This window comes from Actinoallomurus sp. NBC_01490, from assembly GCF_036227085.1.
Classification (GTDB): domain Bacteria; phylum Actinomycetota; class Actinomycetes; order Streptosporangiales; family Streptosporangiaceae; genus Actinoallomurus; species Actinoallomurus oryzae.
Map to the genome: position 1 here is coordinate 6,132,098 of NZ_CP109433.1, position 54,948 is coordinate 6,187,045.

The following is a 54,948-nucleotide window of genomic DNA, read 5'->3' on the forward strand; positions in this document are numbered from 1 at the left end:
TCCTTCGTCGTCTACCGGGCCGTGTGAGCTCACTCGCCAGGCGAGGCGCCGGGTGCCCCGGACGTCGCGTTCACCGGGGGCGTCCTGGCCGCCATCGGGCAGGCCGTCCCGGCCGGCGCGACCGACGGTGACCGCCGTTCCGCCGCCCGGATGGCCCACCTGGACGGCGAGCACTGGGCCGGGCGCAATATCGTTTTCGGCATGAGCACACATTTTGACGTCGTCGTCCTCGGCGCGGGGCCGGGCGGGTACGTGGCCGCGATCCGGTCCGCCCAGCTCGGCCTGAAGACCGCGATCATCGAGGAGCGCTACTGGGGAGGGGTCTGCCTCAACGTCGGCTGCATTCCCTCCAAGGCCCTGCTGCGCAACGCCGAACTGGCGCACATCTTCACGCGTGAGGCGAAGACCTTCGGCATCCAGGTCGACGGGGAGGTGCGGTTCGACTACGGCGAGGCGTTCAAGCGCAGCCGTACGGTCGCCGACGGGCGCGTCAAGGGCGTGCACTACCTCATGAAGAAGAACGGCATCACCGAGTACGAGGGCCGCGGTTCCTTCACCGACGCGAACACCATCGTCGTCAACGGTGAGGAGATCACGTTCGGCAACTGCATCATCGCCGCCGGCGCGAGCGCGCGGCTGCTGCCCGGCACGACGCTGTCCGAGCGCGTCGTCACCTTCGAGGAGCAGATCCTCAGCGACAGCCTCCCCGAGAGCATCGTGATCGCCGGCGCGGGCGCCATCGGAGTGGAGTTCGCGTACGTCCTGGCCAACTACGGCGTCAAGGTGACGATCGTGGAGTTCCTGGACCGGCTCGTCCCGCTGGAGGATGAGGAGGTCTCCAAGGAGCTGGCCAAGCGGTACCGCAAGCTCGGCATCGACGTGCTCACCTCCACCCGTGTGGAGGGCATCGACGAGACCGGGCCGAAGCTGCGCGTCACCGTCTCCAAGAACGGCGAACAGCAGGTGCTGGAGGCCGACAAGGTCCTGCAGGCGATCGGCTTCGCCCCCAACGTCGAGGGCTACGGCCTGGAGAACACCGGCGTGAAGCTGACCGAGCGCGGCGCGATCGACGTCGACGCCCGTTGCCGTACGAGCGTGGAGCACATCTACGCCATCGGCGACGTGACCGCCAAGCTGATGCTCGCGCACGCCGCCGAGGCGATGGGCATCGTCGCGGCCGAGACCATCGCCGGCGCGGAGACGATGGAGCTGGACTACGTCATGATCCCGCGCGCGACGTACTGCCAGCCGCAGATCGCCAGCTTCGGCTGGACCGAGGCGCAGGCGCGTGAGAAGGGCTTCGACGTCAAGGTCGCCAAGTTCCCCTTCACCGCGAACGGCAAGTCCCACGGCCTGGGCGACCCCGGCGGCTTCGTGAAGATCCTCAGCGACGGCAAGTACGGCGAACTGCTCGGCGCCCACCTCATCGGACCGGACGTCACCGAGTTGCTGCCCGAGCTGACCCTTGCCCAGCAGTGGGATCTGACCGTCCACGAGGCGGCCCGCAACGTCCACGCCCACCCCACCCTGGGCGAGGCCGTCAAGGAGGCCCTGCACGGCCTGGCCGGCCACATGATCAACTTCTAGCCGCCACGCGCGAGGGCCTGTCTCGAGACGGTGAGGCTCTGGGACAGGCCTTGAGGACGTCGTGCGCGGACGCCCTGGCTCGGAGCCGTCACCCCGGCCCGGCGCGCGACCACCCGGCGGTGGGCCGCCGGCCGGGGCGGCGCCGCCGCCGGCCGATCAGCCCATGAACTGGCTGAGGATGAGGGCGAGCAGGAACAGCAGGATCAGGGCGCCACCGCCGCCGATGCAGAGCGCGACGATGGCGCGGACGATCTTGGCGAGAATGTCACGCTCGGGTGGCTCCGGCTCCTGGCGGCGAGGCCGGGACGGGGTTCGGGCCGGGGTTTGGTGCATGATCTGCCTCATCCATCGGTGCCGGGCGCCGGCGAGAGTCGGTGTCCGTGGTGCGGGGAAGGCGACACGGGACGTCGCGGGGGCCGACGGACCTGAACTTTTACTTCACTGTAGAGGACGCGGGACGGTGATGATCGTCGAGGGTCCGGGTTCGGGCGGCGGCCCCGCGGCGGGCCGGGCCCCGCGGCCGGCGCCGCGCGGGTCGTCCACGGCGGCCTGGTCATGTCGCCATGCGCCGGCCGGCCACGGCACGCCAGCCGAACATCGCCAGTCCGAGAAAGACCAGCGTGACGAGGACGAAGGTGACGGCGATGCCCTGACCCGAGACGGCGCGCAGCGCCATGCCGGCGGCGACCGTCGCCACCCAGACACCGGCGCCGGTCGCCACGAGCGCCGCGGGACGCCGCCAGCCCCGGGTCACCAACCAGCCGATCAGCAGGCCGGCGAGGAACGGCCAGGCCGTCGTCGCCGCCCCGGCGAGCGTCTCGCCCTCACTGTGACTCGCCCGCCCGATCAGCACGAACGCCACGACACAGCAAAGGTCGAGGGCCGCCGCGGTCACCGTACGCATGGGTCAAGGGTAATGCGCGCGGAGGGCTCTCGTCCGGTCCACGGGCGGTCGCGCCGCATGCTCTCGGGTTCGTCGCGCGGGCGCCGCCTCACCCGCCGAGGTCAGGGGCCGGCGGGAGTCCGGGCGTAGAAGGCGAGAAGACGTTCGTGGGCCTGCGGTGACGCGCCGGCGTCATCCAGGCCGAGCAGGGCGGCGCCGAGCACCGGAGGGGCGTCGACGACGATGAGCTTGGCCTGCGGCGCGATGCGGGAGAAGCGCTCCTGGATCGCGGCCATGAGCAGCCCGTCGCGGGCGGCCAGCACCCCGCCGCCCAGGACGACCTCCACGGGGGAGTTCAGCAGGTGCAGCCGCCGCAGCACGACCGTCGCCAGGGCGCTCACCTCGTCGGCCTGGCGTTCGACCAGGCGTGCCGCGACATCGTCGCCGGACGCCGCGACCGTGAGCAGCACGGGGGCCAGCTCGCCGAGGCGCTCTTCGGGGATCTCCCCGAAGTGGATGCCCAGGCCGACCTCCAGCGCGCTGGCGGCACCGAAGTGCGCGGCGACCGCCTCGGCGAGCGCGGTCTTCGGGCCGCGGCCGTCCTCGGCGCGCACGCCGTGCCACAGCGCCTCCTCGCCGAGGTGGTGGCCGCCGCCCCAGTCGCCGGTCACCCGGCCGATCGAGGGGAACCGCGCGATCTGCCCGTCGGGGCCGACACCCGCGCAGTTGATGCCCGCGCCGCACACCACGGCCACGCCCCACCGGTCCGTGACGCCCGCGCGCAGCAGCGCGAAGGTGTCGTTGCCGACCCGGACGCTGCGGCCCCAGTTGCAGGCCGTGATGATCCGGTGGAACTCCTCTTCCTCCTCCGGCAGGTCGACGTTGGCCAGGTACGCCGAGACGTGGTCGGCGACCGGCCACGCCGTGGTCAGGCCGGCCGCCTCCAGCGCGCGTGTCACCGCGTCGGTCAGGTTCGCCACGGCCGTCTCGACGCCGTCCGCGACGGGCCGGAAGCCGCCGCCGCGCACGGCCGAGCGGACCTCGCCGTCGGTGGTGAGGACCACGACGTCGGTCTTGCTGTTCCCGCCGTCGATCGCGAGGATCACGTGCCCACCGCCCAGGGCAGGTACGGCGCGTTCGCGGCGACGAGCCGCTCGGCCAGGTCGGTGGCCGTGCTCACCTGCCCGATGAGCGGATGAGCGAGCAGGGCGTCCGTCACCCGGTCGACACCTCCTTTGAGCGCCGCCTCCAGGGCCAGCTCCTCGTACGCGGACACGTGGGCGATCAGCCCGGCGAGCATCGGCTCGACGGGGTCCACCGGCAGCGGGTCGGCGCCGGCCGCGGTGACGCGGGCCGGGACCTCGATCACCGCCTCGGGCGGCAGGAACGGCAGCCGGCCGCCGCCCCGCACGTTGACGACCTGGACGTCGCCGCGGTCGGCCGACAGGGACGCGAGGAGGTCGACCGCGGCCTCGGAGTAGAACGCGCCGCCGCGCCGCTCCAGCAGCTCCGGCCTGGTGTCCAGCGCCGGGTCGGCGTACATCCGCAGGAGGCGCTCCTCGATGGCGGCCACCTCCTCGGCGCGCGACGGCGCGGCGAGCTGCTGCGCCACCACCGCGTCGTGTTCGTAGAAATACCTCAGGTAGTAGGACGGTACGACACCGAGGCGCCGCAGGAGGGCCGAAGGCAGGCCGATGTCGGCCGCGAGCGGTCCGGCGTGCTCGGCGAGCAGCCGCGGCAGGACGTCCTCCCCGCCGAGATGGACGCTGCGTTCCCAGGTCAGGTGGTTGAGACCGACGTGGCCGAGCCGGATGTCGCCGGGCGGCACCCCGAGCATGCGGGCGAAGCGCCGCTGGAACCCGATCGCAACGTTGCACAGCCCGACGGCGCGGTGCCCGGCGTCCAGCAGCGCGCGGGTGACGATGCCGACCGGGTTGGTGAAGTCGACGATCCAGGCGTCCGGCGCAAGCCGGGAGACCTGCTCGGCGATGCGGAGGACCACCGGGACGGTGCGCAGCGCCTTGGCGAGCCCGCCGGCCCCGGTCGTCTCCTGGCCGACGCAGCCGCACGCGAGCGGAAGCGTCTCGTCCACGTGCCGGGCGGCCTGCCCGCCGACCCGCAGCTGCAGCAGGACCGCGCCGGCGCCGTCCACGCCCTCCTCGAGCGCGGTGGTCGTACGGACGACGCCCGGGTGGCCGTACCGCGCCAGGATCCGGCGCGAGACCGCCCCGACCGGCTCCAGGCGGCGCTCGTCGGGGTCGACGAGCGCCAGCTCGGACACCGGCAGCGTGTCGCGGAGCCGGGCGAGGCCGTCCACGAGCTCCGGCGTGTACGTCGACCCGCCGCCGACCACGCACAGCTTCATCCCTTCACCCCCGTCAAGGTCACTCCCTGGATGAACACCCGCTGCGCGAGGAAGAACACGACCATCACCGGGAGCACCGTCAGCAGGGTCGCGGCCATCGTCAGGTTCCACTCCACGTGGTGCGCCGCACGGAACGTCGACAGGCCGACCGCCAGCGTCCACGAGTCCGGCTTGGTGTAGATGAGCGGGCCGAAGTAGTCGTTCCAGGCGTAGAAGAACTGGAACAGCGCGACCGCGGCGATCGCCGGCCGGGCCATCGGCAGCACCACCCGCAGCATCGCGGCGAACTCGCCGCAGCCGTCGACCCGCGCGGCGTCGGCGTACTCCGCCGGGATGGTCACCAGGAACTGCCGGAGCAGGAAGATGGAGAACGCGTCGCCGAACAGCATCGGGATGATCAGCGGCCACAGCGTGCCGGTCAGATGGAACCGCGCCCACAGGATGTACATCGGCACGATCGTCACCTGCGGCGGCAGCATCATCGTGGTGATGACCAGGACGAACGCCAGCTTGCGCCCGCGGAAGCGGAACCGCGCCAGGGCGTAGGCGACCGGGATGCTGGAGACGAGCATGAACGCGGTGGCCAGCACCGCGTACACGAGCGTGTTGAACAGCCAGCGCAGCATCACGCCGTGGTCGGTGGTCAGCGCGGTGCCGATGTTGGACCAGTGCCAGCCGTGGGGCCACAGGCTGCCGGTGAGCGTCTCGTCGCCGCTCATGACGGCGGTGAGGAACATGAAGACCAGGGGCGCCAGGAACATGAGCGCCAGGGCGATCGCGATCGCGTGCGTCGCGACCCAGTACAGGATCCGGCGGTTACGGCCCTTGGACCGGGGTCGTGCCGGAGGGCGGACGGCGGTGGCGCGCCGCGTCGCGAGGGTGGTGCCGGTCATCGCGTCGTCATCCCTTCACTCCTCGTCGCCGAACGCGTGGAACTGCCGGAGCAGGATCAGCGTGAAGAACATGGCGACGACGAACAGCACGAGCGCCAGGACGCACGCGTAGCCCATGTTGAACTGCTGGAAGCCCTCGTTGTAGAGCGTCTGGGGGAAGGTCAGCGACGCGCCGTCGGGGTAGCCGGGCGCGGTGGTGGTGCCGGCCTGGTCGGCGTTGCCCTGGGAGGCGTTCGCGGCGACCATCGCCTGGGTGAAGTACTGCAACGTCTGGATGACCCCGGTGACCGCCGAGAACAACAGCACCGGGGAGATCGTCGGCAGCGTGATCCGGCGGAACCGCTGCCAGGCGTTCGCGCCGTCGATGGCCGCGGCCTCGTACAGCGACCTGGGCACGTCCAGCAGCGCCGCCAGCAAGATGATCATGACATCGCCGATGCTCCACAGGGCGAGCAGGGTCAGGCCCGGCTTGGTCCAGGCGGGGTCGTTGAACCAGTCCGGCAGGTGGATGCCGATCTTGGCGGCGATGTCGTTGAGCGGGCCGGTGCCGGGGTTGACCACGAACACGAACGCGACGGTGGCCGCGACCGGCGGGATCAGGAACGGCAGGTAGAAGATCGACCGCAGGATGTTCCCGCCCCGCTTGATCCTGGTGAGGAGCTGGGCGAGGGCGAGGCCGAACAGCACCCGCAGCGGCACCATGACCACGACGAGCCAGAGCGTGTTCTTGATGGCCCGCCAGGCGTACGGGTCCTTGAACAGGAACCGGTAGTTGGTCAGCCCGACCGGCGTGAGCTGGAACAGGTTGTAGCGGAAGAAGGAGAAGTAGACCGTGGCGGCGAGCGGGTAGGCGAAGAACAGCGAGAAGCCGACCAGCCACGGTGACAGGAACGCGAGGACCCGGAGGCGGTGACGGCGCCGCGCCCGCGACGCCGTCACCGGCCGGACCGGCACTGCGGCGGCCATCAGCCGCCGGCCAGCCGCAGCGCGTCGTCGACCTTCTTGTCCAGGCCCTGCAATCCCTGCTGGAGGTTCGCCACCTTGCCGGGCTCCCACTGGTCCTGCACGAAGCTCTGGAACTTCACCACGAAGTCGCCGCCGTTGATCGTGGAGGGGATCGTCGCGCTGTTGGGATTCTTGAAGACGTTGAGGAACGTCGTGAACTGGGGCGGGAGCCTGAGGTTCGGTGAGGCCAGCGCCGGGATGGTGCTCGGCACGTTGCCCAGCCCGTTGGCGAACGTCACCAGGGCGTCGGTGTCGGTGGTCAGGTACTTCACGAACTCCCAGGAGGCCTGGGCGTGCCTGGCGCCGCGCGGGACGCCGATGACGGTGCCGGTGATGAACCCGCCGCCGTAGGTGTTCGCGCGCGCGTCGTCGACGGGCGTGGGCGTGGTCTCGTACCGGAGTTTCGGCGCCTCCTCCTGAAGGAACTTGGTGCGCCACTCGCCGTCGACGGCCATCGCCACCCTGCCCTTCTCGAAGGGGTTGGAGGCCTCGAACTCCTGGCCCATCGAGTGGACGAACTTCTTGACGTTGTCATAGCCGTACCAGTCGAGCAGGCTCTTCTCCCACCGCAGGTACTCGGCGAACGCCGGGTCGGTGGCGAAGTTCGCCCGGCCCTGGTCGTTGAGCCAGGTCGCGCCGAAGGCCGTCGTGGCGATGTGCTCGGGCACGTGCTCGTAGTAGGTCACCGACGGCAGGAAGCCGGCCACCTTGATGCTGCCGTCGGGGTTCCGCACCGTCAGCTTCTTGGCCAGGGCGGTCAGCTGGCTGATCGTCTTGGGCGGCCGGTTGCCCTTCATCAGCGCCTTGTTGCTGTAGAGGGCGTAGTCGTCGGCCAGCAGCGGCAGCGTGCACCGGACGCCCTTGTACTGGGTGTAGTCCTGCACCGCCTTGGGGAACAGGTTCAGGTCGACCTCGTCCTTCTTCAGGTACGGCGTCAGGTCCTGCAACGCTCCGCTGGAGCAGAACTGCCCGACGTTGTTGGTCGTGAAGGAGGAGACCACGTCGGGCGGGTTGCCGCTGCGGATCGCGTTGAGGATCTTGGTGTCGTCCTGGCCCTTGACGAGCTTGACGGTGATGTTGGGGTGCAGCCGGTGGAAGCCGGCGATGGCGTCCTCGAAGGCCTTCACCTCATGGGGGGCGCTCCAGCCGTGCCAGACCTCGATCGTCTGCGGCGCGTCGGCCTTGGGGCCGCCGCCCGAGGGTGACTGGCCGCCCGCGGTGCAGGAGGTGGCGGCGACGGCGGTGATGATCGATGCGGTGATGAGCCGCCATGGTCGTGGGGACACTCCGGTCTCCTTCGGACGCCGGCCGCGCGCGGCCGGGGGGTTAACGGACGGTGCTGGAGAAGAGCTCCTCGCGTGTTTCCCCGAGTGCGAGGTGCAGCGCGCCGGCCAGGACGGGGTTACCGTCGACCGAGCTGAGCCGCAGCGGCGGATGCGGGATGGTCATGGTGTGCAGTTCGCGCTCCGCGAGGGTGCGGAGCGGCTCGCCGCCGGCGAGGGGCACGTCGCCGGCGAGCACGATGAGCTCGGGGTCGAGCACGCTGACGATCGCGGCCAGGCCGGTCGCCAGGCGGGTGGCCAGCTCCCGCAGGCCGGCCCGCGCCCGCTCGTCGCCGTCCTCGTACGCCGCGCGCGCCCGCCGTACGATCTGGTCGGCGCGCCCGCCGCGGAACCCGTGCTCGCGCAGCAGCCTGATCACCGCGGGCGCGCCGGCGACGGCCTGCAGACCACCGGTGTTGGTCCGGCCGGGTTCGCGGATGAGCGGCGCCGAGGCGACCGGCATGTAGCCGACCTCTCCGGCGCCTCCGGTGGCGCCGCGCACGAGTGTGCCACCGAGGACGATCGCCAGGCCGATGCCGGCGCTGACCCACAGCAGGACGAAGTCGCGCGGGGTGGTGGCCGGGCCGTGCGCGAGCTCGGCCATCGCCACCAGGTTGACGTCGTTCTCCACCGCGACCGGCACGCCGATCCCCGCGCGCAGCCGGCTGAGCAGGTCCGGGATGTGCCAGCCGGGCAGATGGGAGGCGTAACCGAGCCGCTCGGTCCGCGGGTCGACGGCGCCGGGCACCCCGATGACCACGCGGTCGACCCGGTCGAGCCCGGCGTCCGCCATGGCCCCCTCCACCGCGGTGCGCGCCCGCGCGATCGCGTCCCCGCCGGAGGGCCCCGGCGTCGGCAGCTCGAAGCGGCCGGTCACCGTGCCGGTCAGGTCGGCCACGCAGGCGCGGATCTGCGCGCGGCGCACCTCCAGTGCCGCGACGTGCGCCGCGGCGGCGTTGATGCGGTACAGCTCGGCGGTACGGCCGGGGCCGCCCTCGCGGATGCCGTCGGCCACGACCAGCCCGGCGTCGCGGAGCCGGGTGAGCAGCTGGGAGGCGGTCGGCTTGGACAGGCCGGTCAGTGCGCCGATCTCCGGGCGGGTGAGCGGACCCCGCTCGAGCAGCACCTCCAGCGCGGCACGGTCGTTGATGGCGCGCAGCAGGCTCGGGGTGCCCGGCGTGGAGGTGGACAAGGCGACTCCGGCGAACGGCGGCGGGGTGTTAGGAAACTTTCCTAACTTGCCGGTGAAGGTAAGTCCGCCCGAGCACGCCGTCAAGACGGCCGGAACGCAGTGTTACCAAGCCGAGACCGCGATCGGCCGGCGACCCGGGGCGGGTCCGCGCGCGGTGATGCGAGCCGGTGGATATGGGCCCGTGGGTATGAGCCGTTCGACCCGGAGGTGCCGGTGGCGGGGCAGGACAGGGCCGGGCTCGTGACCGGCCGGAGGAGGCATCCTGACGGTCATGCCCGAACCACCGCTGCTGCTCACGCTCGACCTCGCCGGTACTTTCGCGTTCGCTCTCAACGGTGCCATCACCGGCCTGCGCGCCACCCGCCTCGACATCGTCGGGGTCCTGACCCTCGGCATGATGACCGCCCTCGGCGGCGGCGTCGTGCGCGATGTTCTCATCGGCGCGTCGCCTCCGGCGACGTTCAGATACTGGCCCTACCTGGTGGTGGCCGCGGGCGGGGCGCTGGTCGCGTTCTTCCTCAGCCGGCCGCTGCGGAGATTCGCCCTGCACATCGAGTTGTTCGACGCCGCCGGGCTGAGCCTGTTCTGCGTGACCGGTGCGACCAAGTCCCTGCAGTACGGTCTCGCCGTGGCGCCGGCGGTCATCCTCGGAGCGGTCACCGGCGTCGGCGGCGGGACGATCCGCGACGTCCTCGTCCGTCGCGTCCCCACGGTCCTCACCAGTGGCCTGTACGCCATCCCGGCCCTGGCCGGCGCGGTCATCGCCGTGGCCGCCGTGCGCACCGGCGTCTACGGTCTTCCCGCCGCGCTCGGCGCCGCCCTCGCCTGCTTCCTGATCCGCGTCGCGGGCGTCCGCTACAACCTCAACGCCCCGGTCGCGCCCGAAGCGCGAGACAGGGGATGACCCCGCGGGGGCGCCGGCGCGCCACCCGTGCCGCGACGTCGGTGAGGGCCGGACGACCTGGGCGACGTCGAACGACGCCGGCACGGTGTCCTGCGCGAGAACCTTTCGTGGTCGCCGTACGGCGTGCAGGCCGGGTGCCGCGGGGGACTCGGGGGGACGTCCGTCAGCCGGTGGGTGTGCCGATCTGGTCGCGTTCGAGTACGGAGCGCAGCTTCGCGATGGCCTGGACGGCGGCCGATCCCGAGGCGCCGTCGAGCGTGCCTCCGATCAACTCGGCCACCGCATCGGTGAAGGTCTTCTCCGCCGCGTCGATCAGCCGCGAGCCGTCGTCGGTCAGGGCCAGCAGTGAGGACCGGCGATCGGATGGGTTCGGCTGCCGGGCGGCCCATCCCTGCCTTTCCAGGCGGTCGACGCTCTTGCTGGTCGCCCCGATGCCGATGGCGAACTCGGTGGCGAGGTCCGCCACGCGAGATCCGGGGTGGTCGCGCAGGTAGCGCAGGGCCTCGAACTGTGAGGTGACGATCCCGTGCCGCTCACGGAGACGGTCGTTGAGGGCGTTGTACAGACGCGTCTCGCACCGGACCAGATCGGCGAAGAAGGCCGGGAGGTCGACCGCGTCACCGTTCGATTTAGATGCCACGGCATATAGTGTAGCGGAATCTACTTACGGCGGGAGCGGACTCATGAGCAAGGAACAGCGCGCCCGGGTCGACGCGATGATGCGACAGCCGCGGGCCGAGGGCCCCCGGTCGGCAGAGGCGCTCCGCGCCGGATTCGCGGCGCTGATGGCCCAGATGATCGTGCCCGGCGGCATCCACACCACGCGGACGACGCTCGGCGACCGGCCCGCCCTCCATGTCGAGCCGGACAACGGGCGCCGCGCCGGGACGATCCTGTACTTCCACGGCGGCGGCTGGGTGTTCGGCTCCCCCGAGACCGCCCTGTCGCTGACGGGACACCTCGTGGCCAAGACCGGCTTCGAGGCGCACTCGCTGGACTACCGGCTTGCCCCCGAGCACCCGTTCCCGGCCGCGATCGACGACACCCTGAGGGCCTACCGCGCCCTCCTCGACAGCGGCAAGGACCCCTCGGCCATCGCGTTCGCCGGTGACTCCGCCGGCGGCGGTCTCACCGTCACCACCTGCCTGGCCGCCCGTGACGCGGGCCTTCCCCCGCCCGCCGCCATCGTGGCCTTCTCCCCGGGCCTCGACGCCACCCGGACGGGCGAGAGCATGGACACCAAGGAGGGCATCGACCCGATCTTCACCCGCAAGGCCCTTGAACACACCGGGGCCATGTACGTCGCCGGCGCCGACCCGCACCAGCCTCTGCTCAGCCCGGCGGTCCTCGCCGACCTGACCGGCTTCCCCCCGATGCTGATCCAGGTGGGCATCAACGAGATCCTGCTGGACGACTCCACGCGCCTTGCCGCGCGTGCGAGGGCGGCCGGGGTGGACGTCATCCTGGACATCACCGCCGACGTGCCGCACGTGTTCCAGTCGTTCGCCGGCGTTCTGGAGGAGGCGGACGAGGCGCTGGACCGCGCGGCTCTCTTCCTCGGCCAGCGCATCCGCGCCGGCGGCACGGTGCACACGTCAGCGGAGTAGGCCCGGCCCCCGCTCTGGCCGGGACCTCCGCCTCGGGTCTCGGCTCGGCGCCCCCTGACGCCCTGGCCGTCGGGATCCGGCTAAGAGCGGGGGCGCGCGGGTTCGGTCCTGGTGCTGTGGCCCACCGTCCACGGCCGGAGCTTCTCGGGGTTGCGTACGGCCCAGATGCGCGTGATCCGCTCGTCTGTGATGTCGAACGCGTACACGGTCACCACGACGCCGTCCTGCTGGGCCACCAGGCCGGGCCGGCCGTTGACGGTACGCTCCAGGACCGTCAGACCGGCCAGCCGGCCGGCGAGGTCGACGAGGCCGCGCGCGAGCTGCTCGGCGCCTTCGAGCCGGCGGCGCACGGTGGTGGCGAGGCCGCCGCCGTCGCCGGTCGCCGTGACATCCGGGTCGAGCAGGCCGATGAGGGCGTTGATGTCCTTGGCTTCCCAGGCCTGCTTGAAGTTCCTGACGATGGCGGCCTGCCGGGCGGCCGGGGGCGGGGGCGTCCGCGTGGCGCGGATGCGCCGGCGGGCCGAGGAGGCCAGCTGGCGGCAGGCCGCCGGCGTACGGCCGACGATCTCGGCGATCTCGGCGAAGGGGTAGCGGAAGACGTCGTGGAGGATGAAGGCGACGCGTTCGGCCGGGGTCATCGATTCGAGTACGACGAGAAAGGCCATGGTGACCGACTCGTCGAGGGTGACCCGGTCGGCCGGGTCGACGGTGCCGGCCGCCCGGCCACCTGACCACTCCGCGGGTTCGGGCAGGGGCTCGGGGATCCAGTCGCCGACGTAGTTCTCCCGCCGGGCTCGTGCCGAGCCGAGCAGGTTGAGGCAGATGCGGCCGGCGACCTTGGTCAGCCAGGCGCCGGGGGATTCGATGGCCTGCCGTTGCTGTGGGGACAGGGCGTACCAGCGGGCGTAGGTCTCCTGAACGGCATCCTCGGCTTCGACGAGGGAGCCGAGAAGCCGGTAGGCAAGGTTGATCAGCTGACGCCGCTCGCTCATGATCGCGCTCAGGCTCGGGTCGGGCCGGCCGTCTCCCGGCTCGGATTGAGTGGTCATGGTGTCGTCGGCTCCCTCGGTCGCGTCCGTCCTCACCGGTTCGACAAGACAGCGTCCCGGAACGTGACGTCGGCGCCCCGCCTCACATTCCGAGCGCCTGTGCTGTCGGACCGATGAGACACCATCCGGCACGCAGGGAGGAACACCTCGCCATGTCCACGCCAACGACGACCGACACGACGACCGGCACGACGACGGAGCAGGACGGCATCCAGTCGCGCCTGCCCGACCTCACCCGGCTCTTCCCCGAGCTGGCGAAACTCTCCGGGGCCGTGCGCAACGCCGTCCGGAACGGGCCGGTTTCGCAGACCACCATCGGCCTGATGCTGCTGCGCGGCGCGCAGGTCGTCGGCAGCACCTACCACGCCATCTCGTTGACCGACAACCTCCGCAGGGCCGGCGAGACCGAGAAACGCATCACCGCCGTGGCGACCTGGCACGACGCCCCCTACTTCACCGACGCCGAACGGGTCGCCCTGGAGCTCGTGGAGGCCGTCCTCACCCCGAACCCCTTCGGGGAACGCGTCTCCGACGAACTGTTCGCCAGGGCGTCCGCACTCTACGACGACGAGGAGCTCTGGACGCTCACCATGGCGATCGGCCACTTCTGCTTGTTCGTCCCGGTCGCTCTCATCGGCAAGCCGATCCCCGGTCGGCCCATCGGAAAGAACTACAGCAGGTAACGCCGGCGCGGGCGTGACGGGGGCCCTCAGGCCAGGATGAAGCGGGTCTTGCCGAAGGCGACCTCATCGCCCGGGCGCACGCGCGTGGGGGCGACGATGCGGTAGCCGTTGACGAGGGTGCCGTTCATCGAGCCGAGGTCGGATAGCAGCCAGTTGTCCCCGGCGCGGCGAAGTTCGGCGTGCACCCGCGAGACGCTGAGGTCGGTGACGACGAACTGGCAGCCCGGTGCGCGGCCGATCAGCAGGCGCGTCCAGTCGTGCGGGGGCAGGGCGAAGCGCGGCAGGCGCGGCGCGCGCCAGGCGGCCTCCAGGCGCGCGGTCATCGACGACAGGGAGGTGACGGCTCCGGTGAGGCCGCGTACCAGGCGGCTGGCCGGGGGCAGGTCGCTGACGAGCGCGGTCAGTTCGGCGTTGCTGCGGGCGCGCAGCGCCGACTCGACGCGCCGCTCGAACGTCTCGTGCGACAGCCTGCCCTCGGCGACCCGCTCGCGTAGCTCGCGGAGTACACGATCGCGATCCGAATCCGATGCGCGCGCCGGGAGCCCTGCCATGAGACGAGTATCCGGACCAGAAAGTGTCGTGTCCAGTACGCGGTGGAGTGTCCAGGCCGGAGCTTCTCCACGCCTAATGATCTACAATGTAAAGGCGCCGGGTCGTGTCACGCCGGGCTCCAGCGGACGCGGACCTCGGCGGGCTTGCGGAAGACCAGGCCACGCGGCCCGTCGGTGTGTTCCAGGCGCAGGCCGGGGAGCCGGAGCAGGGCGCCCAGGGCGGTCGCGGTCTCCAGGCGGGCCAGGTGCGCGCCGAAGCAGAAGTGCGGGCCGCGTGCGAACGACAGGTGCCGGTCGGCGTCCTCGCGGCGGACGTCGAAACGGTCCGGGTCGGTGAAGACGGCCGGGTCGCGGTTCGCACCCGCGATCGAGACCCGTACGAGATCCCCGGCACGGATGTCGGCGTCGCCGAGCCGCACGTCCCGCACGGCGTACCGGTCGACGACCGAGGCCGCCGGCTCCAGGCGCACCGACTCCTCGATGGCGCCGGCGAGCAGCGCGGGGTCCTCGCGCACCAGCGCGAGCTGGTCCGGATGGCCGAGCAGGTGCACCGCCGCGTTGGTGATCATTCCCTCGGTGGTGTCGATGCCGCCGAACATCAGCACGGCGGCGTCGGCGACGACCTCGGCGGTGGTCAGCCCCTCGGGCCGCGCGGCGACCTCGGCGAGCAGCGAGGACGGCCGCCCCTGCTTGATCGCCCCCTCCACCCGCGCGCGCAGCAGCCCGTACGCCTCGGGAACGACGGCCTCCTCGCCGGCGGTGATGGCCGACACGCCCGCGACGAGCGCGTCGTACCACGACCGGACGGTGGCGGCGTCGGTGTCGCCGAGCCCGAGCGCCTCGGCGATGACCGCGACGGCGAGCGGCCCGGCCAGCTCGGCGCGCAGCTCGGCCCGCCCGGCCGGCCGCAGCGCGCCGACCAGCCGGTCCACCTCGGCGGCCACGAACGCGGTGAACCGCGCACGCGTCTCGGCGGGCCGGAAGGTACGGGCGAACGGCTCGCGGTGCCGGGTGTGCGCCGGCCCGTCGAGGGAGAGCATGCTGGGCCCGATGAGCTGCGCGGTGGAGAAACGCGGGTCGTCCACGGTGTAGGAGCGGGCGTCGCGCATGACCTCGCGGGCCAGGTCGTGGCGGGTGACGAGCCATCCGCCGAGCGCGGGCAGCCAGGAGACGGGTTCGGCGGCCCGCAGCCGGGCGAGCAGCGGGTGCGGGTCGATGGTCAGCTCGTCGACGGTGGCGCGGGCGCCGATGGGGTAGCTCACCCAGGCGACGTTACGGCCTACGACCGGACGAAACGGACGGCGGGTCCCTGCTGCCCGGCCCGCCGGCTGCCGCGGAGGCGGGACTCGTCAGGTCCGGGTCCTTGCGGCCGCCGGACGGACGTCGCCACAGTGGAGGCATGACCGGCCGCCGCGTCCCCGTGGGCCCGGCACCGTCGCGACCACGCGTCGCGGCTTCGAACGGACCGTCCAGGCCACTCCCGGCGGGACGTCGAACGGTCCTGCTCCGTACGCGCCGCGGCCCGCCGACCGGCCCCGGCTCCCAGGAAAGGCACGCCAGTGCGCATCGTCATCCCCATCTTCGAGGGCGTCACCGCGCTCGACGCCGTCGGCCCGTACGAGGTTCTGCGGATGCTTCCGGAGGCCGAGGTCGTCTTCGCCGCGGAATCCACCGGCCCGTGCGCCGACGGGCACGGCTCGCTGTCCCTCGTCGCGACCGCCGCCCTGACGGACGTCACCCGTGCCGACGTGCTGCTGGTGCCCGGCGGTCCCGGGGCGCGGCGCCGCGTCACCGACGAGCCGCTGCTCGCGTGGATCCGCGATGTCCACGCCACGACGCGGTGGACGACGTCGGTGTGCACCGGATCGCTGCTGCTGGGCGCGGCCGGTCTCCTGGACGGGCTGGAGGCCACCACGCACTGGAGCGCGGTACGGGAGCTGGAGTCCTACGGCGCGACGTACACGGCGCGGCGGGTCGTCGAGCAGCCCGGAGGTGTCATCACCGCGGCCGGCGTCTCCTCGGGCATCGACATGGCCTTGCGGCTGGCCGAGCTGATCGCGGGGCGGACCGCCGCCGAGGCGTGCCAGCTCGTGATCGAGTACGACCCGCAGCCGCCCTTCGACTCCGGCGCGTACGCCAAGGCGTCACCGCAGGTCATGGAGTATCTGGCGGCCCGGCGCTGAGTCAGGGGCGCAGCAGGACCTTGCCGACGTCGTCGCGGGCGCCGCGCAGCAGGTCCATCGCCGGGCCGAACTCCGCGAGGTCCAGTTCGTGCGTGATGAGCGGGCCGGGGTCGAGCAGCCCCGCGGCGAACAGGCGTACCGCGTGCGCCCAGGCCGCCGGGGGAGCGCCGAACACCCCGGTGACGGTGAGCATCCCGCCGACGATCGCGGCCGGGTCGGCGGTGGTGGCCTGTCCGGGGATGCCGGTGAGCACGACCCGGCCGCCGCGGCGTGCCAGGGCGATCGCCGTCGCGGCCGTGCCGGGCACGCCGGCCGTCTCGACCACCACGTCGTAGCCGCCGGCCGGCAGCGGTCCGCTCTCGAAGCGGGTCGCGCCGCACGCCAGGGCGGTGCCGGCGCGTCCGGCGCGCGGGTCGGTGGCGGCCAGCTCGGCGGGGGAGCGCAGCCGCAGCATCAGCAGGCACAGGGCGCCGAGCGTGCCGGCGCCGACCACGGCGACCCGCTCGCCCGCCTCCACCCGCGCGGAGAGGACGGCGGCCGCGGCGACGGCGGCGGGCTCGAGCAGCGCGGCGGCGCGCAGGTCGGCGCCGGCCGGCAGGACGTGCAGCAGCCGCGCCGGCAGCACCAGCGTCTCGGCGAACGCGCCGGGGCGGGTGAAGCCGGTCTCGTCGTACCCGGCCGAGCACAGGTTCGCCGCGCCCTCGCGGCAGCGGTCGCAGACCTGGCAGTTGCGGAAGCCCTCGCCCACCACCGGCCGTCCGGCCAGCTCCGCGTCCACGCCGGGACCGGTGGCGGCCACCACACCGGACCACTCGTGCCCCGGGACGACCGGGTAACGGACGAACGCCGCGGGCCGGGTGCCCTCGACCAGTTCGCGATCGCTGCCGCAGATGCCGGCCGCCGCCACCCGCACGGCGACCTCGCCCGGACCCGGTTCGGGCGGATCACCGGTGACCAGCCCGTACGCCCCCGGCGCCCGGACCACGAGCGAGCGGCTCATGGATCCTCCTTCGTCGGGGGAGCGATCCCGTGGCGCGTGTTGTCGGTTCTCTCGCTCCGCTCGTTCACGGGCCGGCCGTCGCGTCGCGTGTTCCGGTGCGCTCGGGGTCGCGGAGGTGCCAGTCCTCGGCGAACAGGTCGAACTTCGCGCGTTGCCGGGGGAACCGGGCGCACGCCTCCACGTCGAGCGTCACGCCGAGGCCCGGCTCCTGCGGCAGGGTGAAGTAGCCGTCGACGACCTCGGGCAGGCCCGGCGCGACCTGTTTGATCGCCGCGTCGGCGAAGTCGTTGAAGTGCTCCTGGATCTTGAAGTTGGTGGTGCAGGCGGCCAGGTGGAGGTTGGCGGCGGTGAGCACGGGGCCGCCGACGTTGTGCGGGGCGATGAGCACGTAGTGGGTCTCGGCGGTGGCGGCGAGCTTGCGGGTCTCGGCGATGCCGCCGATGTGGGAGATGTCGGGCTGGATGACGTCGACGGCCTGCAGGTCGAACAGTTCGCGGAACTCGATCCGGTCGTGGATGCGTTCGCCGGTGGCGATCGGCAGGTCGGTGTGGGCGGAGACCTTGGCGAGGGCCTTGAGGTTCTCCGGTGGGCAGGGCTCCTCCAGCCAGCTCGGCTTGAACGGCGCGAGTAGCCCGGCCAGCCGGATCGCGGTCGCCGGGGAGAACCGGCCGTGCATCTCGACGAGAAGCTCGGCCTCCTCGCCGATGGCGTCGCGGACCGCCTCGACGAGGCTGACCGAGCGCATCGTCTCGGCGTGGTCCAGCTCCATCGTGCCGGTGCCGAACGGGTCGAACTTCAGCGCCTGGTAGCCGCGTTCGACGACCTTCTTGGCGGCGGCGTGGAAGGCTTCGGGGGTGCGTTCGACGGTGTACCAGCCGTTGGCGTAGGCCTTGATCCGGTCCCGGACCTTTCCGCCGAGCAGCCGCCAGACGGGCTGGTCGAGGGCCTTGCCGACGATGTCCCAGCAGGCCATCTCGACGCAGGCGATGCCGGACATGACGATCTCGCCGGCGCGCCCGTAGTCGCCGTACTTCATCCGGTGGACCAGGTCCTCGGTGTCGAAGGGGTCCGAGCCGGCGATGTGGTTGCGTTCGGCCTCGGCCAGGTAGCCCAGCAGCGCGTCGGTGTGCCCGAGCATGCGGGCCTCTCCGACCCCGGTCAGGCCCTCGTCGGTGTGGACGAGGACGTGGGTGAGGTTGCGCCAGGGTGTGCCGACGACGTGGGTGGACAGGCGGGTGATGCGCACGCGGGCCTCCTCGCGGGCCGGGGGCGGGATCGGGGCGCGGGGTTCAGGGGAGGGGCGGCCGGTGCCCGAGCCGCTGGGACAGCTCCGCGGCACCGCGGCGGATCAGTTCGCTCCACTCCTCGCGGCGTTCGCCGTTCCAGCGCAGGCTCGGCGCCGAGACGCTCATCGCGGCGACCATGTCGCCGGTGTGGTCGTAGATGGGGGCGGCGACGCAGTAGACCGCCTCGTTGGACTCGCACTCGTCGTAGGACAGCCCGGCCTCGCGGATCCGCTGCAGGCGGGCGCGCAGCCGTGCGGGGGAGGTGATGCTGTGCGGGGTCATGCCGGGCAGCTCGCGGTCGCGCGGCACGCGTGCGTCCAGGGCGTCGGAGGACAGGCCGGACAGCAGCATCTTGCCCACGCCGGTGCAGTGCGCCGGCAGGCGCCGCCCCACCGCCGAGACCATCCGTACGGGGTGGGTGCTGTCGACCTTGGCGATGTAGACGACGTCCGCACCGTCGAGCACGGCGACGTGCACGGTCTCGTCGCATTCGGCCGCGACCCGCTGGGCGACCTCCCGCGCCTCGTGGGCGAGGTCGAGCTGCTCGGCGAAGACGCTGCCGAGCTGGAACAGCCGCATGCCCAGCCGGTAGCGGGTCGGCTGGCCGGGGGTCGGGATGAGGTAGGCGCGGTCGGTGAGGGTGGTGACCAGTTCGTGGACGGTCGTACGGGGCAGCCCGAGGCTCTCGGTGATCTCGGGCGCGGACAGGCTGGGGCGGTCGAGGAACAGCTCGAGGATGTCGAGCGCACGGGTGACCGCCGGCACCGTCCGTCCCATCTGCGACCACCCCGCCGAACGCTGTACGAAATCTCGGGCGCAGGCTAGGCGCCGCCGGACGGCGGTGTCAACGGCGCGTAACGCCGGGCGCATGTGGTTTTCCCGGCGGAACAGCCGTTGACGCTGGCAGAACACGCACTTACCGTCCAAATGCCGACACAAGTCCAGATCGCGTCCGAAATATCGAACAGGGAGGCGCCGTGACCGAGCGAAGCGAGGGAACCGGAAGCATCGTCCGCCCGGTCACCTCCCCGCCGCAGGAGGGTGCCGCGACCGGGCGAAGCGGAGAGGCCGGAAACACGGTCCGCACCGTCGCCTCCCCGGCGCGGGAAGGGGACCCGATGGGGGCCACCCGGCGCTATCTGGCCGCGATGGGGCTGCCCGACAGCGACCTCGGCGCGCCGCCGGAGTCGGACCGGCGCTTTCCCGACGGCGGGCAGTACCGGGTGGAGATCCCCTCGGTGGAGGGGCCGCCGGCCTTCCGCGCCGTCATCGCGGCCGCCCGTGAGCACGGGGTGCGGGTGCACCGGATCAGCCAGGGCAGCGGCATCATGCTGCAGACCGACGCGGAGATCCGCGAGATGGTCGCCCTCGGCGCCGAGCACGACATCGAGGTCTGCCTGTTCGTCGGACCGCGGGCGTCGTGGGACGTCGGCGTGCAGGTGACCGCCTCCTCCGGCGCGGTCGCGTCCGGTTCGCTGCGCGGGGCCGACCAGCTCGTGTACGGCATCGAGGACGTGGTGCGCGCGGTCGGGCTCGGGCTGCGCAGCGTCCTGGTCGCCGACGTGGGCCAGCTGTGGGTGCTGGGCCGGATGAAAAGGACCGGGGACCTGCCTCCCGACCTGATCCTGAAGTCGTCGGTGTCGCTGCCGGCCGCCAATCCCGCCACCGCGCGGCTGCTGGAGGACCTCGGCGTCACCACCGTCAACCTGCCGATCGACCTGACGCTCGCGCAGGTCGCCGCGATCCGCGCGGCCGTCGACGTGCCGCTGGACCTGTACGTCGAGGGCGCCGACGACTTCGGCGGGACGGTCCGCTACTACGAGGTGCCCGAGCTCGTACGGGTCGCCGCGCCGGTGCACCTGAAGTTCACCGTCCGCAACGCCCCGGGCATCTACCCCTCCGGCCGTCACCTGGAGCCGGTGGCCGTGGCGACCGCGCAGGAGCGGGTCCGCCGCGCGGCGATCGGGGTGGCGATGCTCCGCCGCTATCGGCCCGGTGCGGTGGAGAGCACGTCCTCGCGGCTTCTGCCGGCCGGTCCTTGACAGGTTTCGCACTGGCTTCTACGGTCGCGTCAAGATATTTCGAACGTAGTTCGAAATATCGAACAACCGCCCGGATCGGGGGCGGGCGGGCGACGCGCGTCTCGAGGTGGACGCGCGTCCCGAGGTCGGCGCCGCGCGTGCTCGGCCCACCGCCACTGATCCCGGAGGTTCGTGATGACCCAGGTCCATCCCAAGGTCGAAGAGGCCGTCGACACGCTCGGTCTGGAGGGCGCGACGCGGCGGCGGCTCCTCAGCGGAGCGGGCATGGTCAGTGCCGCCGCGGCGGCGTCGGCGCTGCTCGCCGCGTGCTCCTCCAGCAACAAGAAGGACTCCGGCTCGGTGGCCAAGGGCGGCGTGGGGCCGTTCCCCTCGACGCCGAAGTGGAAGTTCGTCTTCGTCAACCACGTGACGACCAACCCGTTCTTCACCCCGACCCAGTACGGCGCTCAGGACGCGTGCGCGCTGTTGAACTGCGAGTTCCAGTGGACCGGTTCGCAGGACTCGGTCGTGCCGCAGATGATCAACGCGCTGAACTCGGCGATCTCCGCCAAGGCCGACGGCATCGCGGTGGCGGTCGTGGACAAGACGGCGTTCCGCGCGCCGGTCGACAAGGCGCTGGACGCGGGCATCCCGGTGGTCTCCTACAACGCCGACGGCGCCAAGGGCGACCCCGGCTCGAACCGGCTCGCCTACATCGGCCAGGACCTGTACACCTCCGGCTACCAGCTCGGCCAGCGCATCGCCTCGCTGATGCAGGGCGGTGACGCGGTCGGGTTCATCGCGACGCCGGGGTCGTTGAACATCCAGCCGCGCATCGACGGCGCCAAGGACGCCATCAAGGCCTCCGGCAAGCCGATCAACTTCACCTCGGTCGCCAGCGGCGCCGAACTGCCCAAGGAGCTGTCCACCATCGACGCGTACGCCCAGGGGCACAAGAACCTCAAGGGCATGTTCGCCGTCGACGCCGGCTCCACCGAGAACGTCGGCAAGGTCGTGGCCAAGTACGGGCTGAAGAAGAAGGGCGTGGCCGCGGGCGGCTTCGACCTCAACCCCGCGACGCTGAGCGCGATCAACGCCGGGAACCTGGACTTCACCATCGACCAGCAGCCGTACCTGCAGGGGTTCCTGCCGGTGCTGTACCTGTGGCTGTACAAGCTGTCGGGCGGGCTGGCCGCGCCGTCGGAGACCAACACCGGGCTGCTGTTCGTCACCAAGGACAACGTCCAGCCGTACCTGGCGACCAAGACCCGGTTCGAGGGCTCCAGTACCAAGCAGCAGCTGCTGAACCACTCCGGCTCCATCGCCCACAAGTGATGGGCGGCCCGGTGAGTGAGGCCGAGGCGCCCGGGACCGAGGTGGCGGCGCCGCGTCCGCCACGGCGGCTGGGCCGTGCCGCCGACGCGTTCCTGCGCCGCCGCGAGGCCACGATCCTGGTCGTGGCGGTCGCGCTGCTGATCTACTTCCAGTCGGCCCGTTCGGAGTTCCTGAGCAACGACAACCTGGTGAACATCTCCCAGGGCACCGCGCCGTACGCGATCATCGCGGTCGGTGAGGTGCTGTTGCTGGTCAGCGGCGAGATCGACCTGTCGGCCGGGATGGTGTTCACGCTGGCGCCGTTCCTGATGCACTACCTGGTCGACTACTACGGCATGTACCCGATCATCGCGATCGTGGTGGCGCTGCTGGCGGGCGCCGTGATCGGCCTGCTCAACGGGGCGGTGACGGTGCTGTTGCGGGTGCCCTCGTTCGTGACGACGCTGGGCACGATGTTCCTGGTGCAGGGCATCACGCTCACCACCTCCCACGCCTACCCGGCGGAGATCCCGTCGGCCGCGCAGGGCCTGGCGGGCTGGTTCGGGCACGCGGACTGGTCCGAGCTGATCTGGTGCCTGCTGATCGTGGCGTTCTTCCACCTCGTGCTGATCCGCACCCGGTGGGGGCTGCACACGGTCGCGGTCGGCGGCAACCTGCTCGGCGCGAGCGAGGCGGGCATCAAGGTGGCCCGGATCAAGGTCGGCAACTTCATGGTGACGGGCGCGCTCGCGGCGTTCGCCGGCATCCTGGAGGCGTTCCGCACCTCCACGATCGACCCCAGCTCCGGCGGCACCGGCGCGATGTTCACCGCCGTGTCGGCCGCGGTCATCGGCGGCACCGCCCTGGCCGGCGGCTCCGGCACGGTGATCGGCGCCCTGCTCGGCGCGCTCGTGCTGGCCGAGCTGCAGAACGGCTTCAACCTCATCGGCATCAGCGCGAACCCGTTCAACATCATCCTGGGTGTGGCGATCCTCGTCTCGATGATCCTCAACGTCCATCTGGCGAGGCTGCGAAGGGCGGGGCGGTCATGAGCGAGCGGAACGAACGAGCCGAGCAGCCCGAGCCCGGCGTAGGAGCGCGCCGGGACGAAGTGCTGCGGGCCGAGCACCTGGCCAAGAGCTTCGGCGCGGTGACCGCGCTCACCGACATCGACCTGCGCCTGGAACGGGGCGAGGTGCTCGGGCTGATCGGCGACAACGGCGCGGGCAAGTCGACGCTGATGAAGATCCTGTGCGGGTTCCACCAGCCCGACTCCGGGCGGATCCTCATCGACGGGCAGGAGGTGACGCTCAAGTCGGTCGAGCACGCGCGTTCGCTCGGCGTCGACACCGTCTACCAGGACCTGGCGCTGATCAACGAGCTGAGCGTCTACCACAACATGTTCCTCGGCCGCGAACACGTGCGCTGGCCGCTGCTGAACAACCGGGCCATGCGCCGGCTCGCCCGCCGGCACCTGGAGGACATGGGGGTGAACATCCCCTCGGTCGACGTGGAGGTGGCCAAGCTGTCCGGCGGGCAGCGGCAGGCGATCGCGGTGGCGCGCTCGGTGTACTCCGAGGCGAAGATCCTGCTGCTGGACGAGCCCCTGGCGGCCATGGGCGCCAAGGAGGGCGCGTTGATCCTGGACCTGGTCCGCGGGTTGAAGGAGCGCGGCGAGGTCTCGGTGATCATCATCGCGCACAACTACGCGCAGGTCCTGGAGGTCTGCGATCGGGTCAACCTGCTCCAGCACGGCCGGATCACCTTCGACAAGGCCGCCGGGGAGACCTCGTTGCGGGAGCTGACGGACCTGGTGGTGGCCGAGTACCGGGCCGCGCGCACCCGCGGCACGCCGTAGTGGCACGCTCGTAGGCGAGTACGCCGTCCCGGAAGGAGAGTGATCGCGGGTGACCGCGGTAGCGAGCGTCGACGCACGGACCGGTGAGGTCGTGGCCACCGTCGCGCAGGAGAGCACGCCCGAGGAGACCGCCGCCGCCTGTGCGCGGGCGGCGGATGCCTTCCCCGGGCTGGAGGCGATGGGCCGGTACGGCCGCGCCGGGCTGCTGCGGGCGATGGCCGGGGCCCTGGAGGCCGCGCGTGCCCAGGTCGTGGAGGTCGCCGACCGCGAGACCGCGCTGGGGCGGCAGCGCCTGAACGGCGAGCTCACCCGCACCTGCTTCCAGCTGCGCCTGTTCGCCGACGTCCTGCACGAGGGCTCCTACGTCGAGGCGACCATCGACCACGCCGGGCCGACCCCGATGGGCCCGCGGCCGGACGTGCGCCGCATGCTGGTCCCGCTCGGGCCGGTCGGAGTGTTCGGCGCGAGCAACTTCCCGCTGGCCTTCTCGGTGCCGGGCGGCGACACCGCCTCGGCCATCGCCGCGGGCTGCCCGGTCGTGGCCAAGGCGCACCCCTCCCACCCGGCCACCTCCCAGCTGTGCTTCGAGCTGCTCGGCGAGGCCGTACGGGAGACGCGGGCGCCGGAGGGCACCATCGGCCTCGTACACGGCGCCCAGGCCGGCACGGACCTGACCCGGCATCCGGCGATCCGCGCGGTCGGCTTCACCGGCTCCTACCGCGGCGGGCGCGCCCTGTTCGACGTGGCGAACGCCCGGCCCGACCCGATCCCGTTCTACGCGGAGATGGGCAGCCTCAACCCGCTGGTGGTCACTCCGGCGGCCGCCGCCGCCCGCGCCGCCGAGATCGCCGAGGGGTACGTCGCCTCGTTCACGCTCGGCGCGGGGCAGTTCTGCACCAAGCCGGGGCTGGCGTTCGTCCCGGCCGGCGAGGCGGGGGAGCGGTTCCGCGCCGAGACGGCCCGCCGCGTACGGGACCTGGGCGGGACGGTGCTGCTGAACGCCGGGATCGCCGAGGGCTTCCGCGACGGTGTCGACCGGCTGACCGGGCAGCCCGGCGTGGAGGTCCTGGCCGCCGGGGACGGCCCGCTGGCGCCGGCGCTGTTCGCGGTGCGCGCGCAGGACTTCGCCGGTCCGCTGCTGGAGGAGTGCTTCGGGCCGGCCGGCGTGCTCGTGACCTACGACGGGCCCGAATCGCTGCTGGAGCTCCTGTCGGGCCTGCCGGGCAACCTGACCGCCACGGTCCACACCGGGGAAGAGGAGACGGACCTGCCCGCGCGCCTCGCCGCGGTGCTGCGGGAGCGGGCGGGCCGGCTCGTGTGGAACGGCTTCCCGACCGGCGTGGCGGTCAGTCACGCCATGCACCACGGCGGCCCGTTCCCGGCGACGTCCAACCCGCTGCACACCTCGGTGGGCACGACCGCGATCCGGCGGTTCCTGCGCCCGGTCGCCTGGCAGGACGCCCCGGAGGCGCTGCTGCCGGCCGAGCTGCGCGACGCCGACCCGGGCATCCCCCGCCGCGTCGACGGCGTCCTGATCCCCGGCGGTGATCCGGCGGGCACCTGAGAGCACGCCCGGTACCGGGGAGACGCCGAGTCCTTCCCGTTCGAGCCGGGCGGCCTGCTCCTGCTGTACGGCCCGTGCCCTGCCGCGCGGCGGGCGGGGGTTCCGGGCGGTGTCTGAGGCACCCCGTGGCGCGCGCCGCGGGGTGCCTGCTTCCCGTGTCCCCGCACACACCGTCGTCGGCCAGGTCTACACGACGGTCCAGCGGCTCGAACGGGACGGGCTGGTGGAATCCGACGACACCGAGGAGCCCGGCCCGCAGAAGAGCTTCCGGATCAGCGAGAAGGGCCGAACCGAGCTGGCCGCGTGGCTGAGCACGCCGCCCGCCGAGGAGGTCCCGCCGCGCGACGAGCTGGTGATCAAGGTCCTGGTCGCCCTGCGGGTGCCCGGTGTCGAGGTCGCCGGGATCCTGCAGGCGCACCGCAGGCACCTGGTCGAGACGATGCGCCGCTACACACGGCTGAAGGAGGAGGCCGCCGAGGACGACATCGGCCTGCTGCTGGTGGCCGACGCGGAGCTCTTCCGGCTGGAGGCGACCGTCCGCTGGCTGGACGCCGCCGAGGCGCGGCTCCGGCACCTGCCCGCCCCGGCCCCGGCCCCGGCCCCGGCGCCGGTTCCGGGCAGGCGGCGGGCGGGGGCGGCCCGATGACCCCGGTGCTCGAACTGCGCGAGGTGTCGAAGGTGTACGGGGCGGGCCCGGCGCAGGTGTGCGCCCTGACCGGCGTGAGCCTGTCGGTGCGGGCCGGTGAGATGGTCGCGGTCATGGGCCCCAGCGGCTCCGGCAAGTCCACCCTCCTCACCATCGCGGGCAGCCTCGAGCAGCCGACGTCCGGCACGGTGCTGGTCGAAGGCGACCCGCTCTCGGCGATGTCGCGCGGCGACCAGGCCCGGATGCGCCGCCGGCGCGTCGGTTACGTCTTCCAGGACTTCAACCTGCTTCCCGGGCTCACCGCCGAGGAGAACATCGCGCTGCCGCTGGAGCTGGACGGCACCCGGGCCAAGGCCGCGGCGGCCTCGGCGCGACGCGCACTGGAGCAGGTGGGCCTGGCCGACCAGGCGGGCCGCTACCCCGACGAGCTGTCCGGCGGGCAACGCCAGCGGGTCGCGATCGCCCGGTCGCTGGTCGGCGAACGCCGGCTGCTCCTGGCCGACGAGCCGACGGGCGCGCTGGACACGCACACGGGCGAGGCCGTCGTCCGGCTGCTGCGCGCGGCCTGCGGCGAAGGGGCCGCGACCGTGCTGGCCACCCACGACGCGCAGCTCGCGGCCTGGGCCGACCGGGTGGTGTTCGTCCGCGACGGCGTCGCCATCGACCATCCGGTCACCGTCCCGCTGGACGTGCCGATCGATCCGGCCCTGCCACCGCGGACCGACAACGGCAGGTCGGCGCGGATGACCGCGATCTTCTGCGTACCGCGCGGTGGCGCGTGCGCCGACATCCCGCTGTACGTGGCGTCGCCGGACCTGCTCCGCTTCCTCGGCGTCGATCCCGCGACGGTCGCACCGGCGGCGGACGTGCTCACCGCCCGGTCCGGCCGGCCCGTGTTCCCGGTCCGCGGCAAGGACGGCCGGTCCACGGACGTACCGGTGATCACCCGCATCCACGCGCCCGCCTACACGTCGCTGCCCACCTCGGTGATCACCGCGAGCGGCCTGGCCCGCCGGCACTGGACCCGCGCCCGGGCCGGGTGGCTCATCCAGTCCGGCAGCCGGCTCACCGCCGAGCAGATCGCCGGCGCGCGAAAGATCGCCGACGCCGCCGGGCTGACCGTCGAGGCCCGGAACGGCCACACCGCCGCCGTGAACGTCCGGGCCGGTGCCACCGCCATCGGCATGCTTCTCGCGCTCGCCGTCCTGGCCATGACGGTCGGGCTGATCCGCAGCGAGGCCGCCGCCGACCTGCGCACCCTGACCGCCGCCGGCGCCTCCCGCGGGATCCGGCGCACCCTCACCGCGACCACGGCGGGCGCGCTGGCGCTGCTCGGCGTCGCGCTGGGCGTGACGGGCGCGTGCCTGGGGCTGCTCGCCGTCTACCGGCACGACCTGGCGGTCTTCGGCCGGGTGCCGATCGGCTTCCCGCTGGGCATCGTGGCCGGCACTCCGCTGGCCGCCGCCGTGGCGGGCTGGCTCCTCGCCGGCCGGGAACCCCCGGCGATCGCCCGGCGCATGGGGGAGTGACCATGAGAGCGGCGAAGCCCGCGGCCGGTCACCGGCGGCCGCGGGCCTCGTCTCTCGCCGGTCAAGGGCAGGCCCGTGATCGCTAAGATCTTCCGGATGCACGAGGGGCGTGCACACGCGGATCACCACGGAGCGTCCGACCATGGAGGCACTGCGAGCCGGCGACCCGGCGGAGATCGGCGGCTACCGGCTGCTGGCCCGGCTGGGCGCCGGCGGGATGGGACAGGTCTACCTCGGGCTGTCCCCGGGCGGTCGCCACGTCGCACTCAAGGTGATCCGAACCGACTTCGACGGCCCCGAGGCGCTCGCGAGGTTCCGCCGCGAGGTGGCGACCGTCGGTGAGCTGCGCAGCCCCTTCACCGCCGCGCTCGTCGGCGCCGGGCTCGAGGCGCCCCCGTACTGGCTGGCCACCGAATATGTGCAGGGACCGACCCTGACCCAGGCCGTGGCGCGGCACGGGCCACTGCCCGCCGCGACCTGCCTGCGGCTGATGGCCGCGCTCGGCGAGGCCCTCGCCGACGTCCACGCGCGCGGGGTCCAGCACCGCGACCTCAAGCCGCACAACGTCATCCTGGCCCCCGACGGCCCGCGCCTGATCGACTTCGGCATCGCCCGCGGCGACGACCAGACCGCGATCACCCACACCGGCGCGGCGCCGGGCACGCCCGGCTATCTCGCGCCGGAGGTGATCCGCCGGCAGTGGATGAGCCCGGCCGCCGACGTGTTCGCGCTGGCCGGAACGGTCGCGTACGCGGCCACCGGGCGCCCGCCGTTCGGCGCGGGTGACGCGCACGCGGTGATCTACCGCAGCGTCCACGAACCCATCGACGTGGCCGGAACCGACCCGGCCCTGGCCGGGCTCATCGCACGGTGCGCGCAGAAGGATCCGGCCGCGCGGCCCGCTGCGGGGCAGGTACCGGCGCTGTGCGGCGTCCCGGGCGCGATCGCCGACGACCCGGCGTATCGGCGGCTGCTCGACCTGACCGAGGTCCCGCCGCCCGATCTTCCGACGGCGGTCGCGTACGGCCTGGTCCCGCCGGGCCATGACCGGGCGACCGGCGTGCTCACCCGGCCCGCCCCGGAGCCACGTTCCCGCCGGACCCTGCTCGGGGTGATCGGCGGCGGCGCGGCGGCGGCCGTCGTCGTCGCCGGGGTGCTGCTGTTCCAGTTCCTGCCGCGGAGCGGCGGCGCGGCCGGCTCCCCTTCGGCATCGGGCACGGCGCGGTCCGGCGGCGGCACGAACGCCGGCCGCTCGCCGGGCGCGACCGGCGGAGCCACCCGTCCCGCGGGCGCCGGGACGCCCACGGACGTCTTCTCCAAGGAGACCGACGCGGACTTCGCGGCGATGGCCTGGTCGCCCAAGGACGGGCGGTGCGCGCCCGCCGCGCGCACCGAGGCCTCCGCGCAGGCGCTGGGGGCGCAGTGGACGGCTCCTCGGGAGCCGGCCGCTCCACGCGGCAGCGCCGACGTCGGGTTCCGCGCGGCGGACGGGGCTCCGGACGCCTACTACGTCGCGGCCGAGATGCGTCCTCCGGTCGCGCTGCGCGGCAACCGGATCACCGGGATCGTCACGACGCGTCCGGTGGTGCTCAAGGGATCCGACTGGGCGACCCTGCACTACCCGCGTGATTTCACCCAGCCGAAGGACTGGGCCTACGACCTGCAGGCGGGCACGTGGACGGTGGTCTGGTACCACGTGCACCCGAACGGAGACGCCTACTACATCGGCTGCGACGGGTTCACGGTGTCCTGACCGTTCTCACCGTCCCGGTGGGCCGTCCGCCGGGACGGGCCCCAGACGGGTCCGGCCGCGCCGGGCGGTGGCCCGGCGCGGCCGGATGACGCCGTGGGGCGTCCTGGTCATCGGGGATCAGGCGTCGCGGATGGCCTCGGAGGCGGCGCGGCTGGCCGCGGCCAGGCCGACGTCGCGGCCCTGGGCCTCACGCGCGTGGTCCTCCCACCAGGCCTGCCCGCTCTCGGGGAGCAGGTGGATCGGGTCGTAGTACTCGTACCGGCGCTCCAGGGCCTCGGGGTCGTCGGCCTCCAGCGCGGTGCGGTAGTTCTTCGTCCAGTAGGAGATGCCGCGCTCGGTGTCGTAGTCGGCGACCTGGTGCACCCAGCGCTTGCCGACGTAGGGCACGTCGCACACGATGCGCGGGGTGGCGAAGCCGGGCAGGTATCCCATGATCCCGTGCTGCAGGCGCTGCGCCTCGGCGAGCGAGAGCCGCCAGTGCTCGCTGAAGGGGATCATGTCGCACAGGTAGAAGTAGTAGGGCAGCACGCCGTTGTCCTGCAGCGCGAAGCACAGATCCAGCAGCTGCTCGACGCTGGTGTTGACGCCGCGCAGCAGCACGCCCTGGTTGCGCACGTCGCGGACGCCGGCCTCGATCAGGGCCTGGGCCGCCTTGGCGACCAGCGGCGTCATCGACTGGGCCGCGTTGACGTGGGTGTGGATGGCGAGCTGGGCGCCGCGCTCGCGCGCCTTGGTGGCCAGGCGCTCGACACCGGCGCGTACGTCGTCCTGCAGCCAGTGCTGGGGCATGCCCATCAGGGCCTTGGTGGCCAGGCGGATGTCGCGGATGTTGTCGATGTCCAGCAGCCGGTCGACGAAGGTCTCCAGGCGCGCCCACGGCATGTTCGCGACGTCGCCGCCGGACACGACCACGTCACGGACCTGCGGGGTGCGGCTCAGGTAGGCCAGCATCTCCTCCAGCCGGTCGGGCTGCTTGAGGGCGAACTTGTGCTTGTCGATCTGCGGCGTGGAGTTGCCGACCAGGTCCATGCGGGTGCAGTGGCCGCAGTACTGGGGGCAGGTCGGCAGCAGCTCGGCCAGGACCTTGGTGGGGTAGCGGTGGGTCAGCCCCTCCACCGCCCACATCTCGGCCTCGTGCAGGGAGTCGCGGCTGGCGAACGGGTGCGAGGGCCAGTCGGTGCGCCGGTCGCTGAACACCGGGAGCATGTAGCGCCGCACCGGGTCGGCGTAGAACGCCTCGGTGCTGTCGACGTTCATGGTGTTGAGCATCTGCGGCGGCAGCAGCATCGACATGGTGGCCCGCTCGCGCTGGTCGCGTTCCAGGTCGGCGTAGAACTCCTCGCTCAGCAGGTCGCCCATGAGGCTCCGCAGCTGGCGGATGTTCTTGACGCAGTGCGACCGCTGCCACTGCGCGGACTCCCACTCCGCCGCGGTGACCTCGCGCCAGCCGGGGAAGCGGCGCCAGTCCGGCTCGATCAACTCATGACGCCGGTACGTGTACGGCTGGAGGCGGCCATCGAGGGTCACCACCGAGTCTTCGGCAAGAGCGGTCACGAGCTTCACCCCTAGTCTTTCGCGGAGATCGCGGATGATGTTCACTGTCTGCGGGACCATACGGGAAATTCTTTCTCTAAACTAGGTTCCCCCAGCAGATATTCCACTACACGCTACCTGAGGTGAGGGATGAACAGCTCTCCGGTCGGCCTGCACCGGGTCCTGGAGCCGCCCGGCGTACTGCCGCAGGCGGCCCGCCGTCTCGATCCCGATCCACGGATCGCCGAGGACGAGGTGCGCGTCCGCCTCGAACGCCTGAACCTGGACGCGGCCTCCTACCGGCAGCTGCACACCGCCCACGACGGCGATCCGGACGCCATCCGCGCCGAGGTCCTGCAGATCATCCGGACCCGCGGCAAGATGCACAACCCGGTCACCGGCTCGGGCGGCATGCTCATCGGCGTCGTCGACGAGGCCGGCCCGAAGTCCCCACTGGGCCTGGCCCCCGGCATGCGGATCGCCACCCTGGTCTCCCTCACCCTCACGCCGCTGCACATCACCGACGACCTGCGCCGCTGGGACGGCCGCGGCGAACAGGTCCCGGCCGAGGGCCACGCGATCCTGTTCGCCCGCTCGATCGCCGCCGAGCTCCCGGCCGACCTGCCGGCCGGCCTGAGCCTGGCCGTCATGGACGTCTGCGGCGCGCCCGCGCTGACCCACCGCGTCGTGGCCGCCCGTACCGCGCCGGTCGTCGCGGTGATCGGCGCCGCGGGCAAGAGCGGTTCCCTGGCCCTGGCCGCGGCACGCCGCGCCGGCGCCGCACGTACCATCGGAGTCGTCCCGTTCGAGGCGGAGGCGGCGCGGCTGCGCGCCGCGGGCCTGGCCGACGACGTCGTGATCGCCGACGCCCGCGACCCGATCGCGCTCGCGGACGCCGTCGGCGAACCGGGCGCCGACGTGACCGTGGTCTGCGTCGACGTGCCCGGCTGCGAGCACGGCGCGATCCTGGCCACCGCCGCGGGCGGCACGGTGGTCTTCTTCTCGATGGCCACCTCGTTCTCGGCCGCGGCGCTCGGCGCCGAAGGACTGGCCGCCGACGTGACCATGCTGATCGGAAACGGGTACGCCCCAGGGCACGCCCAGATGGCACTGGACCTGCTGCGCACCGAACCGGGCGTAGCGAAGATCTTCAAGGAGCGGGTGGAGGAGTGATGGGCAAACTGGACCTGGATCCGCAGGTGGTGGCCAAGGCGCGCCGGCTCGCCGAGCGCGCCGCCGAGCCGGTCATCGAGATGGCGCGGACGCACACGACCGTCTCGGTCGAACGCGCGCAGCTGCGCCTGGCCGGCCTGTCCGGCGCCGACTCCGACGGCCGCCCCTGGGTGAACCACCTCGTCGACGCCGTACGCGACCAGGTCGGCCTCGAGCACGGCGTCGCGCTGCCCGTCTGGGACGCCCTGCGCCGCGAGTCCTACGCCGACCTGTCCTCGCTGGCGCAGGCCGCCGCGCTGGGCGCGGTGACCTTCCGCCTGCCCTCCGGCGACGCCGCCGCCGCCGCGGCCTCGCACGCCCGCACCGCCGCGCGGGAGGGCCTCACGCGCATCGACCGCCGGCGCGCCGAACGCGACCAGATGCTCGCCGCGGTCGGCGACCCGCCCAAGCCGTGGGTGTACCTCATCGTCGCGACCGGCGACATCTATGAGGACATCCCGCAGGCGCAGGCCGCCGCACGCGAGGGCGCCGACGTCGTCGCGGTGATCCGCTCCACCGGCCAGTCGCTGCTGGACTTCGTGCCCGAGGGCGCCACCCGCGAGGGCTACGCCGGCACGTACGCCACCCAGGAGAACTTCCGGCTCATGCGCGCCGCCCTCGACGACGTGTCCAAGGAGCTGGGCCGGTACGTGCGGCTGACGAACTACGCCTCGGGCCTGTGCATGCCCGAGATCGCCACCCTCGCCGGCCTCGAACGCCTCGACATGATGCTCAACGACTGCATGTACGGCATCATCTTCCGCGACATCAACCCCCGGCGCACCTTCATCGACCAGCGGTTCTCCCGCCAGATCCACGCCCGCGCCGGCATCGTGATCAACACCGGCGAGGACAACTACCTCACCACCGCCGACGCGGTCGACGCCGCGCACACGGTCGTGGTCAGCCAGCTGCTGAACGAACGCTTCGGCCGCGAGGCGGGCCTGGCCGACTCCCAGCTCGGCCTCGGCCACGCCTTCGAGATCAACCCGGCCCTGCCGGACTCCTTCCGGCTGGAGCTGGCCCACGCCCAGCTCGTCCGCGAGCTGTTCCCGGACGCGCCGCTGAAGTACATGCCGCCGACCAAGCACATGACCGGGAACGTGTTCGCCGGCTACCTGCTGGACGCCTTCTTCAACCTGGCCGGGGTGATGACCGAACAGTCGATCATCTTGATCGGGATGATGACCGAGGGCATCCACACCCCCTGGCTGTCCGACCGCGACCTGGCCCTGGAGAACGTCCGGTACGTCCGCGACGCCTGCGGCGCCCTGGCCGAGGACTTCGTGCCCCGGCCCGACGGCTTCGTCGTCCAGCGCGCCAAGCAGGTGCTGTCGGAGTCGGTCGACCTGCTGGAGCGCATCTGCGACGACACGCTCCTGACGGCGATCGCCGAGGGCACCTTCGGAGTGACCCGCCGGCCCGCCGACGGCGGCAAGGGCCTGGACGGCGTGGTCGAGCGCGCCGACGGCTACGTGGGCCCGGCCCTGGACATCCTCGAGACCGAAGACCCCCACGCCGGCCGCACGGCCCCGACACCCGCAGGGAGTGTGAAGCGGTGATCCAGCGCGAGACCACGACCGACGTCCCGGAGGCGACCGACCTCCCGTCCATCATCCGCCCCTACGGCGACACCACCGGCGACGCGATGGTGCAGCTGTCCTTCACCCTGCCGGTGCCGGCCGGCAAGCGCGCCGAGCTCGCCGCCCTGGCCCTGGCCCGGCAGATGGGCCTGGACCCGGCCAGCGTCGTCCACGCCAAGGCGATGGGGCCCCACTTCACGTTCTTCATCGTCTACGGCAAGGTCAACCACCTGATCGACTACGCCGGCATCGAGGTGCCCGAGGGGCGGGAGTACCCGCTGCTGCCGGCCAAGGAGGTCGATCTGGCCATCCGCACCGTGCTCAAGCGCCGCCTCGTCGTGGTCGGCGCCTGCATCGGCACCGACGCCCACACCGTCGGCATCGACGCGATCCTCAACGTCAAGGGGTTCGCCGGTGAGAAGGGCCTGGAGTACCACCGCGAGATCCAGGTGGTGAACATGGGCGCCCAGGTGACCGTGGAGGAGCTCCTCGAGCGCGCCAAGGCCGAGGACGCCGACGCCGTGCTCGTCTCCCAGGTCGTGACCCAGAAGAACGCCCACATCCACAACACCAAGCAGATGGCCGCGGCCTTCCACGCCGCCTACCCGACCGCCGTCGGGCCGGGCATGGGACGCCCGCTGCTCATCGCCGGCGGGCCGCGCTTCGACACCGTCACCGAGGCCGAGCTCGGCGTCGACCGCATCTTCGGCAAGGGCACCACCCCCGCCGAGGTCGCCTCGTACCTGGTGCACGCCCTGCTGCCCACCTGGACCCCGCAGGAGGACTCGTGAGTGAGGACACGCGCACTGGCGTGAGCGACACGCGTACCGGCGTGAGCGTCACGCACCGGCGCTACGTTCCGTACGGCCACGCGCACTACGGCGGCAGCCTGGTGGACGGCGCGTACGTCCTGGGCCTGTTCGGCGACGTCGCGACCGAGGTGTGCATCCGCACCGACGGCGACGAGGGACTGTTCGCCGGCTATGAGGACGTGGCGTTCCGCGCCCCCGTACGGGCCGGTGACGTGCTGGAGGCGACCGCGACCGTCACCCGCGTGGGGCGCCGCAGCCGCACCCTGGCGCTGGAGGCGCGGGTGGTGTGCCGCGCACGCCCGGACAAGGGCGAGTCGGCCGCGGAGGTGCTGGCCGAACCGCTGGTGGTCGTCACGGCGACCGGAACGGTCGTGGTCCCCGGCACCTCCTGACGGTGCGTGGCGCCGGCGGCCAGGGTTGACATCGCTTCGGATACCGATAAGTTGCCTAGGCGTCCACCACAGGGCCTACCGGCCGGCCGGCCGGGGCGACGCGGCACCTGCGCCGTGACGGGGGAAGGGCAGCGCCGCGGTGCGGCGCCAACCGTCGAAAGCCAGACGCAGGCCATCCGCGCGCCCGGGCCGGGAGCACCCCGGACCGGCGCCGGTGAGACTCGGTAAGAGCCTGGGCACCCATCAGACAACGGACCGACGCGCTCGCCGCCGACGAGACGGGTCCGGTTCGAAGGGACCGCCCGGGCTCTCTTCCGTTCCGAAGCCCGTACGGAGTGCCGCAGCGGCGGTGCGGACGGCCGCGGCGCACCTCCCCATTCGTCCCAGCGGCCCGTGGACGATACCGTTCCGCAAGAACGAACGATGCGGACGAGGAGCGTTGGTGGCGCAGGACATGCTCGCCGAGGAGACCCCCGGCGTCGCCGATGAGTCCCGTCGGCGTCGATTCCCCACCCGACTGCGGCGCCCGGCGCTGGCGGTCCTGGCCGGGCTGCTGCTGGCCGCGGCGTTCCCCCCGGTCGGCTGGTGGCCGCTCGCGCCGGTCTCGGCCGCGATGCTGGCCCTCACCCTGCGCGGCCGCCGCCTTCGCGCCGCGACCGGCCTGGGCATGCTGTACGGGCTGGCGTTCTGCTTCCCGCTGTTCGAGGGGCTGCGCCCGGTCGGGATGGACGCCTGGCTGGCCCTGAGCGTCTTCGAGGCGCTCTACTTCGCGCTGCTGGGCACCGGCATCGCCCTGGCGACCCGGCTGCCCGGCTGGCCGCTGTGGACCGCCGCGCTGTGGATCACCGAGGAGTTCGTCCGCGGCCGGGTGCCGTTCGGCGGCTTTCCCTGGGGGCGCCTGGCCTTCAGCCAGACCGCCTCGCCCTACACCGGGTACGCCCCGATCGGCGGCGCGCCGCTGATCAGTTTCGTGATCGCGCTCACCGGCGGGCTCCTGGCCGCCTCGGCGCTGGCGCTGTGGCGGCGGCGCACCTCCTCCGCGGACTCGGCCCCGGGCGTGCGGGGTGTGGCGCTCATGCTCGCCGGGGTGCTGGTGCTCGGCGTGGCCGGGGTGTTCGTGCCGCGGCCCTCGGGCGGCCGGCCGGTGACGGTCGCGGTGGTCCAGGGCAACGTCCCGCGGGCCGGCCTGGACTTCCTCGGCCAGCGCGAGGCCGTCCTGGACAACCACGCCCGCGAGACCCACAAGCTGGCCCAGGAGGTACGCCAGGGCAGGCTGCCCCGGCCCGACATCGTGATCTGGCCGGAGAACTCCAGCGACCTGGACCCGTACCGGGACCCCCAGGCGCGCCAGGTGATCGACGCGGCCGTCCGCGACGTCGGCGTGCCGGTGCTGGTCGGCGCGGTGATCGACCACGGCGACGGCGAGCACGTGGAGAACCGCGGCATCGTGTGGGACCCCAAGACCGGCCCCGGCGCCTACTACGTCAAGCGGCACCCGCTGCCGTTCGGGGAGTACATCCCGATCTTCCGCGGCTTCCTGCGCAAGGTCATCACCCGCTTCGACATGGTCGGGGAGTTCGTCAAGGGCCGCTCGGCCGGCAACCTCCGCCTCGGGCCGGTGCGGATCGGCGACGTGATCTGCTTCGAGGTCGCCTACGACGGCCTCGTACGCGACGTGGCGAGCAACCCGCTGCTGGTCGTGCAGACCAACAACGCGACGTTCGGGCACACCAGCCTGCCGCCGCAGCAGTTCGCGATGTCACGCCTGCGGGCGGTCGAGCACGGCCGCACCATGCTCGTGGCCTCGACGAGCGGCATCAGCGGCATCATCACCCCCGACGGGCGCGTGCTGGATCATTCGCAGGAATTCACACCGGCTGTGCAGGTCGAGCGCGTACCCCTGCGCTCGTCGCGTACGCTTTCCGATCATCTCGGCGCTACCCCCGAATGGGCGCTGGCGCTGCTTGGGTTCGCGGCGGCGGCGGTCGCCGCCTGGAGGACACGGACGAGCAGGGGGACCTAGCGGGTGGAGACCACGGAGGGCGTCGGACGGGTTCTGGTGATCATCCCGACGTATCAGGAGCGCGAGAACGTCGAGAGCATCGTCGGACGGGTCCGCGCGTCCGTGCCGCAGGCCGAGGTGCTCGTGGCCGATGACGCGAGCCCCGACGGCACCGGGGAGATCGCCGATCGCCTCGCGGCCGAGGACGACCATGTGCACGTGCTGCACCGTAAGGGCAAGGAAGGCCTGGGTGCCGCGTACGTCGCGGGGTTCCGGTGGGGCCTCGAACGCGGCTTCGACGTGCTGGTCGAGATGGACGCGGACGGCTCGCACCAGCCCGAGGAGCTGCCCCGGCTGCTCAGCGCGCTGGAGGACAACGACCTGGTGATCGGGTCGCGGTGGGTTCGCGGCGGCCGGGTGGAGAACTGGCCGAAGAAGCGCGAGGCGCTCTCGCGCGGCGCCAACACCTACTCGCGGGTGCTGCTGGGCTTCCACGTCCACGACTCGACCGGCGGCTTCCGCGCCTACCGCGCCACGACGCTGAGCAAGATCGGCATCGACGACGTGACGTCGCAGGGCTACTGCTTCCAGGTGGACCTGACGCTGCGCACCGTACGCGCGGGGCTGAAGGTCGCCGAGGTGCCGATCACGTTCGTCGAGCGCACCCACGGCGCGAGCAAGATGAGCCGCGACATCATGGTCGAGGCGTTCGTCAAGCTCACCCGGTGGGGCGTTGAGGGCCGCCTGGGCCGCCTGGCGGGACGCCGCCCGTCCTGAGAGAGCGCGCGGTGGCCGGGACCGGCGCCGTATTTCCCGCGGCCAGGCACGACCTTACTACGTAAAGGCGGGCGCCGGTGATCGTCACACGCGACGAGTCTCAGGCGCCCTGCTCGTCGGCGAGCCGCCGCAGGTAGGCGGCGAAGCGCTCCCGGTCGGCCCGGTCCCAGCCGGAGGTGAGCTCGGCGAAGGTCCGGCGCTGCCATCGCCGCGAGCCCTCCAGCAGCGCCCGGCCGTCGGCGGTCAGGCGCAGCGACGCGCGCCGGCGGTCACGCTCGGAGGCCGCGCGTACGAGGTAGCCCGCGGCGACCGCGTCGCGGGCCATGCGGCTGGCGCCGGAGTGGTCCAGGCCCAGCCGGTGCGCGATCGTGCCCACGTCGGCCTCGGCCGCGCCCTCGACCGCCTCGACGGTGAGGATGTGCTGGACGTGGCGCGCCTGCCCGGTCAGCTCCTCGGCGGCCAGGCCGCTCCAGCGGCGTGACCAGAACCGCACCAGCCGGAACAGCGCCGGCCCGCCGTCATCGGCCTCATCGGGACGCATGGACGCCATCCTATACGTGCGAATCGCATGTATATTCGTATGCGATTCGCATACATTCGAGGGAGTGACGCCATGCCCGTCGTGCTGAACCACCTGATCGTGCCCGCGAGCGACCGGCGCGCCTCGGCCGCGTTCCTGGCGGACCTGCTGGGCCTGCCGGCCCCCGCGCCGGACGCGGACGCCGGGCCCTTCTCGCCGGTACGGATCAACGGCGACCTGACCTTCGACTTCGATGACCGGCGCGGGGCCACGCCGGGCCATTACGCGTTCCTCGTCGACGACGCCACCTTCGACGGCGTGCTGGCGCGCCTGCGGCGGGCGCCGGGGATCGCGTTCGGCTCCGGGCCGGCGAACGGCTGGGACCGGCAGGTGAACCATCTCGGCGGGGGACGGGGCGTCTATGTCCGCGACCCTGACGGTCACAGCTACGAACTGTTCACCGCGGTCCCGTGACAGTGGCGCCCGATGTGCGGCCGGGCGCGCGAACCATGCGCCGGGCGCGTCACAATGGAGGCATGCTGCGCGCGACGCTGGTCATCGCCTTCCTGGCGGTTCCGGTCCTGGAGATCTATGTGATCCTCCAGGTCGGTCACGCCATCGGCGGATGGCCCACGGTGGCTTTGCTGATCTTGGAGAGCCTGCTGGGCGCGTGGATCATACGCCGCGAAGGGCGGCGGGCCTGGCGCGCGCTGACCGAGTCGTTCCGGCAGGGCGGGCTGCCCGACCGTGAACTGGCCGACGCCGCGCTGGTGCTCGTCGGCGGCGTCCTGCTGCTGACGCCCGGCTTCCTCACCGACGTCGCGGGCCTGGTGTTCGTCCTGCCGTTCACCCGGCCGCTCGTCCGCCGGGCGCTGTCGGCGTACGTCGGGCGCCGCGTCCGCGTCGCGCAGAGCCACGCAGCGGCCTCCTTCGGGGGTTTCGGCGACATGCCCCGGCCCCGGAGCGAGCCGGGCCCGCAGAGCGGCTCTGCGGGCGGCACGGGCACCGGCCACCGCGTCGTACGGGGCGAAGTGATCGAGGACGACCCGCCTGAGCCGCGCTGAGCGCTCGCCCGTCCGGTGACGGCACCCGTCGTTGCGCGCCGCCACCACCGGCCGCCATCGAGAACGGTCCGTGTGATCAGAGCCTGACGGCCTACGGGGGGCTGATGGCGGTGAGCATGCGGAGGAGTTTCCAGGGCCGAGGGCCCCAGGCGGTGAGCTTTCCGCCAAGAAGCGGTTTCCCTAGCGCGCGTCGGCCGATGAACACCAGCATCAGCGCGGCGGGGTCGGCGGACAGATGGGCGTCAACGTTGCGTGCGTCCCCCGCCTCGATCGTCAACGACCCGCGGTCGAAGACCATCAGCGTGCGTCGGCCTCCACGCAGGCGCAGGTCGAAGCGGGCTCGGAAGGACCCCGCCTTGTCCTGGTTCACCATGGCGGTGGGCGGCAGAGCCGCGATGAGCGGAAGTACGGCGCCCTCGATGGCGAGCAGAGCGTGGTGGCGCCGGATCGGCCACGGGCGCCCGGCGGCCGTGGCGATGTCATGGCCGTGGATCAGGCATTCCTCGAGCAGGTGGCACGCCACCGCCGACGGCGGCAGGTGGGTGCCTTGCAGCCAATCGACGGTGGCCGCTCGCGAACGCGACGCGATGGCGTCGAACTCGTCCGCCAGCGTGCCGATGTGATCGGCGAGTACCGATGGGGCCCGTTCGCCGTCCAGGGCCAGCATCGCGGCGTTGGCCTCGGCCATTCCCGCCGTTGTCACCGTCGCCTCGGGGACCGGTGCTCCGGCGAGGGCGTCGGTGTCCATGCGGAGAACATGGGTCAGGTGAGCCGCGACATCGCCCACCGTCCAGGTGCCGACCGCGACGGAGCCGGTGTCGGGGACGCTCCGCACGAGTGTGACGAGGCGGGGAACCACCTCCCGCAACGCCGCACGTGCCTGGGCCATGGTGTCGGGTGCGCCGCCGTGCGTCGCGGCCACCGTGTCGGCACCCTCCCGGGCGCCGGCGTCTGGGCCTCGCCCGAGGTGGGGGGTGTCGGTCATCGATTCACTCCTGTGGCGTGAGCGCTTGTGCCGGTGGCCGTCCCACGGCCCGGGCCGGCCGGCGACGGGCCCCGGCCAGGGCGACGCGGCCGGACTCCTCCCGCAGGGCGCCGATCACCTCGCGATCCACCGGCGACCGGGTCGGGTCGCCGTGCTGCGGCGTCGGCCTTGATCGCCTACCGGGCGATGTGCTGGATGTTCTCAGTGAAGCTTGAGAATGTAAAGTGGTCGGCATGAGTCGGAGCTACGGCCAGTACTGCGGTCTCGCCCGGGCACTCGATGTCGTCGGCGACCGGTGGAATCTGCTCATCGTCCGCCAGCTCCTCATCGGTCCCGCCCGCTACCGCGAGCTGCTCGACGGGCTCGGCGGCGTGGCCACCAACCTGCTCGCCGACCGTCTTCGCGACCTTGAGACCGCCGGGGTGGTCGAGCGGCGGTTGGCAGAGGAGGGCAACGCCATCGTGTACGCGCTCACCCCATGGGGCGCGGAGCTGCGGGAGCCGGTCGAGGGCCTCATCCGCTGGTCCACGCCGCTCATGGCGCGCGGGTCGGGCGGCGACCGCTTCCAGGCCGAATGGCTCGTCGTCGGCCTCCGGGCCCTGCTCGCCGGCAGGGCCGCACTCCAGGCGCCGACGGTGGGGATCGCGGTCGACGGCCGGCTGCTCCAGGTGCGGTCGACGCGCTCGGGTGTGGAGGTGGCCCTGCATGATGGGCGCGATCTCGATGTCGTCGTGCGCGCTGACGCCCCGATCGTTCTCGGGCTGGCAGCGGGTGCGCTCACCCTCGACGACGTCCATGGGCTCGTCGACATCGACGGCGATGAAGCCGCCGTACGAGCCCTGTTCGGCCCCTGAGGCGCCCCCGTCGCAGGCTCCACGCTCCGCTGACCTCTCGCCGGGCCTCGCCGTCACGCTCGGCACCGAACGGCGACGGGCCGCGCCGCCGAGGGGTCTGGCGGCACGGCCCGTCAACGATTCTTCGGGTCAGGCGGTCTTCCTGCGTTGGGCCCGCAGCACGGCCAGGCGCTCGGCGAGGACCTCTTCCAGATCTTCGATCGAGCGGCGTTCCATGAGCATGTCCCAGTGGGTGCGCGGGGGTTTGCCCTTCTTGGACTGTGGCATCTCCCCGTCGACCATCAGGGCCGTGGCGCCGCAGCTCCGGCACTCCCAGGTCATCGGCACCTCGGCCTCGGCGGCCAGGATGACGGTGAACCGGTGGCCCTTCGGGCAGTCGTACATGACCTCCTGACGGGGCGCCAGGTCGGTGTTTCGGTCGTTCTCGTAGCTTGTGGCTCCGAGTCGGGTGCCGCGAAGTGCGCGCTCGGCCATCGTGACGTGCCTCCCAGACGGCTTGCGTTCTCGTTAGTGGAGCAACGCTGGATACCGTCACAAGATTCCCGCCTCAGCGCCGGTCCAACCCTGCGGTTTTCACGCGTCCGCGCCGGCGATCGAAGATCGTCCGGAGCCGGCGCGGCGGTGCCGGCCGGGGCGCCCGGCCGCCGGGGTCCTGCGGTGGCTCAGACGCGGCGGGGGAGGGGGTTGCCGGCCTCGCGGACGCCGCGGGGGACGTCCACGGTGATCAGCAGCGCGAACCCGACGACGAAGAAGATCACGAGGGAGACGATCGCGCTGCGGTAGCTGTCGGTCAGCTGCAGGGCGAACGCGAACACCAGCGGCCCGATCCAGCTCGTGCCCTTGTCGCTGATCTCATAGAACCCGAAGTACTCCGCGGTGCGCTCACGCGGCACCAGGTGGGAGAACAGCGACCGTGACAGGGCCTGCGTGCCGCCCATGACCACGCCGATCACGGCGGCCAGGACGATGAACTGCGCGATCGAGCCGCGTCGCAGCGTGTAGCTGGCCAGCACGACGACCGTCCAGGCGACGAGCGAGGTCAGCACGACGCGGCGGGTGCCGTACCGGTCGGCGAGCCGGCCGAGCAGCAGCGCCCCGCCGAACGCCACGAACTGCACCAGCAGCACCGCGCCGATCACGACCGACTGGCCCAGGTCGAGTTCTTCGGTCGCGTACGTCGCCGCGAGCGTGATCACGGTCTGCACGCCGTCGTTGTAGATCAGGAACGCCAGCAGGAACAGCAGCGTGACCGGCCGGTTGCGCAGGTCCTTGAGGGTGAGGCCGAGCTGGGCGAACCCGGCCCGTACGGCGCCGAACGCGGTCTCGCCCGTACGGGCCCGGTGCCGGTCGCGCAGGCGGCGCAGCGGGATGAGCGTGAAGGCGGCCCACCACACGCCGGCCGAGGCGAGGCTGATCCGTACCGCCATGGCCTGCGACAGCCCGAAGGAGTCGTGCAGCAGGTACAGCACGAGGTTGAGGGCGAGCAGCAGCCCGCCGCCGAGGTAGCCGATGCCCCAGCCGCGGGAGGAGACCGCGTCGCGTTCGTCGGGGTCGGCGATGTCGGGCAGGAAGGCGTTGTAGGCGACGTCGGCGCAGCCCAGGGAGATGTTGGCGAGGATGAACAGGGCCGCGGCGAGCAGGTAGCGGCCGCCGGAGGCGAAGAACAGCCCGATCGTGGCGAACGAGCCGAGGTAGGCGAACAGGGCGAGGGTGCGGCGTTTGCGGCCGGTGTGGTCGATGACGGCGCCGGTGACGGGCAGCAGCACGACCTGGGCGATCACCGAGACGGTGACGGCGAAGGGGAAGACGGCCTTGGCGCGGACGTCCAGGCCCAGCGGGTGGACCCAGCCGTGCGCGTCCGCGGCGGCGCGGGCGATCGTGCTCAGGTACGGGCCGAGGAAGACGGTCACGACCGTGGTGGAGAAGGCGGAGTTGGCCCAGTCGTAGAAGTACCAGCCGCGCTGCTCGCGGCGGCGGCTGCCCGGGGCCGCCGCGGCGGGCGCCGTCTCGCTGCGCCCGGTCGTGGGCCCGGTCGTGGGCCCGGCTTCGCCGGAGGGGGTGATCATGGGGGCCGTTTCGTCGGTTCGGTCGTTTCGCCCGGTCATGTGGTGGCGGTCGCCCACAGGCCGCGGGCCTTCATCAGGTCCCGGAGGGTCTCGATGTCGTCGGTGATGATGCCGTCGATGCCCAGATCGAGCAGCCGCGCCATCTCGGCGGCGTCGTTGACGGTCCAGGCGTGGACCTTCAGGCCCAGGGTGTGCGCGCCGGCGAGGAAGGAGGGGGTGACGAAGCGGCTGCGGCCGAGCCGGTAGGGCACCTGCGCGCACGGCGCGCCGGTCGCGGCGGTGCGCAGCAGCACCGACAGCGGCCCGGCGAGGGAGTGGGCGCGCAGCGCGGCGACGCCGCGGGGGCCGAGCGCGGTGCACACGTCGCGGCCGGCGAGCAGCCGCATGCGGGCGCGTACGAGTCTCAGCCGCCGGGAGGAGAAGGAGGTCACGCACACGCGGTCCCAGGCGTTGGTGCGGCGCAGCACCTCGGTGAGCGGGGCGATCGCGGTCTCGGCCTTGACGTCGATGTTGAGGCGGGCGGCCGGCCAGGCGCCCAGGACGTCCTCCAGCAGCGGGATCGGCTCGCGACCGCCGATGCGGGCGGTGGCGACCTCGGCGTAGGGCAGGCGGGCGATCTCGCCGGCGCGCCCGGTGACCCGCTCCAGGTCGGCGTCGTGGAAGGTGAGCAGCACGCCGTCGGCCGTGGCCCGTACGTCCGTCTCCAGGTAGCGGTAGCCCAGGTCGATGGCGTGGCCGAACGCCGCCATGGAGTTCTCCAGGCCGTTCAGGGAGCCGCCCCGGTGGGCGAACGGGATGGGCCCGGGATGATCGAGGAACGCAAACTCCGGTGACACCTGTTCGAGTATGGCGGCTCGGCGGCCGGTAACGCGATTCACCACCCACCTTACTTCGTAAAGGCGCGCGGCCGGGTCTTCACACCCCGACTCCATCGGGGGAACCGATCGCCGCGGCGTCGTGTCCATGTCTTCCGGGTTACCGCTTTTGGACTAGGTTGTCGTGCGCTGCGGCCCGCGGTGGCCGCGTCTCCGAGCAAGGAAGGCTTGATCATGGCGGACACCGGCGCCTACGCGGCGACGTTCGAGATCGTCGACGGGAACAAGGACGGGCACATCTCGGCCACCGAGCTGAAGCAGCTGATGAAGGCCCTCGGTGAGGACATCACCGAGGAGACCGCCACGGAGGTCGTCCAGCGGATGGACTCCGACGGGGACGGGGAGATCTCGCTGGAGGAGTTCGCCACCTACATGGCGAAGGGCTGACCCGCGAACCCGCCGCCCGCGCCGCGCGGCAGGGCAGGGCAGCGGTCTCAGGCGGGTCTTCCCGGCGCCGCGGGCGGGGTCAGCGGGCCCATTCGCGGCGCCGGGTCTCGGCCAGGGCGATCGCGGTGGCGACCGCGACGTTGAGGGAGCCGACGCGCCCGATCTGGGGGATGTAGGCGACCGCGTCCGCGGCGCCGAGCAGGGCGGGGGAGCAGCCGTGGTCCTCGCCGCCGACGGCCAGGCACACGTCGCCCTCCAGCGGCGCCTCGTGCAGGGGCAGCGCGTCGGCGGTCAGCTCGATCGCGACGATGCGGAACCCGGCCTCGCGCGCGGCGCGGACGGCGTCGGGGACGGGGACGGCCGGGTCCCAGGGGACGAGCCGTTCGGTGCCCAGCCCGGTCTTGCGGGCGCCGGGGTGGGTCGGGGGAGCGGCGTTGCCGGCGAGCCACAGGTGCTCCACGCCGAACGCCGCCGCGGACCGCATGATCGAGCCGACGTTGAACGGCTGGGTCACCGACTCCACGAGCAGGCCGAGACGGCTTTCGGTACGGCGCCGCCAGCCGCGGTTGAGGCGCTTGACGTCGGTGGCGCGCAGCTGCCTGCGGGCGTCGGCGGTGGTCACGGTGTGTCCTTCTCGGGGTTGGTGACGGCCAGGACCCGGTAGCCGGCGCGTGAGGTGAGGCGTTCGGTGGGCCGTCCCCGGCTCTCGAGCCAGCGTTGCAGGGAGTCCGAGCCGAGGTTCTTCTGCACGACCAGGTGGGCCCGGCCGCCGGGGACCAGGCGAGGCAGCCAGGTGTCCAGCAGGGCGTGCAGGGCGGGCTTGCCGATGCGGATCGGCGGGTTGGACCAGATCGCGGCGAAGCGCGTGCCGGCCGGGACGTCGCGTTCGAGTTCGAACCTTACGTTGTCAAGGCCGGCGGCTCGGGCGTTGTCCCGCCCGCATTCCAGTGCCCGTTCGTTGACGTCCACACCCCAGACGATCGCCTGCGGCGATCGCGCGGCCATGGTCAGCGCGATCGGCCCGTACCCGCATCCGAGGTCGAGCAGGTCGCCGTCGGGGGGAGGGGGCGGCACGCTGTCGAGCAGGACGCGTGTGCCGAGGTCGACGCGGTCGGGGGAGAACATGCCCCGGTCGGTCGCCAGCCGGAAGTGCAGATCGGGCAGGACGAGGTCCACGGTGCCCGGCCGGCTGCGCGCCTGCGGACGCTCGGCGAAGTAGTGCTCCCCCACGTCGGCCGACCGTACCAGCGCGGCGGCGCGTGCGTGACGCCGCGGCCCCCGGCCCGCGGGTGTGGGGGTGGCCTCAGGGGCGAGTCGGGGGAATCCCTGATGGCGTTCCGCGCCCGGCGGACGCATCATCGCGATATGACGTATCAACCGGATGTGCCGAGCCGTTCGGACTCGGCGTGGATCGCGATGTCGGCGGCCTCACAGGGACCCTGGGCGGCCGCGCTGGCCGGGGGAGCGGTGGCGGGCGGCGCCGACCTCGCGCTGCACCTGCTCGGCGGTCACCTGAGCGTCGCCGGGCCGCTGTCGTTCGGCCTCGCGGTGTTCTTCCTCATCGGCGCCGGCGGCGCGCTGCTGCGCCGCGGCCAGGACCGTACGCGGGCGTGGGCGCAGCAGCACCCGTGGTCCTACGCGCTGGTGCCGGCGGCCGGGACGGCGGCGACGGTGTTCGCCTCGTTCCTGTTCCTCAGCGGCGACGGCCTGTTCGGCAGCCTGTGGGAGGGGCTGAGCGACGGCCTCGGCGTGCTGGTGCTGCTCGGCATCATCGGGTACGTCGCGCGCGGCGTACGGCCCGCCTCACGCCGCTGAGGGCCCGCTCAGGGCAGCCGCTGGAACCACACCAGCGACAGGCCGCCGGCGGCGAGGGCGAACAGCAGCGCCACGAGGATGTACTGCGAGGCCGCCTCCTGGCGTTCGATGCGGTACCCGAGCGAGCTGCCGATGTGCCGGTAGACCTCCGACAGCTCCGACCCGGCCTGCGCCTCGTAGGCCTTGCCGGAGGTGTCGTGCGCGAGGTTGCGCAACGTGGCCTTGTTCACCTGGACGGGCACGGTCTCCCCGTCGATGTCGACGATGCCGTACGGGGTGCCGAAGGCGATCGTGGAGACGGGGACCTTCGCGGCGCGGGCGGCCTCGGCGGCCTCCATGACCGACCGGCCGCTCTGGTTGTCACCGTCGGACAGCAGCACGATGTGCGAGGGCGGAGGGTCCTCGTTGGCGCGCGCGTCGAACGAACGGATCGACTGCAGCGAGGTGAAGACGGCCTCCCCGATGGCGGTGCCCTTGCCCAGCTGCAGCGCGTCGATGGCATGGCCGACCGCCTCGCGGTCGAACGTCGGCGCGACCACCGCCGAGGCGCTGCCGGAGAAGCTGACCAGGCCGACGTTGAAGCGGATCGGCAGGTCCTGGACGAACTTCTTGGCCGCGGCCTTGGCCGCGTCGAGCCGGCTGGGCGCCACGTCGGTGGCCTTCATCGACAGCGACACGTCGATCGCGACGATGATCGTGGCGCGCTCGCGGGGCACCTTGACCGGCTTGGCCGGGCGGGCGAACCCGACGGTCATGAGGATGACCGACAGCAGGAACAGCAGCGCCGCGAGATGCCGCCGCCAGCCGGGCCGGCGCGGCGCGACGTGCGACAACAGCGCCAGGTTCGTGAAGCGGACCGCCGCCTGCCGGCGACGCGCCTGCATGAGCAGGTACAGGCCCGCCAGCACCGGGACGAGGGCCAGGAGCCAGAGCCGGCCCGGGGACAGGAAGGTCATGCGCGGCTCCCCTGCGGGTGGGCACGCCCGGCGACGCGACGCTGTTGCAGCGCGAAGCGGGCGACGTCGCTGATCCAGTCACGGTCGGTGCGCAGGACGAGGTGGGCGGCGCCGCAGCCGCGGATGGCCTCGCGGGTACGGGCCCGCTGCGCGGCGGCGGCCGCGGCGTACCGCTCACGGACCCGCCGGGACAAGATGATCTCCCGTACCTCGCCGGTCTCCGGATCGGTCATCATCACCGGGCCGACGTCGGGCAGGTCCAGCTCACGCGGATCGATGATCTCCACGGCGATGACCTGGTGGCGGACGGCCAGCCGCCGCATCGGACGCTGCCAGGCCAGTTCGCCGTCACCGGTGCGCTCCTGGTCCAGGAAGTCGGAGATGACCACCCGCAGGCCGCGTTTGAACTGGCCGCGGGCCAGGCTGGTGAGCGCCTCGGCGAGCGAGGGGCCCGGCCGGCCCGGGTCGGTGCGGGGCGCGTCCAGCAGCGCCTGCAACAGCGCGTACATCGCGGTGCGGCCCGTACGGGCGGGCCAGCGCCGCAGGCCTTCTCCGTGGGTGATGTAGGCGCCGACACGGTCGCCGAGCCGCGTGGTGAGGAATCCGACGGCGGCGAGCGCGGCGACGACCAGGTCGCGTTTCTCCATGGCCGCGGTGCCGAAGTCCATGCTGGGGGACAGGTCGGCCAGCGCCCAGACCTCCAGCTCGTGGTCGGCGATCAGGTCACGGACGTGCGGGGTGGTGGTGCGGGCGGTGACGGCCCAGTCCATGTGCCGTACGTCGTCCTCACCGGGCTGGTAGAGGCGGGCCTCGGCCAGGTCGCTGCCGGGCCCGGGAAGAATGCCCAGGTGCTCGCCGTGCAGCAGGCCGTCGAGCCGTCGGGTGACGGCGAGTTCGAGCCGCCGCAGGGACCGCTCGGGGGCCAGCTCACCGAGCCTGTCGGACCTCATCGCGCCGCTCATGAAGCGTATTCGCTGTTCCACACGACGCGTGGCGGCGGCACGGTGGTCAGGATCCGCTGGACGATGCCGACCGGGTCGATGCCGTCGGCGATGGCGTCGAAGGACAGCAGGATCCGGTGGGACATCACGTCGACGGCGACGTCGCGTACGTCGTCGGGCAGCACGTAGTCGCGGCCGCGCAGCAGGGCCAGGGCACGCGCGGAGGCGACCAGGCCCAGGGTCGCGCGGGGACTGGCGCCGATCTCGATGACGCCCTTCAGATCCGACAGGTGGTACTGCTCGGGTTCTCTGGTGGCCATGACGAGCCGGACGATGTAGTCGGCGACCAGCTCGTGCACGGCGATCTCGTCGGCGGCCTTCTGCAGGCGGATGAGGCTCGCCGGGTCGAGGATCTGCGCGGCGTCGGGCGGGTCGACGCTCATCCGCTGCAGGATCTGCATCTCCTCGGTCGCGCCGGGATAGGCGACGTTGACCTTCATCAGGAACCGGTCGCGCTGCGCCTCCGGCAGCGGGTAGACGCCTTCGGACTCGATGGGGTTCTGGGTGGCCAGGACCACGAACGGCCGCGGCAGCGGGTGGGTCTTGCCGCCGAGGGAGACCTGGCGTTCGGCCATGACCTCCAGCAGCGCCGACTGCACCTTGGCGGGCGCGCGGTTGATCTCGTCGGCGAGGACGAAGTTGACGAAGACCGGGCCGAGCTCGACGTCGAACTGCTCGGTGGAGGGATGGTAGATGCGGGTGCCGACGATGTCGGAGGGCACCAGGTCCGGGGTGAACTGCAGCCGCGCGAACGACCCGCCGACGACGGTGGCGAGCGTGCCCACGGCCAGGGTCTTGGCGACGCCGGGGACGCCCTCGAGGAGGCAGTGGCCGCGGGCGAGCAGCGCGATCACCATGCGCTCGACCATGTGTTCCTGGCCGACGATGACCTTCTTGACTTCGGCTACGCTCTGCTGCAGCAGCGCCGCGGCCTGGTCGATGTCCCCTACAGCGATGGTCATGTAGTCCCTCAAGGTCAGGGTCTCGTTGCAGCGCCAACGAGCACGACCTTATGCGATCTGGCTGAAGGCCCGCCGAGCGCCGAGGCTGTTAGTGTGTCGCGCCAGGCCGCAGGCGAGGGGAGGCAGGCCGCATGCCGAAGCCGCTGCAGGTCGGGGACCCGGCCGAGCTCGGGCCGTTCCGGCTGGAGTCGCGCCTGCACGAGTCCGCCGCCGGCATCGTGTACCTGGCCGCCGATCCTCAGGGCCGCCGGGTGGAGGTGGCGCTGCTGACCACCGCCGCGGCCGGTGACGCGGCGGCCCGTGACCGGTTCCGCGCCGCGGTGGAGGCCGAGTCGCCGCGGGTGGGCGTGGTCCCCTCGGTCCCGCGCCCGGCCGGGCCGGGCGGCCCGTCGCCGGTGGTGGCGGCGCTGCCCGACGGCGGCGCGCCGTGGGTGGCCACGGCGCACGAGGAGGGCCGTCCGGGGGCGGAACGCTTCTTGAAGCCGGTGCTGCTCGAACGCGGCTGGGGGCTGGGCCGGCGCCGCCGTGGCGGCCCCAGCTTCCAGCAGTACTGGCTGTCCGGTCCCAAGGCGCCGGCGTTGCAGCCCCCTCCGGCGCCGCCCGCCGGCCCGGAGGCCGCGCGTGACACCAAGGGCCTGGCGGCGGCGGTCGCGTCGCTGGCGGCGCTGCTGGTCCTGCTCGGCCTGCTCGTCCTCCTGCTGTACTCCTGTGAGCCGTCCCCGAAGCCGCCGACGCCGACCGAGGTGCCCACGACGGTGCCGGTGCAGCCGCCTCCGCCGCCGGAGCCGACGCCGTCCAGGCCGAGCCCGTCGCCGTCACGGTCGGGCGAGAAGTCGAAGACGCCGGGGCCGTCGCGGACCGGAGGGCCGGGCACGATGAACCCCGCCGGGCACGGCGGCCCGGTCACGGCCCGTACGAGCTGGTAGGCCGCCCGTCTCCCCGGGGGCGAAAGCCGGTTGCCCGCGTGCGCGGACCCGGGCCAGCATGAGGCGATGATCCAGATGCTGTTCGCCTTCGCCGGCGCCGCGATCGTCGTGGCCCTGATCCCGGGACCGAGCACGGCGGTGATCGTGCGCCAGTCGGTCACCGCGGGCCGCCGCGCGGGCGTGGCGGCGATGCTGGGCAACGAGACCGGGATCGTGCTGTGGGGGCTGGCGGCCGCGTTCGGGCTGACCGCGCTGCTGCTGGCCTCGCGGATCGCCTATGACACGATCCGGGTGGCGGGTGCGGTGTTCCTGGTGTGGATGGGCGTGCGGGCGCTGTGGTCCGCGCGCCGCCGGCGTCCCGTGGAGCGGGCGGGGGAGCCGGGGGTGCGGGCGGCGCCGGTGTCGCGGTGGCGGGCCTACCGGCTGGGCCTGCTGACGAACGCGGCCAACCCCAAGGCGGGGGTGTTCGCGGTGTCGTTCCTGCCGCAGTTCGTCCCGCACGGTGCGCCCGTCCTGCCGGTGCTGGTGGCGCTGTCGTTGGTCTGGGCGCTGATCGACATGGTCTGGTACCTGAGCCTGATCTGGCTGGCGGGCCGCGCCGGTCGGGCGCTCGGCCGGCCGGCGGTGCGGCGGCGGCTCGAACAGCTGTCCGGGGTCGTGCTGGTCGGCCTGGGTCTGCGGCTCGCGGCGGAGTCTCGTTAGCGCCGGTCAGGACCTGTCTCCGGTACGCGCGGCGCTCGCGTGGGCGGTGTTCCGCCGGCCGCGTTGTCCCCCGGTTATCCACAGGGCTTTCCACAGTTCGGCCGGGGAAATCGCCACCTATGTGGGTATTGGGCGGCGGTTACCCACCGAGTTTTCCACAGCCCCTGTGGAAACCGGTTCCGTCGCCGTTCTTGCCCAGCTCAGCGGTTCGGCGGTGACCCGGCATGGGGTCGCCGCGGCACTCGGGAATGCGAGAGCTTGTCGATCAGTCGAGTCGGACGACGCCGGCGAGCACGGGCAGGAGTATCCGGTCCAACTCGGTCAGGTCCGTCCGGAGGCGTGTGGCGATCTCGTCGCACGCCGGAAAGCTCGTCACGGTTCCGACGACGGCGGTGGCCTGCGGTACGTCGAAAGGGGCCCGGAGGCGGTCGGCGGAGGCCAGGCGCTGCACGAACACGCTGATCTGCTGGTATCGCCAGTGTTCCCGGCCGGCGACGACGCGCTGGGCTTCGGGATCCACGGCCGACAGGCTGATCAGCCGCCGGAAGACTTCCGGGTCGGTGCTCCAGAAGCGGCACAGCTCCCTGACCATCGCGGTGAAGGCGGGCACCGGTTCGGCGACCTTGGCCGCCTCATGCATGCCGGGGACGAGGCCGGCCTGCCGGGAGAGGTCCTCGGCGACGGCGTCGAGCAGGCCGAGCTTGGAGTCGAAGTGCCGGTAGATGGTGACCCGGGTGACGCCGGCGTCGGCGGCGACGTCCTCCAGGCTGAGCCGGTGGTAGCCGGTCTCGATGAGATGCCGGCGTGCGGCGGTGAGGATGCTGCGCCGGGTCCGCTGCACGCCCGCGGCCCGCAATCCCGGCCCGGCTTCCTTCGACTCTGACGTGGCCACCCACTCATGATACAGCTAGTATCTTGAGATACAGCTTGTAACATGAATTCGGCGGATGTCGCGGGGAAGAAGGAGTGAGTCATGGTCGACCGTCCTGTGGCGCTCGTGACCGGGGCGAACAAGGGGCTGGGCAAGGAGACGGCCCGGCAGCTCCTGGAGCGCGGGATGACCGTGGTGATGGGCAGCCGCGATCCGGAGCGCGGTATCGCAGCCGCCGGGGAGCTTCGCGCCGGCGGGGCGGCCGTGCCGGTACGGCTCGACGTGACCGACTCCGCCAGTGTCGAAGCGGTGGCAGATCGGCTGCGCCGGGACTATGGACGACTCGACGTGCTGGTCAACAACGCGGGCACCGTCGTGGACCGGCTCGCCGCCGACACCACGGCGCTCGAGATGCGCCACACCTACGAGGTCAACGTCTTCGGCGTCGTCACGGTCATTCACGCGATGCTGCCGCTGTTGCGCGCCTCGGCGGCGCCGCGCATCGTCAACGTGTCCAGCACCACCGCCTCGTTGGGGTTGACGAGCGGTGGTACCGATTTCGGCGGCGACGCCGGCCGCCGGATCGCGTACTCGTCGTCGAAGACCGCGCTCAACATGCTCACCGTTCAGTACGCCCACGCCTTCGCCAAGGACCCCGACCTGTCCCGCATCAAGATCAACGCGGCGACGCCCGGGTACACCGCCACCGACCTCACCGGGCACCGCGGCTCCCGCACCGTCGAGGAGGGCGCCCAGATCATCGTGGAGCTGGCCGCGCTGGCCGACGGTCCCACCGGCGGATTCTTCAACGACCAAGGGCGCGTCCCCTGGTAGCCGAACGCCTCACCCGCCATGGCATCTCCGCCGGCCTCGTCCGGCTGCCATAACCCGTTGACCGCTCGGCGCCTGCCCCCGAGGCTGATGCCTCACTACCGACTCAATGGGAGAACGAGTGTCGACGGTCACCCCCGCCATGTTCACCTGTCCGCTCGGCGACGACGCGGCGCTGATACCGCGTACGGTCGCGATCGCGGAGGCTCACCAGGCCCTGCTGACGGCCAACTACAAGCGTCTCGCGCGCTGGGACCCGGGCTTCGACGCCGACAGTCCGGCAACGCTCGATGAGACCCGCTCCCGCCTGGAACAGCAGGGCCGGGCGTGGCTCGAGGGAACACAGCTGCCCCTCGACATCGCGGTGCCGGCGGGCCGGGACTGGCGGCTGGTCGGCGCGGTCAGCCTGAGGATCGACACGGCCATGCGGACCGGAGAGATCGGCTACTGGATCGACCCCGCGTTCGAAGGGCGGGGGCTGGTCACCCGAGCCGTCACGGCGGTCCTGGACCAGGCGTTCGGCCCCATCGGCCTGGACCGGGTGGAGCTGCGGACCGGCACCGACAACGCGCGCAGTCGCGGCGTGGCCCGCCGCCTGGGATTCACCGAGGAGGGCCTGCTGCGCGAAGCCGTGGTCTTCCCCGGCGGACAACGCGACGACGACGTCGTCTACGGACTCCTCGCACGCGAATGGCTCAAGGCCCGTGGACAAGGCGGTCCCGCCGCGTCATAGGGGAGGCGACTCCGCTCGAGGCGTACGGCGGACTCGTCGTGCTAAATTTGGGCGATCGCCCAATGCGAATGTACAGGGCGATCGACCAGAAGGTGGGAACGATGAGTACGACGGCGGCGGATCGCGGACGTGAGGCGCGCCGGCGGCTGCTGGCGGCGGCGGCCGAACTGATCGCCGAGCGGGGCTGGGCGGCCGTCAGCACCCGGATGCTGGCCGAACGGGCCGGCGTGGCCCCCGGCGTGGTGCACTACCACTTCGCCTCGGTTCAGGCGCTGCTGACCGAGGCGGCACTGGCGGTGATGCACGACCTGATCGAGCAGGCCGGCGCGGGCCTGGCACACGCGCGCACGCCCGGTGAGGCACTGGGGCTGATGATGGAGTTCCTGGCCGCCTACGACGGCCGGGACCCGACGTCGCTGCTGTTCGCCGAGGCCTACCTGGCCGCCGGCCGCGATGAGGACCTGCGCCGCTCCCTGGGCGGGGTCGTCGCCGAGTTCCGCCGGGCGCTGGCCGGTCGGCTGGCCGAGCACCGGGTCCCTGCCCCCGACGCGACGGCCGCGGTGATCGCGGCCGCGATCGACGGCATCATGCTGCACCGCGCGCTCGGCCCCGGCCCGGACGCGGCGGACCTGACGGCCGTTCTGCGCCGCCTCGTCGCTCCCGCCGAACCGCGACCCTCGACCAAGGAGCAGTGAGATCCCTCATGAAGGTGATCATCTGTGGAGCCGGCATCGCCGGCCTGGCCCTCGCCCAGCGCCTCGACACCATCGGAGCCGAGGTCGTCGTCGTGGAGAAGGCGCCCGGCCCCCGTGCCCAGGGCTACATGATCGACTTCTTCGGTCCCGGCTACGACGCCGCGGAGGCCATGGGCGTACTGCCTCGCATCCGCGAACTCGGCTATGACGTCGAAGAGATGAGCTACCGCGACCACCACGGCCGCCGGCGCGCGAGCATGCGCTTCGCCCAGTTCGCCAAGATCGTGGACGGCCGGCTGACCAGCATCATGCGCCCCGACCTCGAACGCGCGCTGCGCGACCACGTCCCCGGCAGCGTCGAGATATGCCACGCCACCACCCTCACCGGCATCGACAACCGCGCCGACGGTGTCACCGTCACCCTCAGCGACGGCAGCACGATCGAGGCCGATCTGCTGGTCGGCGCCGACGGGATCCACTCGACCGTCCGCGGCCAGATCTTCGGGCCCGAACGCGAGTTCCTGCGCTACCTGGGCTTCCACACCGCCGCCTACTCATTCGACGACCCCGACATCCACGCCCTGGTGGCCGGGCGGTTCTGCCTGACCGACACCGTCGACCGCCAGATGGGCTTCTACGGGCTGCGCGGCGAACGCGTCGCCGTCTTCACCGTGCACCGCACCGCCGACCCTGCGCTCCCGGCCGACCCGCGCGAGGCGATCCGCCGCGAGTACGCCCCCCTCGGCTGGGTGGCGCCACGCGCCCTGGCCGCCTGCCCGCCACCCGAACACGTGTACTACGACCAGGTCGCCCAGATCGACCTGCCCGCCTGGAGCCGCGACCGCGTCGTACTGGTCGGTGACGCCGCCTACGCCGTGTCCCTGTTGGCCGGCCAGGGCGCCTCCCTCGGCATCACCGGCGCCTACGTCCTGGCCGAGCACCTGTCCCACGCCCCGACCGTCGAGGCCGCGCTGGACGGCTACGAACGCACACTCCGTCCCCTGGCCACCGAGAAACAGCAGGCGGCCCGCAAGGGGACCCGCTGGTTCATCCCCGCCACCACCACCCAGCTCCACGTCCGGCGCGCCGCCCTCAAGCTGGCCCACGTCCCCTTCATCGACCGCTACGTCGCCACCGCCCTCGTCGGCAAGTCCACCGCCATCATCGACCGCCCGCTCGGCCCCGTCCCGGGCTGATGG

59 protein-coding genes (1 of these 59 running past the window's edge) are annotated in these 54,948 nt (G+C 72.5%); 31 read left to right on the forward strand and 28 right to left on the reverse strand.

From position 1 onward, the window contains the following. Both trhA and lpdA read left to right on the forward strand, forming a co-directional pair. Positions 1-27: the final stretch of a PAQR family membrane homeostasis protein TrhA gene (gene trhA / locus OG417_RS28580; RefSeq protein WP_329234810.1), read on the forward strand. Its footprint begins 645 nt before the window's first position; 27 of the gene's 672 nt are visible here — the last part of the coding sequence; its start codon lies beyond the left edge, outside the window; its stop codon occupies positions 25-27. Positions 28-201: 174 nt separating this feature from the next. Then, positions 202-1,587, forward strand: a complete 1,386-nt coding sequence (gene lpdA, locus OG417_RS28585) for a dihydrolipoyl dehydrogenase (protein ID WP_329234814.1) — start codon at positions 202-204, stop codon at positions 1,585-1,587. A gap of 156 nt (positions 1,588-1,743) precedes the next feature. On the opposite strand, the gene OG417_RS28590 is transcribed toward lpdA, so the two are convergent. The 8 genes from OG417_RS28590 to OG417_RS28625 all read right to left on the reverse strand — a co-directional run bounded on the left by OG417_RS28590 (position 1,744) and on the right by OG417_RS28625 (position 9,247). Then, the gene (locus OG417_RS28590; RefSeq protein WP_329234817.1) at positions 1,744-1,920 is read right to left on the reverse strand and encodes a hypothetical protein; all 177 of its coding nucleotides are present in this window, start codon (positions 1,918-1,920) and stop codon (positions 1,744-1,746) included. A gap of 220 nt (positions 1,921-2,140) precedes the next feature. Further along, positions 2,141-2,491: a DUF3054 domain-containing protein gene (locus OG417_RS28595; RefSeq protein ID WP_329234821.1), complete on the reverse strand. Its 351-nt coding sequence runs from the start codon at positions 2,489-2,491 to the stop codon at positions 2,141-2,143. Positions 2,492-2,592: 101 nt separating this feature from the next. Next, positions 2,593-3,576, reverse strand: coding sequence for an N-acetylglucosamine kinase (locus OG417_RS28600; protein ID WP_329234825.1), 984 nt, complete (start codon positions 3,574-3,576; stop codon positions 2,593-2,595). Continuing rightward, positions 3,573-4,835, reverse strand: coding sequence for a 6-phospho-beta-glucosidase (locus tag OG417_RS28605; protein WP_329234828.1), 1,263 nt, complete (start codon positions 4,833-4,835; stop codon positions 3,573-3,575). Before OG417_RS28605 ends, OG417_RS28600 begins: the two co-directional genes overlap by 4 nt. Further along, positions 4,832-5,728, reverse strand: a complete 897-nt coding sequence (locus OG417_RS28610; protein ID WP_329234830.1) for a carbohydrate ABC transporter permease — start codon at positions 5,726-5,728, stop codon at positions 4,832-4,834. The genes OG417_RS28605 and OG417_RS28610 overlap by 4 nt, the downstream gene beginning before the upstream one ends. A 15-nt stretch (positions 5,729-5,743) precedes the next feature. Further along, positions 5,744-6,694 (reverse strand): carbohydrate ABC transporter permease, encoded by a 951-nt coding sequence (locus tag OG417_RS28615; protein ID WP_329234833.1) that lies wholly within the window; start codon positions 6,692-6,694, stop codon positions 5,744-5,746. Further along, positions 6,694-8,019 (reverse strand): extracellular solute-binding protein, encoded by a 1,326-nt coding sequence (locus OG417_RS28620; protein ID WP_329234836.1) that lies wholly within the window; start codon positions 8,017-8,019, stop codon positions 6,694-6,696. Before OG417_RS28620 ends, OG417_RS28615 begins: the two co-directional genes overlap by 1 nt. A 40-nt stretch (positions 8,020-8,059) precedes the next feature. After that, positions 8,060-9,247 carry an ROK family transcriptional regulator gene (locus OG417_RS28625; protein WP_329234839.1) on the reverse strand — a complete coding sequence of 396 codons (1,188 nt, stop codon included), beginning with the start codon at positions 9,245-9,247 and terminating at the stop codon, positions 8,060-8,062. Positions 9,248-9,518: 271 nt separating this feature from the next. Here OG417_RS28625 and OG417_RS28630 point away from each other — a divergent pair, with 271 nt between their 5' ends. Continuing rightward, entirely contained in the window at positions 9,519-10,151 is a 633-nt protein-coding gene (locus tag OG417_RS28630) for a trimeric intracellular cation channel family protein (RefSeq protein WP_329234842.1), read from the forward strand. A 163-nt stretch (positions 10,152-10,314) separates the two neighbouring features. On the opposite strand, the gene OG417_RS28635 is transcribed toward OG417_RS28630, so the two are convergent. Next, complete coding sequence (locus OG417_RS28635) at positions 10,315-10,791, reverse strand: MarR family winged helix-turn-helix transcriptional regulator (protein WP_329234845.1); 477 nt, start codon at positions 10,789-10,791, stop codon at positions 10,315-10,317. A gap of 43 nt (positions 10,792-10,834) precedes the next feature. On the opposite strand from OG417_RS28635, the gene OG417_RS28640 reads away from it, so the two are divergent. Continuing rightward, on the forward strand, positions 10,835-11,758 hold the full coding sequence (locus OG417_RS28640) for an alpha/beta hydrolase (protein WP_329234848.1): 924 nt from the start codon (positions 10,835-10,837) through the stop codon (positions 11,756-11,758). A gap of 80 nt (positions 11,759-11,838) precedes the next feature. Here OG417_RS28640 and sigJ read toward each other — a convergent pair whose 3' ends face one another. Beyond that, entirely contained in the window at positions 11,839-12,807 is a 969-nt protein-coding gene (gene sigJ / locus OG417_RS28645; protein WP_329234851.1) for an RNA polymerase sigma factor SigJ, read from the reverse strand. A 152-nt stretch (positions 12,808-12,959) separates the two neighbouring features. Here sigJ and OG417_RS28650 point away from each other — a divergent pair, with 152 nt between their 5' ends. Beyond that, entirely contained in the window at positions 12,960-13,490 is a 531-nt protein-coding gene (locus OG417_RS28650; protein WP_329234855.1) for a carboxymuconolactone decarboxylase family protein, read from the forward strand. A 26-nt stretch (positions 13,491-13,516) separates the two neighbouring features. Here OG417_RS28650 and OG417_RS28655 read toward each other — a convergent pair whose 3' ends face one another. Together OG417_RS28655 and OG417_RS28660 are read right to left on the reverse strand one after the other, a co-directional pair. Then, positions 13,517-14,041 carry a DUF1707 and FHA domain-containing protein gene (locus tag OG417_RS28655; RefSeq protein ID WP_329234858.1) on the reverse strand — a complete coding sequence of 175 codons (525 nt, stop codon included), beginning with the start codon at positions 14,039-14,041 and terminating at the stop codon, positions 13,517-13,519. Positions 14,042-14,148: 107 nt separating this feature from the next. After that, on the reverse strand, positions 14,149-15,303 hold the full coding sequence (locus OG417_RS28660; protein ID WP_329234861.1) for a cytochrome P450: 1,155 nt from the start codon (positions 15,301-15,303) through the stop codon (positions 14,149-14,151). A 297-nt stretch (positions 15,304-15,600) separates the two neighbouring features. Here OG417_RS28660 and OG417_RS28665 point away from each other — a divergent pair, with 297 nt between their 5' ends. Next, positions 15,601-16,224 (forward strand): DJ-1/PfpI family protein, encoded by a 624-nt coding sequence (locus tag OG417_RS28665; RefSeq protein ID WP_329234865.1) that lies wholly within the window; start codon positions 15,601-15,603, stop codon positions 16,222-16,224. A gap of 1 nt (position 16,225) precedes the next feature. Here OG417_RS28665 and OG417_RS28670 read toward each other — a convergent pair whose 3' ends face one another. From OG417_RS28670 to OG417_RS28680, 3 genes are all read right to left on the reverse strand, one after another. Then, complete coding sequence (locus OG417_RS28670) at positions 16,226-17,224, reverse strand: zinc-dependent alcohol dehydrogenase (protein WP_329234868.1); 999 nt, start codon at positions 17,222-17,224, stop codon at positions 16,226-16,228. Between the two features lie 64 nt (positions 17,225-17,288). Continuing rightward, positions 17,289-18,470 carry a mandelate racemase/muconate lactonizing enzyme family protein gene (locus OG417_RS28675; protein ID WP_329234870.1) on the reverse strand — a complete coding sequence of 394 codons (1,182 nt, stop codon included), beginning with the start codon at positions 18,468-18,470 and terminating at the stop codon, positions 17,289-17,291. Positions 18,471-18,513: 43 nt separating this feature from the next. Next, positions 18,514-19,287, reverse strand: coding sequence for an IclR family transcriptional regulator (locus OG417_RS28680; protein ID WP_329234873.1), 774 nt, complete (start codon positions 19,285-19,287; stop codon positions 18,514-18,516). Positions 19,288-19,487: 200 nt separating this feature from the next. Here OG417_RS28680 and OG417_RS28685 point away from each other — a divergent pair, with 200 nt between their 5' ends. From OG417_RS28685 to OG417_RS28720, 8 genes are all read left to right on the forward strand, one after another. Further along, positions 19,488-20,552 carry a U32 family peptidase gene (locus tag OG417_RS28685; RefSeq protein ID WP_329234877.1) on the forward strand — a complete coding sequence of 355 codons (1,065 nt, stop codon included), beginning with the start codon at positions 19,488-19,490 and terminating at the stop codon, positions 20,550-20,552. Positions 20,553-20,726: 174 nt separating this feature from the next. Then, positions 20,727-21,866 (forward strand): sugar ABC transporter substrate-binding protein, encoded by a 1,140-nt coding sequence (locus OG417_RS28690; protein WP_329234880.1) that lies wholly within the window; start codon positions 20,727-20,729, stop codon positions 21,864-21,866. Between the two features lie 11 nt (positions 21,867-21,877). Continuing rightward, positions 21,878-22,897, forward strand: coding sequence for an ABC transporter permease (locus tag OG417_RS28695; protein WP_329234883.1), 1,020 nt, complete (start codon positions 21,878-21,880; stop codon positions 22,895-22,897). Beyond that, positions 22,894-23,703, forward strand: a complete 810-nt coding sequence (locus OG417_RS28700) for an ATP-binding cassette domain-containing protein (protein WP_329234886.1) — start codon at positions 22,894-22,896, stop codon at positions 23,701-23,703. Before OG417_RS28695 ends, OG417_RS28700 begins: the two co-directional genes overlap by 4 nt. Before the next feature lie 49 nt (positions 23,704-23,752). Next, positions 23,753-25,267 carry an aldehyde dehydrogenase (NADP(+)) gene (locus tag OG417_RS28705; RefSeq protein WP_329234889.1) on the forward strand — a complete coding sequence of 505 codons (1,515 nt, stop codon included), beginning with the start codon at positions 23,753-23,755 and terminating at the stop codon, positions 25,265-25,267. Between the two features lie 142 nt (positions 25,268-25,409). Continuing rightward, positions 25,410-25,913, forward strand: a complete 504-nt coding sequence (locus OG417_RS28710; RefSeq protein WP_329234892.1) for a PadR family transcriptional regulator — start codon at positions 25,410-25,412, stop codon at positions 25,911-25,913. Further along, positions 25,910-27,442, forward strand: a complete 1,533-nt coding sequence (locus OG417_RS28715) for an ABC transporter ATP-binding protein (RefSeq protein ID WP_329234895.1) — start codon at positions 25,910-25,912, stop codon at positions 27,440-27,442. Before OG417_RS28710 ends, OG417_RS28715 begins: the two co-directional genes overlap by 4 nt. A gap of 142 nt (positions 27,443-27,584) precedes the next feature. Beyond that, positions 27,585-29,195, forward strand: coding sequence for a serine/threonine-protein kinase (locus OG417_RS28720; protein ID WP_329234897.1), 1,611 nt, complete (start codon positions 27,585-27,587; stop codon positions 29,193-29,195). A gap of 117 nt (positions 29,196-29,312) precedes the next feature. Here the strand turns inward: OG417_RS28720 and OG417_RS28725 are convergent, their stop codons facing one another. After that, positions 29,313-30,749, reverse strand: coding sequence for a KamA family radical SAM protein (locus OG417_RS28725; protein WP_329234900.1), 1,437 nt, complete (start codon positions 30,747-30,749; stop codon positions 29,313-29,315). A gap of 129 nt (positions 30,750-30,878) precedes the next feature. Between OG417_RS28725 and OG417_RS28730 the strand changes: the two genes are divergently transcribed. The 6 genes from OG417_RS28730 (at position 30,879) to OG417_RS28755 (ending at position 37,506) form a co-directional block, all read left to right on the forward strand. Beyond that, a complete protein-coding gene (locus OG417_RS28730) occupies positions 30,879-31,901 on the forward strand; it encodes an L-erythro-3,5-diaminohexanoate dehydrogenase (RefSeq protein ID WP_329234903.1) in 1,023 nt (340 codons plus the stop codon). Next, positions 31,901-33,502, forward strand: coding sequence for a lysine 5,6-aminomutase subunit alpha (locus OG417_RS28735; protein ID WP_329234906.1), 1,602 nt, complete (start codon positions 31,901-31,903; stop codon positions 33,500-33,502). The genes OG417_RS28730 and OG417_RS28735 overlap by 1 nt, the downstream gene beginning before the upstream one ends. Next, the gene (locus tag OG417_RS28740; protein WP_329234909.1) at positions 33,499-34,314 is read left to right on the forward strand and encodes an OAM dimerization domain-containing protein; all 816 of its coding nucleotides are present in this window, start codon (positions 33,499-33,501) and stop codon (positions 34,312-34,314) included. The genes OG417_RS28735 and OG417_RS28740 overlap by 4 nt, the downstream gene beginning before the upstream one ends. Continuing rightward, positions 34,311-34,727: a hotdog domain-containing protein gene (locus OG417_RS28745; RefSeq protein ID WP_329234912.1), complete on the forward strand. Its 417-nt coding sequence runs from the start codon at positions 34,311-34,313 to the stop codon at positions 34,725-34,727. Before OG417_RS28740 ends, OG417_RS28745 begins: the two co-directional genes overlap by 4 nt. Positions 34,728-35,169: 442 nt before the next feature. Next, positions 35,170-36,750, forward strand: a complete 1,581-nt coding sequence (gene lnt, locus OG417_RS28750) for an apolipoprotein N-acyltransferase (protein ID WP_329234915.1) — start codon at positions 35,170-35,172, stop codon at positions 36,748-36,750. A 3-nt stretch (positions 36,751-36,753) separates the two neighbouring features. Continuing rightward, positions 36,754-37,506, forward strand: coding sequence for a polyprenol monophosphomannose synthase (locus OG417_RS28755; protein ID WP_329234918.1), 753 nt, complete (start codon positions 36,754-36,756; stop codon positions 37,504-37,506). A 100-nt stretch (positions 37,507-37,606) separates the two neighbouring features. On the opposite strand, the gene OG417_RS28760 is transcribed toward OG417_RS28755, so the two are convergent. Next, a complete protein-coding gene (locus OG417_RS28760) occupies positions 37,607-38,047 on the reverse strand; it encodes a MarR family winged helix-turn-helix transcriptional regulator (RefSeq protein ID WP_329234921.1) in 441 nt (146 codons plus the stop codon). A 72-nt stretch (positions 38,048-38,119) separates the two neighbouring features. Here OG417_RS28760 and OG417_RS28765 point away from each other — a divergent pair, with 72 nt between their 5' ends. Both OG417_RS28765 and OG417_RS28770 read left to right on the forward strand, forming a co-directional pair. Then, positions 38,120-38,500: a VOC family protein gene (locus OG417_RS28765; protein WP_329234924.1), complete on the forward strand. Its 381-nt coding sequence runs from the start codon at positions 38,120-38,122 to the stop codon at positions 38,498-38,500. A 62-nt stretch (positions 38,501-38,562) separates the two neighbouring features. Then, positions 38,563-39,090: an FxsA family protein gene (locus OG417_RS28770; RefSeq protein WP_329234927.1), complete on the forward strand. Its 528-nt coding sequence runs from the start codon at positions 38,563-38,565 to the stop codon at positions 39,088-39,090. A 91-nt stretch (positions 39,091-39,181) separates the two neighbouring features. On the opposite strand, the gene OG417_RS28775 is transcribed toward OG417_RS28770, so the two are convergent. After that, positions 39,182-40,075 (reverse strand): maleylpyruvate isomerase N-terminal domain-containing protein, encoded by an 894-nt coding sequence (locus OG417_RS28775; protein ID WP_329234930.1) that lies wholly within the window; start codon positions 40,073-40,075, stop codon positions 39,182-39,184. A gap of 4 nt (positions 40,076-40,079) precedes the next feature. Next, on the reverse strand, positions 40,080-40,205 hold the full coding sequence (locus tag OG417_RS28780; RefSeq protein WP_329234933.1) for a hypothetical protein: 126 nt from the start codon (positions 40,203-40,205) through the stop codon (positions 40,080-40,082). A gap of 103 nt (positions 40,206-40,308) precedes the next feature. Here OG417_RS28780 and OG417_RS28785 point away from each other — a divergent pair, with 103 nt between their 5' ends. Beyond that, positions 40,309-40,929, forward strand: coding sequence for a winged helix-turn-helix transcriptional regulator (locus OG417_RS28785; protein ID WP_329234936.1), 621 nt, complete (start codon positions 40,309-40,311; stop codon positions 40,927-40,929). A 129-nt stretch (positions 40,930-41,058) separates the two neighbouring features. Here OG417_RS28785 and OG417_RS28790 read toward each other — a convergent pair whose 3' ends face one another. From OG417_RS28790 to OG417_RS28800, 3 genes are all read right to left on the reverse strand, one after another. After that, complete coding sequence (locus OG417_RS28790; protein ID WP_141963948.1) at positions 41,059-41,403, reverse strand: RNA polymerase-binding protein RbpA; 345 nt, start codon at positions 41,401-41,403, stop codon at positions 41,059-41,061. Between the two features lie 188 nt (positions 41,404-41,591). Further along, a complete protein-coding gene (locus tag OG417_RS28795) occupies positions 41,592-42,995 on the reverse strand; it encodes an MFS transporter (RefSeq protein WP_329234939.1) in 1,404 nt (467 codons plus the stop codon). A 35-nt stretch (positions 42,996-43,030) separates the two neighbouring features. Then, positions 43,031-43,831, reverse strand: a complete 801-nt coding sequence (locus OG417_RS28800) for a glycerophosphodiester phosphodiesterase (protein WP_329234942.1) — start codon at positions 43,829-43,831, stop codon at positions 43,031-43,033. 213 nt (positions 43,832-44,044) lie between these two features. On the opposite strand from OG417_RS28800, the gene OG417_RS28805 reads away from it, so the two are divergent. Further along, positions 44,045-44,257, forward strand: a complete 213-nt coding sequence (locus OG417_RS28805; RefSeq protein ID WP_329234946.1) for an EF-hand domain-containing protein — start codon at positions 44,045-44,047, stop codon at positions 44,255-44,257. 79 nt (positions 44,258-44,336) lie between these two features. On the opposite strand, the gene OG417_RS28810 is transcribed toward OG417_RS28805, so the two are convergent. Together OG417_RS28810 and OG417_RS28815 are read right to left on the reverse strand one after the other, a co-directional pair. After that, positions 44,337-44,879, reverse strand: a complete 543-nt coding sequence (locus tag OG417_RS28810) for a TrmH family RNA methyltransferase (protein WP_329234949.1) — start codon at positions 44,877-44,879, stop codon at positions 44,337-44,339. After that, positions 44,876-45,487, reverse strand: a complete 612-nt coding sequence (locus OG417_RS28815; protein ID WP_329234953.1) for a class I SAM-dependent methyltransferase — start codon at positions 45,485-45,487, stop codon at positions 44,876-44,878. The genes OG417_RS28810 and OG417_RS28815 overlap by 4 nt, the downstream gene beginning before the upstream one ends. 135 nt (positions 45,488-45,622) lie before the next feature. Between OG417_RS28815 and OG417_RS28820 the strand changes: the two genes are divergently transcribed. Beyond that, complete coding sequence (locus OG417_RS28820) at positions 45,623-46,072, forward strand: hypothetical protein (RefSeq protein WP_329234955.1); 450 nt, start codon at positions 45,623-45,625, stop codon at positions 46,070-46,072. Between the two features lie 8 nt (positions 46,073-46,080). Here OG417_RS28820 and OG417_RS28825 read toward each other — a convergent pair whose 3' ends face one another. From OG417_RS28825 to OG417_RS28835, 3 genes are read right to left on the reverse strand one after another with little or no spacing between them, the layout of a single operon-like run. After that, positions 46,081-47,028, reverse strand: coding sequence for a VWA domain-containing protein (locus OG417_RS28825; protein WP_329234957.1), 948 nt, complete (start codon positions 47,026-47,028; stop codon positions 46,081-46,083). Further along, complete coding sequence (locus OG417_RS28830) at positions 47,025-47,978, reverse strand: DUF58 domain-containing protein (RefSeq protein WP_329234959.1); 954 nt, start codon at positions 47,976-47,978, stop codon at positions 47,025-47,027. The genes OG417_RS28825 and OG417_RS28830 overlap by 4 nt, the downstream gene beginning before the upstream one ends. Positions 47,979-47,986: 8 nt before the next feature. Further along, positions 47,987-48,991, reverse strand: a complete 1,005-nt coding sequence (locus OG417_RS28835; protein WP_329234962.1) for an AAA family ATPase — start codon at positions 48,989-48,991, stop codon at positions 47,987-47,989. A gap of 131 nt (positions 48,992-49,122) precedes the next feature. On the opposite strand from OG417_RS28835, the gene OG417_RS28840 reads away from it, so the two are divergent. After that, positions 49,123-49,917, forward strand: a complete 795-nt coding sequence (locus OG417_RS28840; RefSeq protein ID WP_329234965.1) for a hypothetical protein — start codon at positions 49,123-49,125, stop codon at positions 49,915-49,917. Positions 49,918-49,983: 66 nt separating this feature from the next. After that, positions 49,984-50,619, forward strand: coding sequence for a LysE family translocator (locus OG417_RS28845; protein ID WP_329234968.1), 636 nt, complete (start codon positions 49,984-49,986; stop codon positions 50,617-50,619). 265 nt (positions 50,620-50,884) lie between these two features. Here the strand turns inward: OG417_RS28845 and OG417_RS28850 are convergent, their stop codons facing one another. Beyond that, on the reverse strand, positions 50,885-51,511 hold the full coding sequence (locus OG417_RS28850) for a TetR/AcrR family transcriptional regulator (protein WP_329234970.1): 627 nt from the start codon (positions 51,509-51,511) through the stop codon (positions 50,885-50,887). An 81-nt stretch (positions 51,512-51,592) separates the two neighbouring features. On the opposite strand from OG417_RS28850, the gene OG417_RS28855 reads away from it, so the two are divergent. From OG417_RS28855 to OG417_RS28870, 4 genes are all read left to right on the forward strand, one after another. Continuing rightward, entirely contained in the window at positions 51,593-52,324 is a 732-nt protein-coding gene (locus OG417_RS28855; RefSeq protein WP_329234973.1) for an SDR family oxidoreductase, read from the forward strand. A 118-nt stretch (positions 52,325-52,442) separates the two neighbouring features. Next, the gene (locus OG417_RS28860; protein WP_329234976.1) at positions 52,443-53,054 is read left to right on the forward strand and encodes a GNAT family N-acetyltransferase; all 612 of its coding nucleotides are present in this window, start codon (positions 52,443-52,445) and stop codon (positions 53,052-53,054) included. A gap of 101 nt (positions 53,055-53,155) precedes the next feature. Continuing rightward, positions 53,156-53,749 (forward strand): TetR/AcrR family transcriptional regulator, encoded by a 594-nt coding sequence (locus tag OG417_RS28865; RefSeq protein ID WP_329234978.1) that lies wholly within the window; start codon positions 53,156-53,158, stop codon positions 53,747-53,749. An 8-nt stretch (positions 53,750-53,757) separates the two neighbouring features. Beyond that, entirely contained in the window at positions 53,758-54,945 is a 1,188-nt protein-coding gene (locus OG417_RS28870; protein WP_329234981.1) for an FAD-dependent monooxygenase, read from the forward strand. The last annotated feature ends 3 nt before the right edge of the window (positions 54,946-54,948 follow it).

Coding starts and splice junctions, on each gene's coding strand:
- lpdA (WP_329234814.1), top strand. CDS start 202: ATGAGCACACATTTTGACGTCGTCGTCCTCGGCGCGGGGCCGGGCGGG.
- OG417_RS28590 (WP_329234817.1), bottom strand. CDS start 1,920: ATGCACCAAACCCCGGCCCGAACCCCGTCCCGGCCTCGCCGCCAGGAG.
- OG417_RS28595 (WP_329234821.1), bottom strand. CDS start 2,491: ATGCGTACGGTGACCGCGGCGGCCCTCGACCTTTGCTGTGTCGTGGCG.
- OG417_RS28605 (WP_329234828.1), bottom strand. CDS start 4,835: ATGAAGCTGTGCGTGGTCGGCGGCGGGTCGACGTACACGCCGGAGCTC.
- OG417_RS28610 (WP_329234830.1), bottom strand. CDS start 5,728: ATGACCGGCACCACCCTCGCGACGCGGCGCGCCACCGCCGTCCGCCCT.
- OG417_RS28615 (WP_329234833.1), bottom strand. CDS start 6,694: ATGGCCGCCGCAGTGCCGGTCCGGCCGGTGACGGCGTCGCGGGCGCGG.
- OG417_RS28630 (WP_329234842.1), top strand. CDS start 9,519: ATGCCCGAACCACCGCTGCTGCTCACGCTCGACCTCGCCGGTACTTTC.
- OG417_RS28640 (WP_329234848.1), top strand. CDS start 10,835: ATGAGCAAGGAACAGCGCGCCCGGGTCGACGCGATGATGCGACAGCCG.
- sigJ (WP_329234851.1), bottom strand. CDS start 12,807: ATGACCACTCAATCCGAGCCGGGAGACGGCCGGCCCGACCCGAGCCTG.
- OG417_RS28650 (WP_329234855.1), top strand. CDS start 12,960: ATGTCCACGCCAACGACGACCGACACGACGACCGGCACGACGACGGAG.
- OG417_RS28655 (WP_329234858.1), bottom strand. CDS start 14,041: ATGGCAGGGCTCCCGGCGCGCGCATCGGATTCGGATCGCGATCGTGTA.
- OG417_RS28670 (WP_329234868.1), bottom strand. CDS start 17,224: ATGAGCCGCTCGCTCGTGGTCCGGGCGCCGGGGGCGTACGGGCTGGTC.
- OG417_RS28680 (WP_329234873.1), bottom strand. CDS start 19,287: ATGGGACGGACGGTGCCGGCGGTCACCCGTGCGCTCGACATCCTCGAG.
- OG417_RS28690 (WP_329234880.1), top strand. CDS start 20,727: ATGACCCAGGTCCATCCCAAGGTCGAAGAGGCCGTCGACACGCTCGGT.
- OG417_RS28700 (WP_329234886.1), top strand. CDS start 22,894: ATGAGCGAGCGGAACGAACGAGCCGAGCAGCCCGAGCCCGGCGTAGGA.
- OG417_RS28715 (WP_329234895.1), top strand. CDS start 25,910: ATGACCCCGGTGCTCGAACTGCGCGAGGTGTCGAAGGTGTACGGGGCG.
- OG417_RS28720 (WP_329234897.1), top strand. CDS start 27,585: ATGGAGGCACTGCGAGCCGGCGACCCGGCGGAGATCGGCGGCTACCGG.
- OG417_RS28730 (WP_329234903.1), top strand. CDS start 30,879: ATGAACAGCTCTCCGGTCGGCCTGCACCGGGTCCTGGAGCCGCCCGGC.
- OG417_RS28735 (WP_329234906.1), top strand. CDS start 31,901: ATGGGCAAACTGGACCTGGATCCGCAGGTGGTGGCCAAGGCGCGCCGG.
- OG417_RS28760 (WP_329234921.1), bottom strand. CDS start 38,047: ATGCGTCCCGATGAGGCCGATGACGGCGGGCCGGCGCTGTTCCGGCTG.
- OG417_RS28765 (WP_329234924.1), top strand. CDS start 38,120: ATGCCCGTCGTGCTGAACCACCTGATCGTGCCCGCGAGCGACCGGCGC.
- OG417_RS28770 (WP_329234927.1), top strand. CDS start 38,563: ATGCTGCGCGCGACGCTGGTCATCGCCTTCCTGGCGGTTCCGGTCCTG.
- OG417_RS28775 (WP_329234930.1), bottom strand. CDS start 40,075: ATGACCGACACCCCCCACCTCGGGCGAGGCCCAGACGCCGGCGCCCGG.
- OG417_RS28785 (WP_329234936.1), top strand. CDS start 40,309: ATGAGTCGGAGCTACGGCCAGTACTGCGGTCTCGCCCGGGCACTCGAT.
- OG417_RS28790 (WP_141963948.1), bottom strand. CDS start 41,403: ATGGCCGAGCGCGCACTTCGCGGCACCCGACTCGGAGCCACAAGCTAC.
- OG417_RS28795 (WP_329234939.1), bottom strand. CDS start 42,995: ATGATCACCCCCTCCGGCGAAGCCGGGCCCACGACCGGGCCCACGACC.
- OG417_RS28805 (WP_329234946.1), top strand. CDS start 44,045: ATGGCGGACACCGGCGCCTACGCGGCGACGTTCGAGATCGTCGACGGG.
- OG417_RS28820 (WP_329234955.1), top strand. CDS start 45,623: ATGACGTATCAACCGGATGTGCCGAGCCGTTCGGACTCGGCGTGGATC.
- OG417_RS28825 (WP_329234957.1), bottom strand. CDS start 47,028: ATGACCTTCCTGTCCCCGGGCCGGCTCTGGCTCCTGGCCCTCGTCCCG.
- OG417_RS28830 (WP_329234959.1), bottom strand. CDS start 47,978: ATGAGGTCCGACAGGCTCGGTGAGCTGGCCCCCGAGCGGTCCCTGCGG.
- OG417_RS28835 (WP_329234962.1), bottom strand. CDS start 48,991: ATGACCATCGCTGTAGGGGACATCGACCAGGCCGCGGCGCTGCTGCAG.
- OG417_RS28840 (WP_329234965.1), top strand. CDS start 49,123: ATGCCGAAGCCGCTGCAGGTCGGGGACCCGGCCGAGCTCGGGCCGTTC.
- OG417_RS28845 (WP_329234968.1), top strand. CDS start 49,984: ATGATCCAGATGCTGTTCGCCTTCGCCGGCGCCGCGATCGTCGTGGCC.
- OG417_RS28855 (WP_329234973.1), top strand. CDS start 51,593: ATGGTCGACCGTCCTGTGGCGCTCGTGACCGGGGCGAACAAGGGGCTG.
- OG417_RS28865 (WP_329234978.1), top strand. CDS start 53,156: ATGAGTACGACGGCGGCGGATCGCGGACGTGAGGCGCGCCGGCGGCTG.
- OG417_RS28870 (WP_329234981.1), top strand. CDS start 53,758: ATGAAGGTGATCATCTGTGGAGCCGGCATCGCCGGCCTGGCCCTCGCC.